Here is a 57671-nt window from a genome sequence, read left to right on the forward strand (position 1 = left end):
TGGCTCTTGTTTTTGACTATCTTCGAATCCTTGCTTTTATGTAAGATAAAATCCTGTCACTCTGACAGGATTTTTTTGTGCCACAAAAAGCAGATCAAACGATCTGCCTTTTCACATTATTTAAAACTAATATCTTTCATTTATGCCTCTAGTTACCTTTTTACTAAGTTCTCAAAATCTTCCCCTGAAACAGGGCCTACTTCTACTTGGTTAGCATCCAAATCCTGACAAAGTTCTTTTGGAAGAGCTTCTAAGAAGGCTTGATAATCCAGTCTTGCTATCGCTTCATAATCTTCTGGTTTTGAACCATCTCCAGAGATTTTTACCAAATCAATCTCCCAAATAAGTTCCTTGCCTACTAATTGCTCAACGTAAGGAGCCGGAATCACCGGTTCTTTTGGCAAAATGGTTTTTACCCCCTGAGCTAGGTGGTAGATACCATGAACCTTACCTTCTCCATCTGGATAAAATTTTGCGCTGGCAGGGTAAGCATCTGAACCTTGAACCTTCTTGACTAACTCTTCAAAACGTGTCAATCCATCTTCTTCTAGGAAACTCTCTAAATCCTTCTTATCAAAGTAAACAGGTGAAAGAATTCCTTGGCAGAAGGCCATACGAGCAGCCTTATCCGCTAGATAGCTCTTGACAGTTTCTTGGAAATAGTTTTCCAAGTCAAAGTCTGCCAAGCCTTCAACTGCTTCACCAACCTTGCTAGACAAAGCCCGCAAGAGCCCTTCTACAATCTCCCAATCAGCTCTTGTAATCAAGTCAGGAATGATGACTTGATAGCCTTTTTGAGCATCTAGATATCGAACTTTAAAGAGAAATTGAGACTTACCTACGATTCCACACTCGATATACTCAAGGCGATTGAGAGGTTGACGGAGGTAGACAGCATCATAACTATGCGACTCTAGGCCTTCTACTAAGCCTAAAATTGATTTGGCCGTAAGAATCTCCTGTTGTCCTAAAATACTTTGTTTATTTGGAATAAAAAATGTCTTCACCATAATGGTCTCCTTTGAAATCGTTTACATATAGTATACACCATTTTCCTGAAAGATGCAGAAACAAATTTAAGATTTTTTGGTCAAAAGCATAGAAAAACAGCCCCTAAGGACTGTCTGACTTTTATACAACTTCAGAATGATCCAAGTTCTCACCAATCGCTGCTAAACGCTCGATGACTTGGTCTTGCGTCAATTCATGTTCTAAAACATAGCGATTACGTGGGTGAACACGGCACTCGTGCGAGCAGCCACGGAGATATTTATCTTCGTTGTCTTCTGATGCCAAGATACGGCGGTTACAGAAAGGATTACCACAGTTTACATAGCGTTCGCACGGTGTGCCATCAAACCAATCTTTCCCTACAATGGTTGGATTGACATGGTTGACATCGACTGCAATACGTTCATCAAAGACATACATTTTCCCATCCCAAAGTTCCCCTTGAACTTCTGGATCTTTCCCATAAGTCGCAATTCCTCCATGCAATTGACCGACATCTTTGTAGCCTTCACGGACCATCCAACCTGAGAATTTCTCACAGCGGACGCCACCTGTACAGTATACTACGACACGTTTATCCATGAATTTTTCCTTGTTATCACGAACCCATTGTGGCAATTCACGGAAGTTGCGGATGTCTGGACGGATAGCCCCACGGAAGTGTCCAAGGTCGTACTCATAGTCATTACGAGTATCAAGGACCACTGTATCTTCATCTAAGAGGGCTTCTTTAAATTCTTTTGGTGACAAGTAAGCACCTGTTGTTTCAAGAGGATTGATGTCGTTATCAAAGTTATCATCCTCTAAACCAAGGTGGACGATTTCCTTTTTGTAGCGAACAAACATCTTCTTGAAAGCTTGCTCTTCTTCTTCATCAATCTTGAACCAGAGGTCTTCCATCCCTGGAAGGCTGTGAACGTAGTCCATGTATTTTTGCGTTGTTTCGTAGTCACCAGAAACAGTTCCGTTGATCCCTTCGTCAGCCACTAGGATACGGCCCTTGAGGCCAATAGACTTACAGAAAGCCAAGTGGTCAGCCGCAAATTGTTCTGCGTTTTCGATTGGAACATATTTATAGTAAAGTAAAACACGAATAGGTTTTGCCATAAGATTCTCTTTTCTAAGATTAAATTATCAGAATTTTTCATTCAACTATACCAGTATACTCCCTCAAGAAAGCGAATGCAATTTATTTGACCGAAAAATAAAAAACAAGACTCATTTTCAGATCTTGTTTTAATTAAATATTCGATGAAGAAAAGTTAACAAAAAGATCTCCATGGCCTGTCTTGACTAAAATACCTATCATGATCCAAAAAAGACAAGACTTATAAGATTTCGAATCCAGAAAAAATTTCCAATTTGAGAAGAAAATTGCCAATAGTTTTGGATTATAAGTGTTAGCTGAGAAAGTCCATATACGAAAAATATGTAAGTAGGATAAGATTGCACTAATTTTGAAAATAAGATGGTATTTTTTCATGTACCTATTACCAACGCTACTTGTACGGCAAATGCCTGGCTTTCAAATACAGATAATTATATGTATTTACTCAAAAAAAGAATCACCACCCCGTCTGGAAAAATCCAGACAAGGCAGTGATTGCATCTTTTAGGAATGAATACACGAAATCAATTGTTCTTAAGATTTTTTGTTTTTCAAGAATTCGTCGTATTGTTTTTGCATTTCATCCAATACTTTTTGGTAAGCACCTTCAGATTTAAGTTTTTCCATCAATTCTGGAATAGCTTTTTCTGGGTCTACAGTACCAGTGTTGATAGCTGTATCGAATTGTTGCATAGTGTTAGTGATAGCTGAGATTTCAGATTTCACGTTGTCAGTGTTGAAGATGAATCCAAGCGCTGGAGATTCTTTTGCAGTTTCCAAGTCTTTCTTAGATTGTGCAATTTGTTCATCTGTAACGTTTTCGTTGATGTAAAGGATCCAGTTGTTACCAGTGTTCCATCCTGACATGTGAGTGTTTCCTTTGTATCCATCAAGGACTTTAACACGGTTTTCTTTACCTGCTACTTTTTCCCAGTTCTTGCCTTCTGGTCCATAAACAAGTCCGTTCAAGAGTTCTGGGTTAGTGTTCAAGAGGTTCAACACTTCCATTGCTTTTTCTTTGTTCTTAGAGTTGTTTGAGATTACAAAGTTTGCAACTTGAGTTGTTTGGTTTTTCTTGATGAAGTTAGTAAATGGTTTGATTTGGATGTCTCTGTTAGCAACACGAGAAAGCAAGCTGCTACCGTAGTCAGCTGGTCCTACTGTTTCTTCACGAACAAACCAAGTATCTTGAGTAAGGTCATATGAAGTTTCACTTGTTGCTACGTCTTTTGGAATGTATCCTGCTTCATAGAATTTGTGAAGAGTCTTCAAGTGTTCTACGAAACGAGGAACTTCGTAACGGTTTACGATCTTAGTAGTGTCGCCTTCAAGGTCGATGACAAATGGAAGACCATTTGCAACTGGATAGTCAAAGTTTTCTGATGGGATAAAGTTTTTACCAACAGCGAAAGGCATTACATCTGGAGCTTTTTCTTTGATTTGTTTCAATACTGGTTCAAGTGTTTCGTATGAAGTTACACCTGAGATATCGATTCCATATTTTTCAAGAAGTGGGCCATTGAAAGCAAAGTTTTGTGAAGATGCAACGTTGGCTGCAACTGGAACTGCATAAATTTTACCGTTTATTGTGTTACCTTTGATGTAAGCTGGGTCAAGCGCTTTGTAAAGGTCAGCTCCTTCTTTCTTGTACAATTCTGTCAAGTCAGCATAAGCACCTTTTTGAGCGTTTACAACGTAGTTATCTGCAAATGCGATATCATAGTTTTCACCTGATGAAGTGATAACTGACATTTTCTTACCGTAGTCACCCCATCCAAGGTATTGGATATCTAATTTAGCACCAACTTTTTCTCCGATGATTTTGTTTGCATTTTCTAGCAACTCATCCAAGTTATCTGGTTTGTCACCGATTTGGTACATTTTGATAACAGTTTTGTCACCTGAAGCTGAGTCAGCAGCTTTTTGGTTGTTACCTTTAAGGTTTCCACAAGCAGCGAGGCTAGCAGCTAAAGCGACAAGGCTAGCAGATGCAAAAGCATATTTTTTCCAGTTTTTCATGATAAAAACTCCTTTTTTTATTTTTAAATTTAAAACAATTTTAGTGATCTACTTTTCAACATAGAAAAGTTAGATAGGGTAGAGAAAGCTTGTTTCTCAGCGTCTCTTATTCTTTAACACCACCGATAGTTAAACCTTTTACAAAGTAGCGTTGGAAGAAAGGATAGAGAATCGCAATCGGAACAGTCGCAACTACAACCATAGCCATACGTCCTGTTTCTTTTGGTAGGGCAACTGCAAGTTGTCCTGACATCCCAACTGACTTAGCAATGTAATCCATGTTGTTTTGAATTTGCATGAGCAAATATTGTAATGGATACAAGTTATCACTCTTGATGTAAAGAAGGGCATTGAACCAGTCGTTCCAGAATCCAAGTGCTGTCAAAAGTGTGATAGTCGCAATCCCTGGAAGAGAGAGTGGTAAACAGATTTGGAAGAAGATCCGAGCCTCGCTGGCACCATCGATACGAGCTGATTCGAGGATTGCTTCTGGGATGGTCTTCTTGAAGAAGGAACGCATCAACATGATGTTGAAAGGTGATAGAAGCATTGGAACAATCAAGGCCCAAATGGTATCACCAAGGTGAAGCAACTGAGTTACCACGATGTAGCCTGGTACCAAACCAGCATTGAACAACATACTAAGAAGAGCGAAGACTGTAAAGAATTTACGATACTTAAATGTTGTACGAGAGATGGCATATGCGTATGTAGTTGTGATAAATACGTTTGTCAACGTTCCAACAACTGTTACGAAGGCTGAGATAAAAAGCGCTTGTAAGATTTTGTCTTTAAACTGAGCCAAGAATTGGAATCCATCTACACCAAACTTGGAAGGGAAGAAACTATATCCATATTGAACAATACTCTTTTCGTCTGTAACTGAAATAATGATTACGAAGATGAAAGGCAAGATACAAGAGAAGGCCAGCAAACCAGATATGATACTAAAGAAGATATCTGCCTTTTTGCTGAAGGAGTGTATGCCAACATTATCAATTTTTTCTTTTTGAATTTTTTTTGCCATATGCTCCTCCTTTCTAGAATAGTGCTGAGTTAGGATCAACACGTCTTGCAAGTAAGTTTGATAGGATAACGAGAATCAAACCGACGACTGACTGATAGAGACCGGCTGCTGAAGCCATACCGATATCTGCTGTCTGAGTCAATCCGTTAAAGACATAGACGTCCAATACGTTTGTTACACTATAGAGCTGACCAGCGTTGTGAGGGATTTGGTAGAAGAGACCGAAGTCTGCACGGAAGATGTTTCCGACTGCAAGGATGGTCAATACTGTCACAAGCGGTGTCAACTGAGGGATGGTTACGTTACGGATACGTTGCCATTTGCTAGCACCGTCCACTGTCGCTGCTTCGTAGTAAGTCGGGTCAATACCCATGATAGTTGCGTAGTACATCACACTACTATATCCAAAGCCTTTCCAGATACCTAGGAAAAGAAGAAGGTAAGGCCAGATACTGACATCAGCGTAGAAGTTAATACCCTTCATTCCAAGGGCTTCTAAGGTGTGGTTGATAAGCCCTTTATCGATGTTTAGGAAAGCATCTGTAAAGAAACTGATGATAACCCAAGATAGGAAGTAAGGGAACAACATAGATGTTTGGTAGATTTTAACCATTTGCTTAGAGCGAAGTTCACTAAGGATAATGGCAATACCAACTGATACAATTAAACCGATAAAGATAAATCCAAGGTTGTAAAGGACAGTGTTTCGAGTGATGACAAAGGCATCCTTGGAACTAAACAAGAATTTAAAGTTATCTAGTCCGACCCATCTACTATTTATAATACTGTGGACGAATCCTTCACCAGTCATATGGTAGTCTTTGAAGGCAACCACATTCCCAAAAACTGGAATGTAGAAGAATAAAATCAACCAAATTGTTCCTGGTAAAACCATTAAGAGAAAAATCCAATTATCTCTTAAAGTTTTTGAAAACTTATTCATAATTTCCTCCCCTTTTATTTTTCTAAAACTTCATAATCTCACATTTTAGTCTTGATAACGTTTACAAAAATAGTATACTCTTATTTTTAGGACAGTTTAAACTACAAATTATAGAAAAAACTCCACAAATTATTTTATGTGGAGAACTTTTTTATATGAGATGTGTGTTTCACGAGAAACACCCTGATTCATGCAGGGTGTTCTAATCTTTATGTTGTATAAATAGTAGATGCTGTCGCAATGGTATGCCACTGATTGGCTGTCGTAGCTGCAAAGTCCTTGTCACCGTAAAAATCATTAAATGGCAAGATCTCTACTTCCAACTCATCGATACGTGAGATAGAACCAGCTAGATAGTCTTCAATACGACTTTCTGCACGCTTGATCCGTTGCAAGAGTCCACCCATACGGATATCTACTGTATCCAAACCAAAGACCTTGTTTTCTTTCAACCATTGCTGGCTAAAGAGCTTGTGGAAGGTTTCAATCTGGCTTCTTAATTTTGGTAATTCTTCCCTAGCAATTTGTTGCAAGCTCTCTTTATCACCTTTTTGATAGGCTTGACGAATGCGTCGGCCCACATCCACCTTGCCACTTAAAATAGCATTCAACTGGGCCTGAGTTTCGAAAAGATAGGCGTAGACTCCAGCTTTTTCTTTAATGTCAGAAAGAGTCTCAGCTGCCTGGGCAAAGTGAGGCTTGTCCTGTTCAGGAGTCATGTGCTTATCAAGAATTGGGCAGAGAACATCCTGGTAAAAGACATAGCGGTTGGGGTTGATCCCGCTGAGATTGTCTGGTAGATCTGGCAAGAGGTTGGCCAAATCAAGCTGCATAAAGTCCTCAACGGATAGACCTGTATTGGTCTTGAAGTGAGCAGACAAATGCTCTAAATCATTTCGGTAGCTGAGTTCTGCCCAGATTTGCAAGCTTGGCAGAATAGAGAACTGAGCTGTTTCACCACCATTATCTCCCCAACCAGTCACAATGACTTCCTTGATCTGATTAGCACGGCAGGCTTTGTTAGCTTCGACAGCGATCAGATGACTGAAATGGTTGTGTGGTGTAAAACCAATCCACTTCCAAGCACCACCTGCAAAGGCAATATCCTGGCTAATCTTGTGGTGATTACCGAAGTTACGATTGTATTTTTCTTCGCTATCCTGATAATAATCCCAGTAAACCAAGGTCACACGGTCTTTTAGACGGTCAAGATAAACGCGTGTTTCCTCTGGGATTTCGACATCACGGTCGTACTGGCCATCTGCTGACATGAGTTTGAAGAACATATCGCTCCACATCTGGCAGTGGAAACCATACTTGTCTGCAATATCCAGCACGCGCTCCAAATGTTGGCACATGAGGAGGCTACGGTCCACAACACCGTTTAAGATGAGATAGCGTCCCAAACCAACCAAGTGGGCTTCGTCCATGCCGATATTGACCTTGCGTGTTTGTAGTTTAGACAAAGTAGCAAACATACCGTCAATCAGATCGTAGACTTTTTCTTCACCGATGAGGAGAATATCCTCTACATCGCGGAGTTGCTGGACTTCTTTAACACCCCATTTGACAAAGGCAGATAAGTGAGCCAAGGTCTGGATGCATGGGACAAAGGTCATGTCAAACTGCTGGGCGTATGCTTCAATTTCCTGTAACTCTTCAGCTGAATACGCTCCACGGAAATAACCAAAGTAAGGTTGCCCCTCAATCTGATAGGTGTCTTCCATATAGAGCTCAAAGGTTGAATAACCCATGAGAGCCAAGACTTCAATCATCTGTTTGGCAGATGCGACATTTATCACGGCATTTCGCGAACAGTCCGCCATATAGGCTAAATCTTCATAGGCCGCCTGCTCTTCAATCTCTACCTTGTCCCCTTCTGCTAAAGCTGTTGCTAGCACAGATAAAGCACGGTAGAGTTGATGAGGTTTACGGTAGGTCAGTTGATACTGCCCCTTATCACCCTTGATAGAGATAGAAGCTTGGTCAGATTGAGCGACTGCCACCTCTACATCTGATAGAGAAATGTGACTTTTTAATACTTCGATAGCTTGCGCTTGTTTGGAACTAAGTCCTGTAAAACTTACCATTGGTTTTCCTCCTGTAACCAGTTGACAAGGGCACCGTAGAGATTGGCATCTGCCTGATAGGTGCAAGCTTGGATCACTGGCGCAATTGTATATTCTTCATATCTTTCCACAAAGGTGTCTACTGCTTTTTGCACCCCTTTGATAAAATCTGGGTTCTGACTGATAGAGCCACCTAGGCTAATCACATCTGGATCAATCAGGTACTGGATATTGAGCAGTCCTTGAGCTAGATTACGATTCATCCGCTCAATAGCTTCCTGGCAAAGAGTATTGCCGGCTGCCGCCTCTTGGTAAACCTTTCGGCCATCCCAGTCTGACTGACCTGATTTTTCAATTACGTAGCGAACCATGTTTCCTGTAGAAGCTAGTTGTGACCAGTTATTGAGTTTTTCTGCTGGTTCGATAGTAGTCATGTAACCAAACTCTCCACCCAAGCCATGGCGACCACGGTGAATTTTGCCATTGATAATCATGGCCCCGCCAATCCCTGTGCCAATGACAACACAAGCTGCATTTTCAATCTCAGGATGAGCCAGCAGTTCACTAAGTCCAACACAGTTGGCATCATTTTCTAGATGGACAGGGAGTTGGTGATGAGCAAGGGTCTCATACCATGAAAAACCATGGATATAAGGAATGGCACTAATTCCCTCAATCACACCTGTTTCTTGATTGACCGCTCCTGGAACACTCATAGCAATCCCACGATAGTCCTGTTCTGATAAGCATTGGTCCAACCAAGCCAACAAATCTTCTAGAGTTTCTGGAGTTGGGGTGCTGGTCTTATCTAAAATCTTTCCATCAGGAGTTAGACTAGCAAACTTAATGCCAGTCCCTCCGATATCAATCGTTGCAATGGTCATTGCTTTCACCTGCAAAAAGGAGCGAATCAGCAGTTGTTTCTTACTTTTTCGCTCCTCCTTTCTGTTTATGTTTACTTTTTGAAATTAAATTTCTTCTTTTTGAATGAGTTCTGTACGAATTTCCTGTGGTGCCAATAGTCCTGAATGGACTGGGTATGGGCGTTCCAACAAGTCAAGAATGGTTTGTTGTTTTTCAGACACACTGATATTTTCTTGACTCATATTGTAGTAACGGAGGACATAACCTTCTTCATTCTCAGCTACCTTAAAGGCTGTTGGGCAGACTTGTGGCAAGTTCAGTGCCGGATGGTTAAAGAGGCTACCCGTTGCTGCAACGCTACCCTCTTGTTTTGCAACTTGAAGAGCTGTAAATGGCACCTGGAAGGCTTTGGCACGACGGAAAGCTGAGAAGCGTTCCCCTGCTTGGTGACATTCTACTGCAAATTCAACTTCGATATCACGCAAGCACTGAGCTTCCGGAGTTGGGAAGTAGCCCCAGTCACCTAGCTCACCAGAAGCACGGAGAAGGGTTACAGCCATGGTGTCGTCTCCAAGGATTTCGTATTCGTGCAATCCTTTATTGGATACGGTCACTCCTTTAACATCATCATACAAGCTAACAAAAGCTTGTTGGTGTTGTGGATTTTCAGGATTTTCCCAAGAAGCTGCCGGTTTATTTGGTCTTGTCACAACTTCATAAATGCTTTCAGAATCATTGCTTGGACGAGTGTTATGAGTTTTGACCAAGAGACGGATGCGGTGGTCTTTGGCTGTATTGGTAAAGCGAGTTTTAAAACGAATCTGTGGATTGTCCACAAAGACAGTCATTTCTGTTTCAAGAGGAATGGTTGTCAACTCTTCTGAACGACCTGCATCTCGTTTCATGAACTCGATGATACCTCTTTGTTCTGCATCCAATTTTTCATCTGCGCTAACTGGGATAGTCAAGTCATGTTTGAGCAAGATTTTGGCATAGCGAGCATTGTTTTCTAAGACTTCATAACCTTTCAGCTGAGCGTAGATTGGCTCAGTTCCTTTCGGCTGGAAGTAAATGTACTCGTTACCAATATCTCCACGGTCCTCGAATTGGATGAAATCTTCGTAGGCTTCGTTAGTAGTCTTGTCGTAGAGTGTAATTCCTTCATCTACACTCACTGTTACGAATGGTGTATCAATGACTCCATTTTGGTAAATACCATCTCTGTATTCTACTTGACCTTCGACCAATTGGAAGCTTGCCCAAGAAAGCGGAGCAAGGTGGACTGGGATTGTCACGCGCACTTGGCGTGCAATATATGGTTGGCGGAATTTATCCTTAGGCAAAGTATAGCCAAAACTTGCTCCCAAGTCTTCAATCTTGGCTTCAAGGACATGGCCATCCAAATCTTCAACATGGTAATCTGGCAAGGTCACGGCTGCCATCTTCTTGTAACCTTCAGTCGGATGCAATTCTTTAAAATCACAAGTCACAACATCCACTACAACACTAACTGTATCAACCTTGTCATGTAAAGTTGTGTTGACAACGGTAAAGGGGTGATCGCTCTCAGCATTTTGAGTAGCTAATTTAGCCTTCCATTCGTTAAGAAGATTACTCTTAACAAAATTCCCGACTTGATTAACCTTTGCAAAACGAGTTTCCATTTCACGGTGAACTTCGTCAATACTACAGCCGCAGATACTATCGTGCGGTGCATTTTGCAGAAGTACTTTCCAAGCATAGGTCAATTGATCCTTGTGGTTATGTCCACCAGTGATAATGGTTAATGGTTCCACGACCTGCTCTAACAAGTTGCTATTTTCTTGGAAGGCTTGTTTGAGGTAAACGCGTGAAGAAGAAGTATTGGCAAGAGTGTACCAGCCATCCGTTTCCTGGCTAGTCAACTCACCTGTGACCGTTGATAATTGTTCAGGAAGGGCACTTTCCAGTGCTTGGACATATTCGTCAAATGAGCTATGAATAAAGGTCACGTCAGGGAAGAGTTCGTTTGCCACGCGAATGGCTTCGCTCAGATTTCTCTGAACAGGCTGGTGGTCACAGCCGTTCATCATCAACCATTGGTTGGTCGATGCATAATCACGGACGTCTGCTAATTTTTGCTTCCAGAAAGTCAAGGCTTCGTCTTTATCCACTGGAATTTCATTCCCGTTACTGTACCAGTTAGCAAAAAGAATGCCGAGTACACGGCTACCATCAACCCCTTTCCAGTACATCTCAGAAAATTGAGAGGTAAACTGTTCATCTTCAAGGACTTGATTGTCAAATCCGATTGGCTTGACACCGCGACCAAAGGCTGCTACGTGAATCCCTGATTTTTGAAGGATTTGAGGAGCCTGCCCCATATTTCCAAAGGTATCTGGGAAGTAACCAATTTGAGTAGATTTGCCCCATTTAGCACATTCAGCTTGGCCAATCAAGGTATTGCGGACATTGGCTTCACTTGAAATCAGGTAATCATCCTGCAAGATGTAGAATGGTCCAATCTTGAGCTTGCCTTCGTCGATATAACGCTGCACCTTGTCACGGTTTTCAGGACGAATTTCTAAATAGTCATCGAGGACGATGGTTTGTCCATCCAGGTGGAAACTCTTGAACTCAGGATCATTTTCAAAAAGATCAAAAAGATTGTCAAAAAGTTCCACCAATTGCATCCGGTGACTTTCAAAAGGTAGATACCACTCACGATCCCAGTGACTGTGAGAGATGATATGTACAACAACATTTTCCATGAGTAAAACCTCATTCTAACTTAAATTTAAAAATAGATTTGTGATTCTTTACAAGAATCTGTTGAGCGATAGCTCATTAACGAATATCCAAGTAATCCAAGACCAATTCGCAGAACATCATGTTGGCCCATGAGAACCATTCACGAGAGTAGAGAGTCGGATCGTCTACGTGGAAGCTTTCGTGCATGACACCTGTTCCACCATCGCAGGCAACGAGTTGATCTAGCAAATGTTTTTTCTCCGCCTTATCCGTCGTTGTCAATCCTTGGATAGATAGAGCAATCGGCCAGATATAGCGGTAGAAGGTATGTGAACTTCCGAGTCCACTAGCGTATTCTCCTTGGTAGAAGTATGGATTTTCAGGGCTCAGAATAGTGCGACGAGTGGCTTGATACACTTCGTCATTGACATCACAGTAACCAAGATATGGAGCAGCCAACAAACTTGGCACGTTAGGATCGTCCATGATGCTAGCATTTCCTAGACCGTCTACCTCAAAGGCATAAATCTTTTCACCCTTACTATTTGTAGTGTAGGCGTAATTTTCGATCCCTTCTTGAATCTCAGTTTGGAGGCGTTTGGCATCAGCAATAATACTTTCGCTATCGGCTAGAGTCAATTCTGCAAAGATTTCTTGGACATAACCCAAGACAACCACTGCAAACATATTCGACGGAATCAAGTAGCTATACTGACAGCAGTCATCACTTGGACGGAAGGCTGACCAGGTCATTCCTGTCACGGCAAAGTCAGGACCAAATCCATCATTTACCAAGGTATCCTCCTTGCGATCAGTGTCACGAACGAAACGGTATGGTGAATTATTGTGATCTTGCTCCACCGTCCAAAGATGAAGGATTTCCTTGGCCGCGGTGACAAAGATTTCATCAAATTGACTCGTCTCACCAGTTTCCTTCCAAAGGAGATAAGCCAATTGCAAGGGATAGCAAAGCGAATCCACTTCATACTTACGTTCCCAAATCCAGCCATTGAGGTCTGTATGGTCTGTCTCGTGATGACCCTTCCAGTTCTCCTCAATATTGAAAGAGTTGGCATAGGGATCCTTGAGAATCAAAGCCATCTGGCGTTTAACCAAGCCAGCAATGGTCTGGCGCAAACGAGGGTCTCTTTTTGCCACATGAAGGTATGGTCTAAGCTGAGCAGTCGAGTCCCGAAGCCACATAGCTGGAATATCCCCGGTTAGCACAAAGGTCGAGCCGTCTTCTAAGATTTCAACTGTATTGTCTAAAGTGTCTGTGTAGCAACGTTCAAAGACATCCACCCATTCCGGATGATCTTTAGCACGCTCCGCTACCTCATCTAGCCACTCTCTAACAATTTCTTTTGAATAAACCATAAACTATTTTGCCTCTTTCAAACAAATTTTCATTTTCAGTATATAGCTTTTAGTCCAGAAAATATATACACAAATGTTAGTCATTATTCTACAAAATTGTTATATTTGAAAGTCATTTTCTAAAAGTCTCCTTTTTCTGATATAATGTAAAAAACTAACTAAGGAACCACTATGAAACCTATACTTGAAACCATTGATACGCGTTTTGGAACAGCCAGTAAACATGCATTTTCACGAGGAAACACCCTACCTTACACTGGAGTGCCTTTTGGCATGAATTACTTTGTTCCACAAACTAGTGATCAGGAAGGATCTTGGTTTTTTGATCCCCATCTTCCCATATTTCAGGGTGTTCGACTGACCCACCAGCCTAGTCCTTGGATTGGAGATTATTCTTGGTTACTACTGACTCCTGTTACAGGAGAAATCAGCGGTGACACGCTCTTCCATCGTCAGTCTTCCTATAACTTGGAGCGTGCCATTTTCAATCCCCATTATCTCAGAACTTTTTCTGAACGTTACCAGATTGAAACCCAGCTCACACCGACTTGCTATGGAGCCTCTATTCAACTAAGACAAACACAAGGAAAAGCCCTGTCCCTCTATCTTCACGCCGCAGATGAACTGACAGTAGAACAAGTGGATAAGAAAACTCTGGCCCTGAGGCAAGAAGGTGAAACTGAAACCAATAAAAACCCCCTCGTCATGTTCACGGCCCTCTCATTCTCTAAGGATATTGAATCTATCAATCAAGAGGGGCAAGACTGGCGTATTGACTTGGCTGGAGCGGAAGCTCAAGTTCAACTGGCAACTTCTTTTATTTCCAAAGAACAAGCTCTCTTTAATCTTCCTAAACAGAATTTTGAAGAGACGAAAACAAACGCCAAAGAAAGTTGGGAAGACCTTCTAGGTCGTTTTGATGTCGTAGAAACCGGCTCAGTAGACCGAACATTTTTTGACCACTGCCTCTACAGGCTTTTCCTCTTCCCGCAAACATTTTATGAGGTGAATGAGCAGGGCGAGAATATTCATATGGGCCTTGCTTCAGGAACTATCAAGCCTGGTCTGCTCTATACTAATAATGGTTTTTGGGATACCTTCCGCACTTCTTTCCCACTCTTTGCCTTGATTATTCCGGAATACTATCACCAATTTCTTGAGGGTTTCCTTAATAGCTACCGCGACACTGGCTATCTCCCTAAGTGGCTTGCTCCTGACGAACGAGGAATGATGCCTGGTACTTTGATTGATGGTCTTATTGCAGATAGCGCTTGTAAAGGCATGGCACCTGAACTTGAAGAAGAATTTCTCAAAGCCATGATTGAAACTGCGACCAAGGCAGATCCAAAAGCTGTCAACGGGCGACACGGTCTTGCTCAATACCAAGAACTTGGCTACCTATCCACAGATTATCATGAAAGTGTCAGTCATACACTGGACTATGCTTATAGTGATTTTTGCATCTCTACCTGCGCAGCAAAATTGGGTCAAGAAGAACTAGCACAAACTTATTCCCAATATTCTAAGAATTATCAAAATCTATTTGACCCTGAAACAGGCTACATGAGGGCGCGTGATGTAGATGGCAACTTCCGTCCTGACTTTTCTCCTTATAGTTGGGGTCGTGACTACGCTGAGTGTTCAGCCGTTCAAGCCAGTCTCGGTGTCTTACATGATATTTCTGGACTTAGCCAACTAATGGGAGGAAAAGAAGCCTTTAGCAACTATCTTTTGAAAACTTGTCAAAGTCTCCCTCTCTTTGAAACGACCGGCTATGGTTATGAAATCCATGAAATGAGCGAAATGGCAACAGCGCCATTTGGTCAACTAGCCATTTCAAACCAACCAAGTTTCCACATCCCTTACCTTTTCCGCTACAGTAATTATTCTCAATATACCAGTCTCTTAATCAAGACCCTTCGTCAAAAAGCCTTTCGATCTGGCTGGGATGCTTATCCAGGAGACGAGGATAACGGTAGTCTATCAGCTTGGTATGTCTGGTCTGCTCTTGGGCTTTACCCAACCTGTCCAGGAAAAGCAAACTATGACCTTGGAATTCCACTCTTTGACCACCTTCGTGTCTATCTTGCAGAAAAAGAGCAGTGGTTGGATATTCGTACTCAGCAAAATCATGAACACTTCTATTTTGTAAAAGACTGCCGACTGGATGGGAAAGAAAAACAAAGCATCAGCCATCAGGAACTGCTCAATGCCAAGACTCTTGACTTTGCCCTCAGCTGGTTGCTAAAGCATTAATAACCTAACCCCTTTGTCAGACGCAAAGGGGTTTTCTTATCCATATAAAGTTATCCACAAACTGTGAATAACCTTCAAACTTTCTTCGGAAAATATTTTCAAGATTTTCCAAAATATCTTTCCAATCCAAGTTCATAGGATGTGCAAGAGAATAAAGTCTATAAACCTTGTCCTAACAAGGTTTATAGAAGATTGATTTGTTTCCTATTCTATAAATTTCGTCTCTCTTTTTCCTATTAAAATTATAAAGAGACAGTTGTTGTTGATACCTTGAGTTATCCACAAGTTGTGGATAATCTTTTTCTCAACCAACAAGGCCTATTCCCTATCTGTTAGTTATCCTTTACATTTTTTATAGTAAATTTCAAATTTTGTTAGGCGCTTTCAAAAAAACATGATAAACTGAAATTATCAGAAAAGGAGACATTATGAAAAAAGATCAACACCAACTTAATTGGCTGATGGTTTCTCTGATCGCTTTCAACATGGTTTGGGGGCTAGGAAACGTCGTCAACAACTATTCTCAACAGGGAATTTCAGTCGTCGTATCTTGGGTTTTAATCCTCGCACTCTACTTTATCCCTTATTCCCTCATTGTCGGACAACTAGGCTCTACCTTTAAGGAAAGCGGAAGTGGTGTTAGTGACTGGGTTGAAAAAACATCAACCAAACGTCTAGCCTACTTTGCCGCTTGGACCTACTGGGTTGTGCATATCCCTTACCTCGCACAAAAACCTCAAGGAATTCTAATTCCGCTTGGTTGGGCCTTACAAGGTAACGGACAATTTCTTAAACAAATCGACATCCACTGGATCGTTATTCTCTGCTTGCTAATTTTTGGACTTTTCCTCTACCTTTCTACAAAAGGATTGGCAACTCTAAAAGTCATTGGTAGCTTGGCAGGAAGTGCTATGTTGGTTATGTCTCTACTCTTCGTGCTTTTGGCTGTCGGTCTGCCTTTCATTAAACCAGACATCCAGTTTGCGACACCACACATGGATCAACTAAGCACCTACATTCCAAACTTTGATTTTTCTTATTTTACAACAATCTCACTACTAGTCTTTGCAGTTGGTGGTTGTGAAAAAATTTCCCCATATGTCAATCAAACCCGCAACCCTGCAAAAGAATTTCCAAAAGGTATGATTGTAATGGCCATCATGGTCGGTCTCTCTGCTATCCTCGGATCAGTTGCAATGGGAATGCTATTTGATGGCAATAATATCCCTGAAGACCTCATGCGTAATGGTGCTTATCAAGCCTTCCAAATGTTAGGAAATTCTTGGGGAGTTGGAAACCTCTTTGTCGTGATCTACGCTCTTACAAATATGGTCGGACAAATCGCGGCGCTTGCTTTCTCTATTGACGCACCATTACAAATCCTTCTCAATAACGCTGATGAAAACTACATCCCAAGCTGGCTTCGAAAACGTACTGAAAAAGGTGTCCTCATTAACGGCTACCTCCTTACAGGCGTCCTCGTTAGTCTCATCATCATCCTTCCAATTTTTGGTATTCAAGAAATTGATGGACTTGTAAAATGGATGACCAACCTCAATTCTATCGTGATGCCGATGCGTTACCTCTGGGTATTCCTTGCCTATATGATGCTCAATCGCGCTTGGAAGACATACAAAAATGCCGAATACAAGTTTGTGAACAATCCTAAACTTGGCTTTATTATCGGTACTTGGTGCTTCCTCTTTACAGCCTTTGCTTGTATCCTAGGTATGGTTCCAAAAATTAGCTATGCTGAAAATCCAACTGCTTGGCAATTCTCTCTTCTTACAAACATCTTAACACCAATTATTCTGATTGGATTAGGTGTGATTCTACCAGTACTTGCCAAAAAAGAACAAAAGAAACAAAGCAAATAAATTCTACTATTAGCTAGATAGTTTCGCTTTTGTCTTTTCCTGAAAGAAAAATCCCCTTTGAACCATATTGTTCAAGGGGATTTTTTTGTTTGATAATCTATTTTCTACTTAGCTTCGTACCAAGTTACACCTTCATTTTCGTCAGCAATCAGTGGCACACTGAGTTGAATGGCTTCTTCCATAGTTTGTTTGACAAGATTTTTAATAACTATCAATTCTGACTTAGGCACCTCAAGAACAATTTCATCGTGTACTTGTAACAGCATCTTGGTTTGATAACCACCTGCTAGCAAGGCTTTATCTAGCTGAATCATAGCGATTTTGAGAATATCTGCAGCCGATCCTTGGATAGGTGAGTTGATAGCTGTACGCTCTGCAAAACCACGAATGTTAAAGTTACGCGAATTGATATCTGGCAACTCACGACGACGTTTGAAGAGAGTCTCTACATAACCCTTATCACGCGCCTCACGAACGACTTCATCCATGTAATTTTTGATACCAGGGAAGCGTTCAAAGTAAGTGTCAATGTATGCTTTAGCCTCTTTACGGCTGATACCTAGGTTATTGGATAAACCAAAGTCTGAAATTCCGTAAACCACTCCAAAGTTGACAGCCTTGGCATTACGACGGTCGTTTGGAGTCACATCCTCGGGACGCTCAATTCCAAAAACCCGCATAGCTGTTGAGGTATGGATGTCAGCCCCCTCTTGAAAGGCCTTGATTAAGTGCTCATCTTTAGAGATATGGGCTAAAACTCGCAACTCAATCTGTGAATAGTCCGAACTGAGAAGGACACTATCTTCCCACTCTGGTACAAAAGCCTTACGAATGAGGCGACCTTGTTCCAACCGAACAGGAATATTTTGCAAGTTTGGATCGACACTAGACAAACGCCCTGTCTGAGTCAAATCCTGTACATAGCGCGTGTGAATCTTGCCATCAGCTAAAATCCAGTCCTGTAAACCAATCACATAAGTAGATTGAATCTTAGCAATCTGACGGTAATCAAGAATTTTCTTGACAATTGGTGCAATAGGAGCTAGACGCTCCAAGACATCTACTGCTGTCGAGTAACCGGTCTTGGTTTTCTTAGTATATTCTAGAGGAAGACCTAACTTTTCAAAGAGTAGTTCTCCTAATTGCTTGGGTGAATTGATATTAAACTCTTCACCAGCCAGCTCATAAATTTCTTGCGTCAGTTTTTCAATGACCCGCTCATTTTCAGCTTGCATCTCCATTAAGGTTTCTTTTTTAACCTTAATCCCAGCGATTTCCATCTTAGCAAGGACAAAGGCCAGAGGTTGCTCCATGTCATAGAGGAGGTCTAGTTGCCCGTTTTCACTTAATTTCTCAAGTAAGACAGGCTCCGTCTCAACCAATACAGCAACCTTACGAGCCAAGTGTTCCAAGAATTTCTCTCGCTCTGGGATAGCTTTTTTGACACCTTTACCGTAGAAGGTTTCATCATCGACTAGGTAAGTTTGGCCATAAAGACTAGCAATGGTTGAAATTTCATTGTTCTCTACTGTCGATAGAAGATATTTGGCTAAACGACTGTCAAAAGCAGGGGCCTGCAAAGTCAAACTAAAACGATTTAAGAGAACTTTTGCTTTCTTAAAATCATACACTTTTAGAGGTGTTTTTTCTAGAAAATCTTTAAAAATCGGATTCTGCAGCAGTTCCAACTTATCTGTAGCGTAGAGCTGATCCCCACATGACCATGCAAAACCAATCAATTCATCTGTATGGTAGTTTTCCCCAAAGAGCTCAAAGTGAAAAATGGAGTCGGCGCTAAGCATATCTTCGCTCACTTTATCAACCATAGTAAAGTTCAATGCTTCAGTTTGATTGGTCTGAGAAGCATTCAAGGCCTGTTTCAGTTGTTTGAAGCCCATCTCATCGTAGAATTTACCTAAACTTTCTACATTTGGACCACTATAAACCAAGTCATCTAGACCTATCTCAATTGGCGCCTTGGTATCAATAGTTGCCAGTGTTTTAGACAAAAAGGCCTGTTCCTTGTCATTTACGAGATTTTTCTTCATCTTGGAAGCCTTCATGCCATCGATATTTTCATAAATACCTTCGAGTGAGCCGTGTTCTAACAAGAGCTTAATACCAGTCTTTTCACCAATCTTGGTCACCCCAGGGATATTATCAGACTTATCCCCCATAAGGGCCTTAAGATCAATAAACTGAGCTGGTGTGAGGCCCATCTTTTCCATGAGATACTCTGGGGTAAAGGCCTCAAACTCGGCGACACCTTTCTTAGAAATCTCAACTACCGTATGTTCATCCGTCAACTGAATTAAGTCTTTATCTCCACTGACGATTGTTACATCAAAAGATTCCTTTTCAGCCAAGCGACCAAGAGTTCCAATGATATCATCCGCCTCATACTGAGCCAACTCATAGTGGCGAATTCCAAGATGGTCTAGCAACTCACGAATGAAGGGGAATTGCTCCCGAAACTCATCTGGTGTCTTAGCACGACCGCCCTTATAGTCTGCATACATCTCTGTACGGAAAGTCGTCTTCCCTGCATCAAAAGCAACCAAAATATGGCTTGGCTGAACACGTTCCAATAGGTGATTTAGCATCAGGTGAAAACCGTAGATTGCATTGGTATGTAGGCCATTGTCATTTTTAAAACGATCCAGCTGCTGGTAAAGTGCAAAAAATGCTCGGAAAGCAACTGAAGATCCATCAATCAATAATAATTTTTTCTTGTCCATACACCCATTATAAAGGAAAGCAGGGAAAAATACCATTGCCAAGAGTTAGATTATCGGTCAAGGCTTATTGGGATGTTTTTTCAACTCGCGCACCATTGCTATCAACTTGGAAACCATCGATAGTCGTATCTACTGCCAATTCTCCAGATGCGTTCACGTAATAATATTTCCCTGAAACCTGGAACCACTGACTAGCTTTCATAGCACCCGAGCTTTCGAGATAATACCAAATACCCTTATCCTTCAACCATCCTGTCTGCATTTCTCCAGATGATTTCAAGTAGTACCACTTGGAACCGTCTTTTAGCCAACCTGTTCTCATTGAACCATTAGTTTGGAAATAGTACCAACTGCCGTTTATCTTTTTCCATCCAAGTGCGACTTTGCCATGTTCATAGTAGTACCAGATTGTTCCCTGTTTTTCCCATCCATTCTTCGAGGTTACTGTTTTAATTAAGGGGATATAACGTCTGTTCCCACTTCTTGAAATATAACTAATCCATCTATAGCCATCCTTTTCAAGAGTTTGATCATAATGAACACTCATTCCAGGTTCGTAGTAATCGATAATAGTAGATGTCAATGATGGCTGATTCATAATAGCTGCCTTTTCTGTAAAGTAATGAGTTCCACTAGAAGCTAGTACAGATTGATAATTTCCTACACTAGCATTCCCCACATCTTTAAAATGAATGAAACCAGTCATAGAGCTTGCTTTTACTATTCTACGATAATACGTTTCTGTATAATCGTAATTGTACTCCTCGATTTCAACCATGTCTCCAATCACGTTAGAAACCCAAGCTACGTGGCCATGTGTTCCCCTCGTGCTCCAAGCAATAGCTCCAATCGCTGGTCTCTGATCTACACGATATCCTTCTTTTTGAGCTCGGTATCCCCATTCCTTCGCATGCCCATAAGCAGCTGGTAGTTCAAATCCATTGACACTACTTAAACGAAAGGCAGCGAAAGATGTACACTGTCTGGAGTATAGACGCCATTTATCAATTTCTTGACTTCCATTTTTATAATAATAGGGGTAATCATCTCCTCGTGCCAGCGAGCCATTGTTTGCCTGATTGGCATGAACAGCTCCTCCACCAAACAAAAAAGCACCTGCTAACAGTAGGGAAGCTGTCCCCACTGTCGTTCTCTTAAGAAGAGTTCCCTTTTTACTATATGTCATTCATTCTCCTTCGAATAGATAAATTTTTGAGGTTGACCTCATTTATATCATTCGAAAGAAAAAGAAAAAAGTGAGAAAACTCCCACTTTCAAGCTTAATCCAAATAGTGAATCAAATTCTTTTCCGTTAAAATATCAGAATACGTGAAGGATTCAACATAGACGTTGGCCTGTTTGTCCCCTTCAATATCCCCAAATTCAACGATAAAGAGTGATGGATAAACTTCAATAAGTCTTCCCAAGCGATTCTTTTGACGTTTACGACCATTTTCCAAGGTCATCTCCACGACTTGTCCTTCATGTGCCTTGATTTCTTCCTTGATTTTTTTCATCTTGGCTACATCTGTAAATGCATCTGTCATCTTTGTTCCTCTCTCTTCGAAATGCTTGAGAATTTGTTATATTCTTTTTGGAAAATCAATTCTACCGTTCCACGTGCACCGCTACGGTTTTTCTCGATAATCACTTCTACCTTGTTATTAGGAAGACCTTCCTCTTCTTCCCCACCACGCTCGTAATAGTCATCACGATAGAGAAAGGCGACGATATCCGCATCCTGCTCGATAGATCCCGACTCACGAATATCTGATAGTACAGGCCTTTTATCTTGACGTTGTTCAACACTACGTGACAACTGACTTAGCGCGATAACGGGAACCTTCAATTCCTTGGCCAGAATTTTCAACTGACGTGAAATCTCTGAAACCTCTTGTTGACGATTTTCACGACCAGTCCCTGTAATTAGCTGCAGGTAGTCAATCAAGATCAATCCAAGATTGCCTGTTTCCTGAGCCAATTTTCTGGCGCGTGATCGAATCTCTGTAATTCGGATTCCAGGTGTATCGTCAATATAGATGCTTGCTTTAGCAAGATTCCCCTGAGCAATCGTATATTTGCGCCATTCTTCTTCAGTCAGTTGTCCTGTACGGATAGAATGAGACTCTACTAGCCCTTCGGCAGCCAACATACGGTCGACCAAACTCTCGGCCCCCATCTCGAGAGAGAAAATTGCAACGGTCTTGTCTAGCTTAGTTCCAATGTTTTGAGCAATATTTAAAGCAAAGGCCGTCTTACCAACAGCAGGACGAGCCGCTATAATAATCAACTCTTCCTCGTGTAAACCGGTAGTCATATGATCCAAGTCTTGATAACCGGTCGCAATTCCTGTAATATCGGATGTTTGTTGGGAGCGAGTTTCCAAATTTCCAAAGTTTAGGTTTAGGATATCACGAATATTTCTAAACCCACTACGATTGGCATTTTCGCTAACATCAATCAAGCCCTTTTCTGCCTGAGCAATAATTTCATCCACAGGACTAGACGCTTCATAAGCTTGATTGACAGATTCTGTCAACTTAGCAATCAGGCGACGAAGCATAGCCTTCTCTGCTACAATCTTTGCATAGTACTCAGCGTTAGCAGAGGTCGGTACAGAGTTGATAATTTCAACAAGGTAGGATAGCCCACCAATATTTTGCAAGTCACCTTGATTGTCTAAAATCGTACGAACAGTTGTTGCATCAATAGCTTCGCCACGATCTGACAAATCAACCATGGCCTGAAAAATCAAACGGTGAGCATACTTAAAGAAGTCTCGAGAGTCAATATATTCTCGAACAAACACGAGTTTACTCTCATCGATAAATATAGCTCCCAATACTGATTGTTCTGCCAAGATATCCTGGGGCTGAACTCGTAGTTCCTCTACTTCTGCCATCAGATTTCCCTTCCTTTTACAAAATCATTACTCAAATCTAGATTAGCCTTCTTTTACACGAAGATTGATGACACCAGTTACATCCTGATAAATTTTTACAGGAACATCAATCAAGCCAACCGCACGAATTGGAGATTGGACTTGAATATGGCGTTTATCAATTTTAATTCCAAATTGTTTTTGAAGCTCTTCCGCAATTTTCTTGCTAGTAATTGAACCAAAAGTTCTTCCATCTGGACCAACTTTTTCAACAAACTCAACAATTGTTTCTTCAGCTTCAAGTTTTGCCTTAATTTCTTGTGCTTCTGCAAGAAGTTGAGCATGTGCTTTTTCTTCAGATTTTTGCTTACCACGCAACTCGCCAATTGCTTGGGAAGTCGCTTCTTTAGCAAGATTTTTCTTAATCAAAAAGTTTTGTGCATAACCTGTTGGAACTTCCTTGATTTCGCCTTTTTTTCCTTTTCCTTTTACATCTGCTAAAAAGATTACTTTCATTCCTCTGTCTCCTTTTCACTAAGTTCATTAGAAATAATGGTTTTCAATTTATCACCTGCTTCTTGCAGACTCATATCTGTAAGTCGAGCAGCTGCCAGGTTGAAGTGGCCTCCACCACCCAATTCTTCCATAATCCGTTGCACATTAATCTTACTACGACTTCGTGCAGAAATGGAAATATCCCCTTGGCGGTTTTTTGCAATGACAAAACTAGCTTCAATACCTGACATGGCCAGCATCGTATCGGCTGCCTTACTAATCACTACAGTATCATATTCCTTAGTATCCTTGGCCTGAGCGACAAGAATAGAAGGTTGTACAGCCTGTCCTTGTAAGATGAGTTCATTCACCAATCGATACTCTTCAAAGTCAGTCGCCGCAAGTTCCTGAATTACAACACTATCACTTCCACGTGTTCTTAGATAGCTCGCTACGTCAAATGTTCGGCTAGTCACACGAGAGGTGAAATTCTTGGTATCTAGCATCATACCGCCCATCAGAACACTTGCTTGAATACGACTCAATCGTGATTTCTTAGAGTTTTGGAATTGGATTAACTCTGTTACAAGCTCACTCGCGCTACTTGCTCCACTCTCTATATAGGTAATAACCGCATTATCTGGGAAATCTTGATCTCGTCTATGGTGGTCAATAACAATCGTTTGTGTGAACAAATCATAAAACTCTTTTGACAAGGTTAAAGCTGTCTTAGAGTGGTCCACCATCACTAGCAAGGAACGATTAGTGACCATTCCCATAGCTTGAGTTAGAGGGATGAGTTTTGTTACTCCCTCATTCTCTAAAAATTGAATGGCACGATGAATGTCCGGAGACATTTGTTCTGCATCATAGACCACATAACTATCATCCAAGACGTTACTCGAGAACAATTGCATACCAACAGCAGAGCCTAAAGCATCCATGTCTAAGTTTTTATGACCAACCACGAAGACATGGTCAACGCTTCTCAACTTTTCAGAGATTGCCGTCATCATTGCTCTTGTACGTGTTCTTGTTCGCTTAATAGAAGCTGCAGAACCACCACCAAAATAAATTGGATTTTTCGTCTCATCATTTTCTTTTACAACGACCTGGTCTCCCCCTCGAACTTCTGCAAGGTTGAGATTTGATAAAGCAACTTTACCAATACCCTCATGATCGCCATCACCGTATGACAAGCCCATACTCATGGTTAAGGCTAAATCTCTCTGCTTAGCTTCTTCACGGAAGGTATCAATTACAGAAAATTTATCCTGCATCAATTGCTCTAATACCGTATAGTCGGTAAATAAGTAAAAACGATCCATGGTCACTCTACGAGAAAACATCTGATATTTTCCAGTAAATTCTGATACAAAATTTGCGACAAAACTATTAATATGACTGATGTCTGATTCAGATGTTTCGTCCTCTAAATCATCATAATTATCTACCGAAATAATACCAATAACAGGGCGACTTGTAACCAATTCTACTGTGGCTTCGTACTCTCCAGAAACGTCAAAAAAGTAGAGCACGCCAGAATTTCTATCTAGATGCACTGCATAACGTTTTTCCCCCACATTTGCATAAATTCCAGGCGAAGATATGGATGTTTTTATAATTTCTTGAAGTTGAGGAAGGTCAATTTCTCCATCTTCCGTTGTCAACATTAATTCAGCGTAGGGATTGAACCACTCAATCTCACTACTTTCCATGTTTATCTTGACAACTCCAACAGGCATCTGTTCTAAAAGTGAACTTAAACTATCTTCCGCCTGATGATTTACGTACTGAATTTGTTCAATTTCTGTTTTCTGATAAGATTTCTTCTGAAAATAAAATAGCAAAAGAAATGCCACCATCAAGAAAAATAAGCATGCTATTGTGACTATGTTATTTTGTAGAAAAATAACTAATACAGTCATGATTATAAAGGCAACCCCAGCAAATAAGTATATAAAAAAGGGATTCATTTCATTTTTTTTCATTATAAACCTCTTGCGCAATATTATACCATATTTGCACTAAAAAAGCGACCTTTAAAGAAGGAATAGCACTTGTGCTCAGATGTAGTGCACATGAATACAAAAGGTGGTTTACACTAGTGTAAACCACCTTTTTAATCTAACCATACTAAGAATTATGATTCTTTTACTTCAAGAAGACCAATGTCTCCATCTTCGCGTCGATAAATGACATTCGTTGTTTCATCTTCAACATCAATGTAAATGAAGAAATCATGGCCCAATAGGTCCATTTGAAGAAGTGCTTCTTCAAGATCCATTGGTTTTAAATCAATTTGTTTTGAACGAACAACTTTAGGTTGAGCTGCATCTGCCTCTTCAACCAAAGCATCTGTAAATAATTGGCTAGTAGAAACTTTGTTTCTGTTTTTGCGTTCAATTTTAGTCTTATTCTTACGGATTTGACGCTCAATCTTATCTGTCACCAAATCAATAGATCCATACATATCTTGAGAAACGTCTTCTGCACGAAGGGTAATAGATCCAAGTGGAATCGTTACTTCTACCTTAGCAGTCTTTTCACGATATACTTTCAAGTTTACACGTGCATCTAGTTCTTGATCTGCTTGGAAGTATTTTTCGATCTTTTCGAGTTTAGAAACTACATAATCACGAATTGCTTCTGTTACTTCTAGGTTTTCACCACGGATACTATATTTAATCATATAAGTACCTTCTTTCTAAACATATTTGTTTTTCTATATTTATTATAACGCTTTCAAAAAATTATTGCAATCTTTTTCCTCATCTTACGAGGGAAAATGTTCTAACTTCTTCTGCACCTGCATTCTCAAGTAGTTTTTTCACACGATTCAGTGTCACTCCTGTAGTATATATATCATCAATCAATAAAATCTTTTTAGGAACCGTGGCGCCATTCTTAATAAAAAACGGAAGTTCAGTCGCTAAACGTTCTGAACGAGTTTTTGAAGAACTCGCTCTCTCTTCTCTTTTTTCTAAAAGATTCTCATAGGAAAGACCTGTAGCTTCTATTAAACCTGCAACCTGATTAAAACCTCTTGTTGCATATCTCTCAGGACTTAATGGGATTAAAAGAAAATGGTAGTCCCTATAGTTGATTAGAAAATCCCTCAAAATCAACGCAAAAACCTTTCGTAATATATAATCACCATCAAATTTATAACGACTAAAAAAGTCTTTCATTGCTTGATTATAAACAAAAATTGCTTGGTGCTCTACATCAATCCCTTCTTTACACCAAAGTTGACAGTCTTTACACGAAGTTGACAGCCCTTCTTTATGACAGTTTGGGCAATGTTCTTCCCCAATCCTTTCAAAACTTTCGGAACAAGTTACACAGACTGCAATCTCCTCTTTTTTCAACAAGAGGAGATTGCTAAAGGTTAGATTGCTTTTCAAATGTTGTCCACATAGTAAACAAGTCATAATCCAGCCTCCTTGTTCATCAGTTTAATTTCTTTTATAGCATTCTTAATCGAACGATTTAATCCATCATGAAAGAAAATTAAATCTCCAGTTGGTCTATCCATACTTCGACCTACACGCCCTCCAATTTGAATGAGACTTGATTTTGTAAAGAGGCGATGATTAGCCTCAACTACAACTACATCTACACAAGGGAAGGTAACTCCTCGTTCCAATATGGTTGTACTTATCAATATCGTTAATTCCTTATCCCTAAATGCTTGAACTTGTTCTAATCGGTCCTCAGTAACTGAAGATACAAAACCAATCTTCTCATTTGGAAACTGTAGCTGCAAGATTTCCTTTAACTTTTCCCCTTTTTTGATCTCGGATGCAAAAATGAGTAAAGGATAGCCAGTTTTTCTTTGTTTTTCAATATAGCTTTTTAGCCTTGCTGGTAAACGAAGTTTTTCTAAGCAACTGTCCAATTCTGATAACCAGACTGGTTTGGGAATAATCAAAGGATTTCCATGAAACCGCCTTGGCAAGTTCAGCCTTTTCAACTCTCCTAAGCGAACCTTTTTATCCAACTCATCTGTAGAAGTTGCAGTGAGAAAAATTCTGAGTCCATTTTCCTTTACACAATTGTTTACAGCTTTGTAAAGTATCTTGTTGTCAACATAGGGGAATGCATCTACTTCATCTACTATTAATAAATCAAAAGCGTGATAAAACTTTAATAATTGATGCGTTGTTGCAACAACTAGGGGTGTTCGAAAGTATGGTTCAGACTCGCCATGCAGTAACGCAATTTCACAATCAAAATCGTTCTGTAATCGCTTATGTAATTCTAAGCAAACATCTATACGGGGGCTGGCTAGACAAACTGCCCCGCCGTCATTAATAACCTGGGCAACAACTTGATAAATCATCTCTGTCTTTCCTGCCCCAGTCACGGCATGAACTAAGGTCGGTTGCTGACTTTCTACTGCTTGAAGCAAACCTTCTGATACTTTCCCTTGAAAAGGAGTTAATTGTCCCTGCCATTTAAGAACATCTTGCTTAGGAAATTCTTCCTGAGGGAAGTAGTATAACGCTTGATCGCTCCTTACTCGCTTCATTAACAAACATTCGCGACAGTAGTATGCATCAATGGGTAATTTCCATTCCTCTTGAATCATACTATCGCATCGTTGACAAACAAGCTTTCCCTTCTCTTTTTTCATACTCTGCAGTTTTACTGCCAGTTGTCGTTCTTCTACACTTAATTCTTGTTCTGTAAAAAGTCGGCCTAGATAATTTGGATTTACTTTCATACTTATATGTTCGGAAAAACTAGCGCTTTATATGATTTTTTAGTACAATTAAGCCATGGAATTTAGAACAATTAAAGAGGACGGACAAGTCCAAGAAGAAATCAAAAAATCGCGATTTATTTGTCATGCAAAACGTGTCTATAGTGAAGAAGAGGCTCGTGCTTTCATCACAGCTATTAAGAAAGAACACTATAAAGCGACTCACAATTGCTCTGCTTTTATAATCGGGGAACGTAGCGAAATTAAACGAACTAGTGATGATGGTGAGCCAAGTGGAACTGCTGGTGTGCCTATGCTAGGAGTTCTAGAAAATCACAATTTGACCAATGTTTGCGTGGTTGTTACTCGTTATTTCGGTGGTGTTAAGCTGGGTGCCGGAGGCCTCATTCGCGCTTATGCAGGAAGTGTCGCATTGGCAGTCCAAGAAATTGGCATCATTGAAATCAAAGAGCAAGCAGGCATTCAGATTCACATGACCTATGCTCAATATCAAGAATATGGGAACTTTCTTAAAGAACATCATCTTATAGAACTTGAAAGCAACTTTACAGATCAAGTTGAAACGATGATCTTTGTTGATAAAGAGGATAAAGAAGGTATCAAAGCAGCCCTTATCGAATTTTTCAATGGGAAAGTCACCTTAATAGACCAAGGTTTACGAGAAGTTGAAGTTCCTGTTGACTTAGCTTAAACAGGAAAAAAAATATAGTTTTCGGAAATGAAGCAATGGAGTCGCTGGAAATTTTAGCGAACAAAACCGTCTGAGAATTAACAGTTTTGATTATTGATATAAAAAAATCCTATCACTTTGATAGGATTTCTATATTTTACAAAAGGCAAAGTTAGCGTTATACTAGAAGCATCTTATATAAAGAGGTGCTAACATGGCTATTTATAACAATATCACTGAACTCATCGGAAAAACACCGATTGTTAAATTGAATAACATTGTACCAGAAGGTGCAGCAGATGTTTATGTAAAACTGGAAGCTTTCAACCCAGGTTCATCGGTTAAAGACCGTATTGCTCTTAGCATGATTGAAAAAGCAGAGCAAGAAGGGAAACTGAAACCGGGTTCTACTATTGTAGAAGCAACAAGTGGTAATACTGGTATTGGTCTTTCATGGGTTGGTGCTGCTAAAGGCTATAAAGTTGTTATCGTTATGCCTGAAACAATGAGTGTTGAACGCCGTAAAATCATCCAAGCTTATGGTGCTGAACTAGTCCTTACTCCTGGTAGCGAAGGGATGAAAGGTGCGATTGCGAAAGCGCAAGAAATTGCTGCTGAGCGCGATGGTTTCCTACCTTTACAATTCGTCAACCAAGCTAACCCAGAAGTTCACGAAAGAACAACAGGAGCTGAAATTCTAGCTGATTTCGGAACTGATGGTTTAGATGCCTTTGTTGCTGGTGTTGGTACTGGAGGAACTATTTCTGGTGTCTCTCACGCCCTTAAAGCTGCTAATTCAAACATTCAAGTTTTTGCAGTTGAGGCAGACGAATCAGCTATCTTATCTGGTGAAAAACCTGGACCTCATAAAATTCAAGGTATCTCTGCTGGATTCATCCCAGAAACACTTGACACAAAAGCTTACGATGGCATCGTTCGCGTAACATCAGATAATGCTCTTGCACTTGGTCGTGAAATCGGTGGAAAAGAAGGTTTCTTAGTAGGTATTTCTTCTGCTGCAGCTATCTATGCAGCTATTGAAGTTGCTAAAAAACTTGGAGCAGGTAAAAAAGTACTTGCACTCGCACCAGATAACGGAGAACGTTATCTATCTACAGCGCTCTATGAATTTGAAGTGTAGTCTCCTAAATACACAAAGCCCTTGTTAAAGGGCTTTTAAATTTTTATAAAAGAAAAAGGAAGCAAATTGCTTCCTTTTATATGATTAGTTATTCAAGGCTGCTGCCATTGTAGCTGCAACTTCAGCTTCAAAGTCATTCGCAGCTTTCTCGATACCTTCACCAACTTCAAAGCGAGCGAACTCAACTACTGAAGCGTTAACTGATTCAAGGTATGCTTCAACTGTCTTGCTGTCATCCATGATGTAAACTTGTGCAAGAAGTGTGTATGCTTGGTCAACTTTAGTATTGTCGAGCATGAAGCGGTCCATTTTACCTGGGATGATTTTATCCCAGATTTTTTCTGGTTTACCTTCAGCTGCCAATTCAGCTTTGATATCTTCCTCAGCTTGAGCGATTACTTCGTCAGTCAATTGAGCTTTTGAACCATACTTCAAGTGTGGAAGAGCTGGTTTACCAACCATTGCACGGCTTTCGTTATCTTGGTCGATAACATGGTTCAATTGTGCCAATTCATCTTTAACAAATTGCTCATCCAATTCTTTGTATGAAAGAACAGTTGGTTTCATTGCAGCGATGTGCATTGAGATTTGTTTAGCAAGCGCTTCGTCTCCACCTTCGATGACAGAGATAACACCGATGCGTCCGCCATTGTGTTGGTAAGCACCAAAGTGTTGAGTATCTGTTTTTTCGAGCAAAGCAAAACGACGGAATGAGATTTTTTCACCGATTGTAGCTGTTGCAGATACGTATGCAGCTTCAAGAGTTTCTCCTGAAGGCATTGTCAAAGCAAGAGCTTCTTCGTTGTTAGCTGGTTTACCTTCAGCGATGACTTTCGCAGTTGCATTTACCAATTCAACGAATTGAGCGTTTTTCGCAACGAAGTCAGTTTCAGCATTTACTTCAACTACTGCTGCGACGTTACCGTTAACAAATACACCAGTCAAACCTTCAGCAGCAACACGGTCAGCTTTTTTAGCTGCCTTAGCCATACCTTTTTCGCGAAGCAATTCAATCGCTTTTTCGATATCACCTTCAACTTCGACCAATGCTTTCTTAGCGTCCATGACACCAGCACCAGATTTTTCACGCAACTCTTTAACAAGTTTAGCTGTAATTTCTGCCATTTTGATTCTCCTATATTTTTTAAAAATAGGAGAGCCGGGCTAAGCCCCGCCCTCCTAGGTAATGATTACTTATTTGAATTAAGCGTTGTCGCCTTCTACAACTTCAACGATTTCTTCGATTGAGTCTGCTTGAGCTTCTGAAGCTGCAAATTCTGCTTCAACTGCTGCTACAGCATCTTCACCTTGGCGACCTTCGATGATAGCGTCTGCCAATTTAGCTGTGATCAACTTAACTGCGCGGATAGCGTCATCGTTAGCTGGGATGATTACATCGATATCATCTGGATCAGTGTTTGTGTCAACCATCGCTACAACTGGGATACCCAATTTTTTAGCTTCTTTAACAGCGATTTGCTCTTTATGTGGGTCAACTACGTACATTACATCTGGAATGCGAGGCATGTCTTCGATACCACCCAAGAATTTTTCAAGACGAGCGCGTTGTTTGTTAAGAAGTGCAACTTCTTTCTTAGGAAGAACGTCGAAGATTCCTTCTTCTTCCATGCGTTTGATTTCTTTCAAACGAGCGATACGTTTTTGGATTGTTCCCCAGTTAGTAAGGGTACCACCCAACCAACGGTGGTTGATGTAGTATTGACCTGAACGTTCTGCTTCTTCTTTAACAGCGTCAGCAGCTTGTTTCTTAGTACCAACAAACAATACAACTGCATCGTTAGCTGCTGCATCACGCATAAAGTCGTATGCTTGGTCAGCATATTTTACAGTTTGTTGCAAGTCGATAACGTGGATTCCGTTACGCTCAGTGAAGATGTACTTAGCCATCTTAGGGTTCCAGCGACGAGTTTGGTGACCAAAGTGTACACCAGCCTCAAGAAGTTGTTTCATTGAAATTACTGCCATGAGTATTTCTCCTTTTTTGTTTTTTCCTCTTCTTGATTTCAACTTGCAAAACAACCCAAAGGCAACCGATCCACAATTCATCAAGAATGAGTATTATCGTTCACACGACAAGTTTCATTTTATCATAATTGGAGCTTTATTTCAAGTGATTTTGTTATTTTCTCCTTATTAAATTACTCGTAAGCACTCTAAATTTAAAACATCTCAACATATACTGCTGAGATGTTCTAATAGCTAATTTTTAAAAATTTAATGTAGTAGCAAAATAATTAGTTCATCCTATCTACTTCGAAGTTTCTTGCGGATTTTATAGGCTATATTAAACAAGAAATACAATGAGCTAGTTGGATAGTTAAACTCACCAGCAAACTCCTCAATTGTGGGATTAAATTTAGATTTAAAATTAAATAACCCGCCTTCTAAGTTGTTTTCAATTCCACCCATATTATGAGTCTCTGCCCCACGTTCAAATGAATGTTGAGCTGTCTCAAACCATGTAGGAATAGCAGGTTGATAGTGTCTAAACTCTTCATTCATTCCAGCATATAAGTTTTCTGAGGTTTTTCCAAATTCGATGGTCAAAGTTCCAGATAATGGGACGATATTGTCCCCTCTATCAATATGGCTCTTAAGAAAAGAAACCTCTTCCTCTAACCGTTTTCTCTCTTGCTGATTCTCTTTTACTTTGCCTTCTTTCGTTTTATCTGTAAACTTCTGCGCTGTTTTTAGATTCTTTTCGAGTTGATTCTCAACTTCTTTCAATCTATTAGGTAAATCTAAATAGCTCAGTGTGATAAAGGAGTGATCAGGATAAGTGTTCAGTAACTTTTGATAATAATCTTTGCCTCGTAAACTAATGTTCTTACGAGACTCTGTTTTCTTCATTAAAAATGAAAATTCATCTATTAAGTCGAGTCCACCGAATTTTACTTCCAATCCTTTATTTCTTGCAGTTCGGATAGCCTGCTTAGTAGACTTGGATAATTGATCTAGTGAGAAGTTTTCTTTATGAATATTGGCTTGAAAACGTGGTTGTATATTTTCTGCCATATCCTTTGTTAAGCCTGTCCAATAAACTTTATTTTTTTTCAGTTCTTCAATAATTTCAAAAGTTTTAGAGTTTTGAATAGTTTCTTGCCCAATAAGACCTCTACTGATAAATAAACTTGGATCAAATTTAACCATTATTGCATGGCTTTTTTTAGCAAGTTTTTTCAACGTCAAAAGTACAAATTTCAGAAGTTCTTTATCTTCATAGTCAATTACTGGACCTCGTGGAATATAGAACATAGAAAGTCCTAATGGTAGTGGCTGAATTAAGATATTCGCTACTCCAACTAGTTGATCCTCTTTATAAAAGCCAACTCTCTCATTTCCCCAAGTATCCTTTATCTTGGACCAATCACTACTCTGCAATAAATTTCCTTGAGGATGATTTTCTAAAAACAAATCCCACTCTTTCACATCAACATTTATTTTATACGTAAACATAATTCCAGTACCAACTCTCTTAAAATCTATTTTATCTTCATTAGCTTGCTTATGTGCTAATTCTCTATATTTCGTATTGCTTTACCTAAACGAATACGAAAATAATATGTCAATGACAACTAATGATATTATGAAATTTATTTTTCAGCACTATACAAAGGGTGAGATTTATAAAACCTCACCCTAAATTTAGTAATAATCAGTATATTAGTTTGGATAAATGTATCTTACAGTACCTCTTGATGCTGTCGGATTAAACCATCCACGATAATTTCCAATTGGTTGAGTTCCACTACCATCATAGTTACATTCAGAAACTTGAATACGAGTTGATGATTCAACAGCCGTAACAACTGCTACGTGACCGTAGCCTCCATCATCCCATGAAGCAATTGCACCAACTTGTGGTGTAGAACCTGTACGGAAACCTGCAGCCGCTGCACTTGCAGCCCATTGGCCACCATTTCCCCAGTAATCGCCAGCCCATGGTGCTAAAGTTTTTGCACCCCATGTACATTGACCTACAGGATAACTTGATGCATTTGAACTATAGGTTGGGCGCTGACTTACAGTAGTTACTGCAGGTGTGTAGCTTGAATCATCGTCTGATGATGAGCTTGAAGTTGCTTGTACTTGTGCTGCAAAGGTTGTATTTGCTGAAGCAGCAACTGTTTGTTGTTGACTTGTTTGTTTCGCTTTGTATGCTGCTTCTGCTTCAGCTGCTGCCTTAGCTTCTGCTTCAGCTGCTGCTTTTTGCTCTAACAAAGTAGCTTTTTCACTTTCTGCGGTAGCTTTTTCTGCTGCAAGATTCAACTCAGCGGCTTTCAATTCTGCCTGTTTTGTTGTCAAGGATTGAGCGTCATCAGCAAGTGTTTGTTGGTTGGCAATAACTGTGTTGATTGCATCATTGTTTGCAACCTGTTTTTCAGAGATAGCTTTTTTATCTTCTTTTTGTTGTTGCAACATTTTATTGTTTGCTGAGACAATTTCACTCATAGCTGCTACACGAGAAATAGCTTCTGTGATTGAGTTAGAGTTAATAATTGTATTAATGTAGCTTGTAGCAGTTCCGTTAGTTTGTGCACTACGAGCTTGGTTTTCAAGCGATTCATTACGAGCTACGATATTTTTTGAAAGCTCTGTGATTTCACCTTCAAGTTTTTTAGACTCTTCTTGAAGTTTTTCATTCTCAGCTTGCAACTTTTCTTGTTCCGTTTGAATAGCTGTTACTTGAGTTTGAATCTCATCAACTTGTTTTTGAGCTTCCTTTTGTTGTGTTGTCAATTCACTGATTTTGCTATCTTGAGCAGCAATTTTTTCATCTGTTGTATTAGCTTGGACACTTGAAAGTACAGCTCCTTGTGAAACTAATACTGTACTTAATAAGAGTGATGCTAGAATTTTTTTCTTCATAGTGTAAATACTCCTTCTTTAAAAAGACAATACTAGTATATCAAAAAAAGGCCTAATAAATATTACGCCTTTATTACAGTTTTGTTTCTTTCTCATAGATATATTTTTTCAAAAATATATTGGAAAACTAACATCCATATAAAATTCAATATCATAGTAGGACCCAGACTATAAACTATAAAAACAGGTAGATTCTCGGCTGTTAGTCCAACCGCCTCTGCCAACATAAAACTGCCAAACTCAAATGTAAAAGTCATCATTAAAACGGCAAGTACTCGAGTCCATCTATTTGACAAAATAACTGAGTTGCTTTTATACACTATTGCTCCAATAATTACAAATAGTAGACTAGCTATTCCAATCAAATGGAAGAAATAAATATCGTATACAAGTCCTACAACTAGGCAATAAGCTAAAAACAGATACTCAGATACTTCTATCGTTTCAAATAATAAGAAGATAAAAATAAAGTGGCTAACAATTTGTATATGTGGGAAAAAACTATTTACAAACTGCCCTAAATGGCTATCAATCAAGATAATCAAAGGCAATAGTACAAACATTCCTATCTGCTTAAAAAGTCTCATGATGGATTCCCCACTAACTCTACAACCTTAAGGTTCATTGGATCCGCATGCAATTTAACCATGACTTCTCTTGTTAGATAGTCCGTACTATGTGTCACTGATACGACTTCTCCTACAGGGATATCTGTAGCATTAAAATTTCCCAAACCTCCAGTTACCACTTTGTCACCTTGACTAATGTCGCCACTGCTGTTTAATTGACTGATTTTTAGTAGTTCTTTTTCCTTGTCATAACCAATGATAATACCATAAATACTACTAGATCCATGCTGAATTTTAACAGAAATTTTCTCTGTATTTTCAGCATTTGTTAATAAATTGACCACAGTTGAGTTGTCTTCTACGTTTTCAACGCTTCCAACCAATCCTCCACCAGAAACAACAAGCATACTAGTTGATACACCTTGTTGCGAACCAACATTAACTGTTAACTCTTGTTTCCAAGTCGCCGGAGTTCTCATGATAACATCCGCAGCAATTAGCTTAGTCGCATTTGATTTTGACTTCATATCTAGTAATTGACGCAGTTGTTCATTTTCTTCTTTTAAGCGATCTGCTTCATTCTTTTCCTTTTCCATTTGATAGAATTCTTTTTTGAGAGTTTCATTCTCATTGTAAGCTCTCGTCAAATTTCCTAAATCTGACTTTGTAGATTCTAACCATTGAAATGGTTTTTGCACAATTCTGTCTATCAGAGAAATGCCATCTCCAGCTTTTGTCACAACTGTACTGGATCTTGTCGTTACTAAAAAAATAGAAACTACTAGTATAACGACAAATAGAACAATAATATATTTTGATTTTTTAAAACGGTTCATACCTCTACCTTATAGTATTCTATACTTCACTTTAGGATTTCAACAAAAATAGAATGCCACCCAACACACATACAAGGAGCAAAGCCACACTATCTTTATTCATCCAATTCAACTGCCGGTACTGACTGCGTCCGTTCCCACCTTGATACCCTCTAGCCTCCATGGCTGTAGCAAGAGAATCTGCTCGTTTCAAACTCGTAGCGAATAATGGAATCAAAATAGGAATCATAGCCTTAACTTTTTGGATTATATTTCCTTCTCCAAAATCAACACCACGCGCCTTTTGAGCGTTCATAATTCGAATCGTATCATCCATTAAGGTTGGTACAAAACGTAAACTCATAGACAACATGAGCCCGATTTCATGAACAGGAACCTTAAATCTTTTCAAGGGTCCAAGCAAGGACTCAACTGCTGTAGCCAAGCTTAATGGCATGGTTGTCAAGGTAAGCAAAGTTGAGAAAAAGATAATCAACACAAAGCGACAAAAAATAATTCCCGCCTGCTCAATGCCATGACTCGTGATTTTAATAAACCCCATCTCGAACAAGACATCTCCACCAGAGATAAAGAAAAGTTGAAAAAGAGTTGTAAAAGCAATCAGAAAAAACATAGACCGCAAACCTTTTATGAAAAAGGATAAGGGAACCTCAGATAAGGCTACAAATAGACCTGTTACAACGAAAAGGATCACATTTGTTATTGGATTATTGGCCCAAAAAACGATCATAATCAATAAAATCATTGCCACTAACTTACTACGAGGATCCAAACGATGAACAATCGAATTTCCTGGTATGTAACGACCTAAAATCATGTTATCCATTGATGAACTCCTTAAACTCCTCTATCGTTATCGGCAATTGTTTAAAAGAAACCCCTCGTTCAGCTAGCCTTTGAGCAAATCTTGTGATTTTTGGAACACCTAATTGGATTTTTTCCATGAATTCGACATTTTGAAAAACAAGACTTGGCTTCCCACTCTTGACCAACTTTCCTTTTTCCATCACATAAACTTGGTCAGCAAATTCGGCCACGTCATCCATCAGATGGGTCACTAAAACAATCGTGATACCATCCTGATGAAGTTTTTTAAACAAGGCCATTAACTCTTTTCGACCAATTGGATCTAAACCAGCTGTTGGCTCATCTAAGACCAAAATGCTAGGCTCCATCGCCAAAATACCAGCAATCGCAACCCTTCTCATTTGTCCGCCTGAAAGCTCAAAGGGACTACGTCCAAAGAGTGACTCATCAATTCCTACTAAAGCTAGTTTTTCACGCGCAATAGCTTCTGCCTCTTCTACAGAGACTCCAAAATTTTGAGGTCCAAAACCCACATCTTTTAAGACAGTCTCCTCAAAGATTTGATTTTCTGCAAACTGAAAGACTAAGCCCACTTGTTTGCGAATTTGACGAATTTGCTTATTGACGGATGTTGATGTAATTAATGTATCAAAGACACGAACACTTCCCTTTGTGGGAACCAACAAACCATTCAAAAGTTGAAGAATTGTAGATTTCCCGCTTCCTGTATGCCCAATAATTGCTGTATAAGATCCATCCTCTATTGACAAATTAACGTCGGACAAGGCAGATGAGGCAAAGGGTGTTCCTTCCTGATACGTATAACTCACATTGTCTAGAATAATTCCCATAAAGCCTCCTCGAGCTCCCCTTCGGTCAGGTAGTGCTCTGGTAATTTCAAGCCACTAGTACGTAGAGATTCTTTTAATTGGTTGACAAAGGGTTGATCTAAACCAATTTGATCTAAATCTGACCTAGAAAATAGTTCTCTAGGAGTACTAGTTGATTCGATTTCTCCTTTTTTCATCACCAAAATACGGTCACTCATGGCCACCTCATCTAAGTCATGCGTAATAGAGATCACTGTCATTTGGTGATCTTGGCGAATCTTTTGGACAATCTTAATCAACTCTAGACGCCCCTCTGGATCCAACATGCTTGTAGCCTCATCCAAAATTAAAATGTCTGGTCGCAAGGCGACAACGCCTGCGATAGCCACTCTCTGTTTTTGGCCACCTGACAAGCGAGCTGGTTCCTTTTTAGAAAATTCAGCCATCCCAACTAATGACAGAGCTTCAGAAACTCGCTTCTTCATCTCTTCAAGTGGAATCCCTTGGTTTTCTAGTCCAAAAGCAACGTCATCTTCTACGGTTGCCCCCACGAATTGGTTATCAGGATTTTGAAATACCATACCAATCTTACGTCTTTTTTCCCAGACGTTTTCCGGAGTTAGGCAATCACCGTCTATCCAAATTTCTCCAGATTCCGCTTCTAGCAAACCGTCAATCAAGCGAACAGTTGTTGATTTTCCACTACCATTATGACCAACGATAGACAACCATTCTCCACGTTTCACGTGAAACGAAATGTTATGAACATCATAGTGTTCTTGATCTGCCTGGTATCGAAATGACAGATTCTTAATTTCAATAATCGATTCCATATCTAGCGAAAGGTTCCTTTAAACAAATACGCGCTTCCCTTGAAGTAATCATAACCAGAATAAACTGTAAAGAACAAAGCGATATAAAGAGTTATCTGACCAAGTAAATTCCAATGAAATAACAAGAAGATAATCGCAAACATCTGGCTAAATGTTTTGATTTTTCCTGGCATTGCTGCAGCTAAAACAGTCCCTCCGGTTTCAACTAAAAGCAAGCGCAACCCAGTAACTGCAAGTTCACGACAAATGATAACAGCCACCACCCAAGCAGGAGCCATATTTAAACCTACTAGCATGATAAAGGCTGACATAACCAACAACTTATCAGCCATCGGATCCGCGAATTTCCCAAAATTGCTAACTACTTGCCATTTTCTAGCTAAATAGCCATCTAGATAGTCAGTGATACTGGCAATGGCAAAAATAATTGCTGCTATTTTATGTAACACAGGAGATTGTCCAAATGATAGAAGGAGAACAAAAATCGGAATAAATAAAATTCTACCAAGCGTCAGTATGTTAGGAATATTCTCTTTTTTCATGTTTTCCTTCCTTAATTTGAACCTAATTTCAGTGTAATCCAGCCAGTTTGACCAGTTAATTTCGAAGTATCAATTTCCTGATTATCGATCTTGATTTTCACGCCTTTGACAACGCCTAATGTGATAGTTACTGGAGATCCTTTAGAAACTGTTGTTTTGGCTGTTTTATTATTTGGCTCAAGAGTAGTCCCTCCAGCCAAATCAGTATCTGAAACACTAATCCAGCTTGTTGCATCCGTCACAGATAGTTGAAGTTCGGCAGTATCTTTAGCAGTTTTATATTCTACCGATATAACATCTCCCTGACCAGAAACCGTCACAGTTGATGCGTCGCTCGAACTTGATGGGCTAGTGGTTTGATTGCTAGTTGTTGTTTCACTACTTGTAGCACTTGTTGTCGTAGTCACAACATTATAGTTGGCTGAAGTTGTTGCTGTCGGTTGTGTTTGAATATAATTCCAAACATAATAAGAAACAAAAATGATAATAGATAAGGAGAAGAGAATAAAGTAAAACAGAGGGAGCAAGGAACGTTTCTTGCGATTAGAACGTCTACGACCTGATAGTTCTATCTCATCAACATCAACTTCCTCATAGGTAATCATACTCCCTGAATCATATGCATCTAAAACAAGGTTTTCATCCAACTCAACCGCCCAAGCATACTTCCTCAAAAAAGAACGTGTATAAAAAGGGCTTGGCAATTGGTCGAAATCATCTGATTCTAAAGCCTCAAGCAGATTCAGTTGAATGTCTGTCTTGCGCTGCAATTCCTCTAAACTCAAACCTTGATTGATTCTTGCTAAACGTAACACTTCACCAATTGTTTTTTTTCTCATACTTACCATGCCTTCTTTCTAGTTTATTTTATATTTCGATGGCTATAGTGGAAAAATTGTAAATTCAACTATTTCACTATTGTCGATAAAATGATGTCCTACCTCAAGAACATCATCCAAGGTCATTTCCTGTATAATCTTTGGTAAATCAAACAGGGTTGTTTCGTCAGAATGTGACTGATACTGGGTCGCAATAAATTCTAAAGAGTTCATACTATGGATAAATTCTCCATAAATTTCACTTTTGATTAAATCAAGATGTTCCTCTGATACATCCGAATCTGTAGCAAAATTCTGAATCGCCTTTCGGAATTGATGTGAAATTGACACAGGCTCCTTCGTGTCCATTGTCAGCATCAAAAAGTTAAAACGTCGATTGATCTCAACTTCTAAAGATAATGAAGAATCTAATTTCCCAGTTTCATACAAACTCTGAAATCTTTTAGAAGTCCAACCAAACATCATCGTAAATAACGCTCTTAATAGAACGCTATATCGATAGCAGTCCTGATGACCCATATCAGAATTCGTTCGAACTCCTATTGCTAATTTAGGTGATGCAACATCCATACGAATGCTCTCAACCTTCTTTACAGGGTGTAAAGCGATTGGTTTTTTTGGATTTTGAACTATACAACCTCCAACATCCTTTTTCAAGAAATAATTCTGTACCAACTCTAAATCAAAATTCCCAACGAGGAAAATTTGGCTATTGACAGGAGTGTAAAATTCATCAAAATTGTCCCGTAGATCCTCTAAACTAATATCTTCTATCGAATCTTCAGTCCCAACAATATCTGAAGCTAGTGGAGTTTCTGGATATAGATTTGCAAGTGTTTTAAAGAACAAGCAAGAATCAGGATCATCCTGATACATTTCGCGTTCTTGCTGAATAATATCCTTTTCTCGTTCAACAGATTCTTCAGTAATGTTAAAGCTAGTAACAAGCTCGTCAAGCAAGTCCAAACAATCAGCGACATTGTCAGAGGTTGAAAAAAGATAACTTGTATTTGTAAAGCTTGTAAAGGCGTTACTATCTGCACCTAATTTGGTAAATGCAGCCATGATATCTTCAGAATTTTCTCTTTCAAAAAGTTTATGTTCTAAAAAATGAGCAATCCCCTTAGGATATGTTTTCTTTTTACTATCTCTAGCTGTAAACTCAGTGTCAACCGAACCAACATAGACAGTTACTACACCATAAACTTCGTTAAAATCATTTTTAGGAAGTAAAGAAACTGTCAATCCGTTTTCTAATTTTGCTTGATAAAGAGTTTCTTTTACAGCAGGATAATATTTCTCTTGAAAAGTAACTCTAGTCATTCTGCTCCTTCCATAAAATAGATAGCCTGCAATTTCAAACTAGATGCCACCCTACAGATTTCATCCTTGTCAACTTGCTCTAGCCTCTCTATCAAAGTATCCATGTCTAAAACCGATTTACCAAAAAAGAGGCTTAAGTATTCTCTATCTATAATCGAATCTTGATTATCCTGACTCAACAACATCGTCCTACGAATCATTTCCTTAGTTTGATTAACTTCAGCATCTGTAAATCTACCATTTTTGATAGCTAACAATTGATCATTCATCAATTTTCTTACCTTGTTTCGGTTTTGACGATTTATCCCAGCAAACAATCTTAAAAATCCACTAAAGAGATCTAAGTGACTAGAAACAGTGTAGGCCAACCCTTCCTTTTCCCTAACTTGGGTAAACAATTTAGAGTGCGGGAAAGCTCCAAGCAAACCATTCACAAGAAGCAAGCCCATCTTTTGATCATCTCCATAACCAATTGTGCTATGATAACCCATTTCTAGAATAGACTGACCTAGGTTTTTTCTAGCAATTCCTTCTCTAAGAACATTTGAATAACCTTGCTGATATTGAATGTTTACAGTTTCTTTACGAGCTGTCAAGTTAAATTTCTTCAAGTTTTCTAAGACTTCAATTTCATTAAAATCACCTAAAAAGAATAAATCAATTCTATCTTCCTTCAGCATTTTTTGAAAACTTGAATAGCAAGATTTAGAAGTCTCTTCGGAAATTCTGGCAATTAAATCTCTAGGAACTAACTGCATTGATTCTTCTTGGAAAAACAACTGATCCAATTCTTTATGGGCAAAGAAGAAAGGATCCTCTAATTCTGATTCTAGTCTCGCCAACAATTGTTTTTTTTCAATTTCAAAGGCATTGTTCTCAAATTCATCTTCATTTGACAATGGATTAAATATGACTTGATACAATAATTCTAAAATCTGAGCAGTTAAGACGTTTTTCTTACTTAAAAATTCATCTCGAACATAAGTCAAACTCACGTCTACTAAGTGACTTTGCCCCCTTCTATAAGCATGAGTTGACAAATCTGCTCCATACAATGCTGCCAGATGTTTTCTAAGAACCTGAGCAGTTGGATAGCCTTTATTAGCAGTTTCAAGCATACTGGCACTTAGCATGCGACCAGAAATTAAATCCAGAGATAATGGAGCTGTGAAACGCATGGTTATTTTATTTGTCTTAAACTTTTTAGATTGGATAAAATGCACTGCAATTCCAGGGAATAACTCCATCTTTTACCTCCTTTTACATAGAGTTCTATTATACCATGAAAACGAAAATTTTTCCTGTTCTCTTTGACTCTTTTGAAATTAAAATCGTTTTCATATCAGTAGTTTCTTCTCAACTATTTTGAGCAAAAATATGGTATAATACCAAAGATTGAGGTGAACTATGGAATACAAATTATTTGAAGAATTTATTACTCTCCAAGCTCTTTTGAAAGACCTTGGGATTATACAAAGTGGCGGTGCTATTAAATCTTTTTTAGCGGACCATCTTGTATATTTTAATGGAGAATTAGAAAATCGTCGCGGCAAAAAAATTAGAATCGGGGATTCTATTAACCTCCCTGATTTAAAAACTCAAATTATTCTAGTTAAACCAACATCAGAAGAACTAGAGGAGTTTCGTCTAGAAAAACTTGAGAAAGAACGTGTAGCTAAGCTTGTCAAGGAAATGAATAAAAAGGTACAAAAAAAGCCAGCGAAAAAGAACCAGTCAACAAAAGCAAAACCTGCACCACGTTTCCCAGGTAGATAATTATGTGGTTGAAAAACTTATCCATTAAACAATTTCGTAACTATCATAATATCGAAATTGATTTTAATCCAAAATTAAATGTATTTGTTGGCCGAAACGCTCAAGGAAAAACCAATCTTCTCGAAAGTATTTACTTTTTAGCCTTAACAAGAAGTCATCGAACAAAAACTGATAAAAATTTAATTCAATTTGAAGAAGAACAACTACAAGTTTCTGGAATCTTGCAAAAGAAAACGGCAAGCATTCCACTTGAAATTGACTTAACACAAAAAGGGCGAATTACTAAAGTGAATTACTTAAAACAAGCTCGCCTATCAGACTATATTGGTCATATGAATGTTGTCTTATTCGCTCCAGAAGATTTACAACTTGTCAAAGGCGCTCCGGCCATTCGTCGTAAATTCATTGACATAGAATTAGGGCAAATCAAACCGATTTACTTGTCAGACCTGTCAAGTTATAACCACGTCCTTAAACAGAGAAATACCTATCTCAAATCTACACAAAACATAGATGAGACTTTCCTATCTGTTCTTGATGACCAACTGGTAGAGTATGGCTGTCGTGTAATGAATCATCGAGCTGACTTTATCCAGAAAATGGAACTCTTTGGCAAGAAAAAACATTTTGACATCTCAGATCAGTTAGAAGAACTGTCAATTTGTTATCAACCTTCTGTAAACTTTGTTGACAAGAAAAAATTGCCTGAATCTTTCCATATAGCACTTCAAAAAAGTAGATCCAGAGATTTATTTAAGAAGAATACTGGAGTTGGTCCTCATCGGGATGATATGATTTTCATGATTAATGGAATGGAAGCAAGTTTCGGAAGTCAAGGACAACATCGTAGCTTGGTGCTTTCTATAAAACTTGCTGAAATCGAATTGATGGAGAGCATTACCAAAGAATCTCCCATTCTTTTGCTTGACGATGTCATGAGTGAACTTGACAATACTCGTCAACTTAAATTATTGGAGACTATTTCTCATAACATTCAAACGTTTATTACAACTACTAGTTTAGACCATCTTCAAAACTTGCCTGATAACTTGAGCGTCTTTACAGTAGATAATGGTCAATTGACTGTAAATTAAAATTTACATCTATATAAAATAAAAAAATCTCCCGTTTAACAGGAGATTTTTTTATTACATTGAATAGTTTGGTGCTTCATTAGTGATTTGCACATCGTGTGGATGGCTTTCTTTTAGACCCGCACCTGACATTTCGATAAACTGAGCATTGTCATGTAATTCTTTTAAGTTAGCAGCACCACAGTAACCCATACCAGAACGAATACCACCAATCATTTGGAAAACAATATCAGCTGCTGCACCTTTATAAGCAACACGACCTTCGATTCCTTCTGGAACGAGTTTGTTTGCTTCATTGACAGAACCTTGGAAGTAACGGTCGCTTGAACCCTTCTTCATAGCAGCGATTGAACCCATACCGCGGTATGTCTTGAACTTACGCCCTTGGAAGATCTCAGTTTCACCTGGAGCTTCATCTGTTCCTGCAAACATTGATCCGAGCATCACTGCGTTTCCTCCAGCAGCAAGGGCTTTTACAATATCTCCAGAATATTTGATTCCACCATCAGCGATCATTGTTTTACCATATTCACGAGCAACTGCTGCTGCATCGTAAATTGCTGTTACCTGGGGAACTCCTACACCAGCAATAACACGAGTTGTACAGATTGACCCTGGACCAATACCGACTTTAACAACGTCAACACCTGCATCATAAAGAGCACGCGCACCTTCAGCAGTAGCGATGTTCCCAGCAATCAGTGTACGGTCTGGGAAATGAGCACGAATTTCAGCGATTTTACGAAGTACACCCGCTGAGTGACCATGGGCAGTATCGATAACAATAGCATCAGCTCCTGCTTCAAAGAGGGCTTCTGCACGTTCAAATGTATCAGAAGTAACACCTACTGCACCAGCAACTAGAAGACGACCGAATTCATCTTTTGCCGCATTTGGGAACTCAATCACTTTTTCAATATCTTTAATGGTGATTAAACCAGAAAGACGACCCTCTTCGTCAACTAGAGGTAGTTTTTCAATACGGTGTTCTTGAAGAATACTCTCAGCAGTTTTTAAATCTGTACCAACCGGAGCAGTAACTAGGTTTTCACTAGTCATGTGTTTTGAAATTGGTTGGTTGTAGTCAGAAATGAAACGCAGATCTCGGTTGGTCAAAATACCAACTAACTTACGGTTTTCTAGAGTTTCAACCACTGGGATACCACTGATACGGTAACGGCCCATGAGTTCATCTGCTTCAGCGATTGTATGTTCAGGAGTCAAGAAGAATGGATCAATGATAACACCATTTTCAGAACGTTTTACCTTTCGAACTTCGTCAGCTTGTTGCTCAATAGACATATTTTTATGGATAACTCCAAGTCCACCTGCACGCGCAATTGCAATGGCCATTTGGCTTTCTGTTACAGTGTCCATTGCAGCTGTAATAATTGGGATATTTAAAGTCAAATTATCTGCTAATTTTGTTGTTAAATCCGCATCATTAGGCAACACATGACTCTCTGCTGGAATTAGCAATACATCATCAAAGGTAAAACCTTTTTTCAAAAATTTAGTGTCCCAATTAGACATTGAAGTTTCCTCTTTTCTTTCTTTATTGAGCTAAACGCTTTTTGTATTGTATCTATCATACCATTCTATGAAAATTTGTCAATTAAATTTATAAGAGAATAAATAAAAAACTATCCCTCTTATTTTAAAGCAGAAATAGTTTTATAGTTCATATTTTATCCATTAGTGAAAGTAATTTAGACCCATTGCAGCTTTTACTTCTGATAGTGTTTGCCCAGCAACTTCTCGAGCTTTTTCACTACCTTTTTGGAGCATATTATAAACCTCACCCATATCTTTAGCATATTCTAGGCGACGTTCGCGGATTGGACCAAGTTCACGTTCTAGGATTTCAAGTAGGTAACGTTTGGTCTTAACATCACCAAGTCCTCCACGTTGATAATGTTCCTTCATTTCAGTAATTTCTTGAGCATCCTCAGGTCGACCGAATACGTCCAAGTAATGGAAAACCATATTTCCTTCAATCTTACCTGGATCCTCAACACGAATATGGTCTGGATCTGTATACATACTCATTACTTTTTTACGCAAAGTATCTGCATCATCAGCTAGGTAAATTCCATTATTAAGTGATTTCGACATTTTGGCATTACCATCAAGACCTGGTAAACGTCCCGCACCTTCGTGCTCAGGATAAATTCCTTCTGGTTCTACTAAAACATCACAGTTATAGGCATGGTTGAAAGAACGCACAATTTCACGTGTTTGTTCAATCATCGGCTTTTGATCATTCCCTACTGGAACCAAGTTAGCCTTAAATGCTGTAATATCTGCTGCTTGCGCAACTGGATAAACCAAAAATCCAGTTGGAATACTTTCCCCAAATCCTTTCTGAGCAATTTCTGTTTTGACGGTTGGGTTTCGTTCCAAACGGGCCAAAGAAACCAAATTCATGTAATACATGGAAAGTTCTGCCAATTCTGGTATTTGACTTTGGATGAAAATCGTTGATTTATTAGGATCTAACCCCACTGCAAGATAGTCCAAAGCGACATTCCCAATAGACTCTACTATTGTTTGAGGATCTTTTGCATGGTCAGTTAAGGCTTGTTGATCAGCTAAAAAGACAAACATGTCATATTTATTTTCTTCCTGTAGTAAGACACGATTTTTTAAGCTTCCAACGTAGTGCCCAATATGTAATTTCCCCGTTGGACGATCTCCTGTTAAAATAATGGGTTTATTCATTTGATTCTCCTTTGATATGGTCCTTTCAATTATAGCATTTTTTTAATAAAAAGACAGATAATTTTTTTATTCAAACAATAGACTTGTTACCCCTTTCAACTGTAAATCATTTGTAAACTTTCTTTACAAAGAATTGACAAATAAAAATTTGAATATTTAGTGATTTTCTAGTAGAATTAGAGTATTACATATAATAGGAGAAAAACTTTGCTAACAGTATCTGATGTTTCACTACGTTTTAGTGATCGTAAACTTTTTGATGATGTCAACATCAAATTTACAGAAGGAAATACCTATGGTTTGATTGGTGCCAATGGTGCTGGAAAATCAACTTTTTTAAAAATCTTAGCAGGGGATATTGAACCAACGACTGGTCATATCTCTCTTGGACCAGACGAACGTCTTTCTGTACTTCGTCAAAATCACTTTGACTATGAAGACGAGCGTGCTATTGATGTCGTTATCATGGGTAATGAAAAGCTGTATAGCATCATGAAAGAAAAAGATGCTATCTACATGAAGGAAGATTTTTCAGATGAAGATGGTGTTCGTGCAGCTGAACTTGAAGGAGAATTTGCTGAACTAGGTGGTTGGGAAGCTGAGAGTGAAGCTTCTCAACTCTTACAAAATCTGAATATTCCAGAAGAACTTCATTACCAAAATATGAGCGAACTTGCAAACGGGGACAAGGTGAAAGTTCTCCTTGCTAAAGCCCTATTTGGTAAACCAGATGTCCTTCTTTTGGACGAGCCAACCAACGGTCTTGATATCCAATCTATCACCTGGTTAGAAGATTTCTTGATTGACTTTGATAACACTGTTATTGTCGTGTCCCATGACCGTCACTTCTTGAACAAAGTATGTACTCACATGGCCGACCTGGACTTTGGTAAAATCAAGCTCTATGTCGGAAACTACGACTTCTGGAAGGAGTCATCTGAGCTTGCTGCTAAATTGCTAGCAGACCGTAATGCTAAGGCAGAAGAAAAAATTAAACAATTACAAGAATTCGTTGCTCGCTTCTCTGCCAATGCTTCTAAATCAAGACAAGCAACTTCACGTAAAAAAATGCTTGACAAGATTGAACTAGAAGAAATCGTTCCTTCTAGTCGCAAATACCCATTTATCAGCTTTAAAGCTGAACGTGAAATTGGTAATGACCTCTTGACAGTAGAAAATCTATCTGTAAAGATTGACGGTGAAACTATTCTTGACAACATCAGCTTCATCTTGCGTCCAGGTGACAAGACAGCTCTTATCGGACAAAACGACATCCAAACAACTGCCTTGATCCGTGCTATTATGGGTGAAATCGAATATGAAGGAACTGTCAAGTGGGGAGTTACAACAAGTCGCTCTTACTTGCCAAAAGACAATTCAGCTGATTTTGCTGGTAGCGAATCAATCCTCGACTGGTTGCGTCAATTTGCGAGTAAAGAAGAAGATGATAATACCTTCCTACGTGGTTTCCTAGGCCGTATGCTCTTCTCTGGAAACGAAGTTAACAAGCCTGTAAACGTCTTGTCAGGGGGAGAAAAAGTACGCGTGATGCTTTCAAAACTCATGCTTTTGAAATCAAACGTCCTTGTGCTTGACGATCCTACAAATCACTTAGACTTGGAATCAATCTCAAGTCTGAATGATGGATTAAAAAACTTCAAAGAATCGATTATCTTTGCCAGTCATGACCATGAATTTATTCAAACATTAGCAAATCACATCATCGTCCTTTCTAAAAATGGTGTCATTGATCGTATTGATGAAACCTATGACGAATTCTTAGAAAATGCTGAAGTTCAAGCAAAAGTAAAAGAACTTTGGAAAGATTAAATTAGATGATAAAAACTCAGTTGGATAATCCAACTGAGTTTTATTGTTTTTATGAATTTTTAGTTGATAGTTCTATCAATCTGTTTATATCATTGTTTCACGTGAAACATATCTAATCTTCGTCCATTTTCTTAGGTTGATAAGCCAGCATACCTAATCCTATGAATAGAACTAACGTTACAAGAAGGAAAATTACTTGATGATGCATATTCCCTGTCATAGAAATTGTTTGTCTCAATCCTGAAACTGAATAACTCATTGGCAACCAAGGATTGACCGCTTTAAAGAAATCATTTGTCAAAGCAAGTGGATAAGTTCCTGCACTTGATGCTAATTGCAATAATAACAAAATAAGAGAGAAGAAAGCACCTAAACGACTATTCCATGTCGTTAAAGCAGTTACCATCGACATAAAGGTCAAACTTGCGATAATGATTAAGAATAAGGTTCTCATTTCATGATTTGCCGTTAGACCTATAAGATGAACTCCTCCATAGACTAAGACAGCTGCTAACACAGCAATGACTCCATTTATTTCAAAGCGTGATTTAAACCAAGCCCAGCGACTTTCAGGATGACGACCTGAAGGTAATTTAGCAAAAATCATATTTGTTGATAATGCAGCAACAAAGAGGGCGACTGATATCATATAAGGAGCCATAGCAATTCCATTTACAGGAACTTGATCATTATCTGTTTTTGAAAGACTCAAAGGCTCAGATAATATTTCTGCATTATTGGACTCTGTTGATGCTGATTTTAGTTGATTGCTAGCATTACTTAATCCTTTTCCTAGCTCTGTAGCTCCTACTTGTAAACTTTCTATACCAGCAGTTAAAGTTACACCGCCATCTGCTAATTTCCCAGCACCGTCTGCAATTTTTTCTGCACCACTTCCTAATTGAGAGCTAGCTGAAAGTAATTGATTTGATTTATCTGTTAATTGATTAGAACCTAACTGTATTTTATCAAGACCTGCAATTAAGTCTGAACTCTTACTGTTTAATTGACTAGAACCAAATGAGAGTTTTTCAATACCTATTACTAATTCTGGAGTTTTTCCAGCTAGCGAATCCAAACCAGTTGTCAAGATTGAAGATTTTTCTGTCAACTTGGTTGATCCAGAAACCAATTGATCTAAACTTGTTGTTAAAGTTGTATTCTTTTCACTTAGTTGGTTTACACCTAAAGAGATAGTATCCAACCCTTTAGTATACTCATTAACTCCATTTTCAATTGATTGACTTCCAGGAACCAACTGATTGTCAACAGCATTTTGCAACTGTGTAAATCCACTTGACATCGATGTCAAAGAACTTGAAGCCACAGGCAATACTTGATTTGCTTTCGTCTGTAAAGTAGAAAGGTTGGAGACTGGTTGGTTTACACTTTCCAAACTTACTTTTAAGTTTCCTACTGATGTTAAAATTTCTTTTGCTGAATCAATCGTAGAATTAGAATTATTTGAAACAGCTTCAGTCAATTCTTTTTTCTGAGTGTCAGTGAGAGTTTGATAAGTTGCTGTTGCTTGGAGATTGGTAAGAGTTCTCGCTTGTTCTGATTGACTATTAGTTACAATAGTTTGAGCGAGAGTAGATATAGTTGCTAAGTCATTAGATATTGTCGTTTTAAGTTCAGTATTATCTGATATAGTTACAGCTTGAAGTGCTTTATTCAACTCATCTAAACTAGTAGTTAACTGGGTTATATCTTCTTTCTGTTGAGATGTCGTATTCAATTGAGTAGAAATTTCTTTAATCCCTTTATTTAATTGAGTAATACCATCTCTTAATGAATCTGATTGACTAGATAATTGATTTGTCCCAACAGATAGTTTGTCAACACCACTTGTATATGCATTGACACCAACTGAAAATTGATTGAGACCTGTATTCAGTTGCGAAACCCCTCCTGCATATGTCTTCATTCCTGTATTTAGCTGATTGACACCATCTACTAGTTCAGGAGTTTTTGAAGATAATTGATTAAGTCCACTATCAACCTGTGAAACTCCACTTGTATAGTTCTGTAAACCATCATTAAATGTTCCTAACCCAACATTTAGTTGGTTTACTCCTGTGACATATGTTGTCAACCCTTTTGTAAATTGTTCACTGCCATTAGAAAAAGTTAAACTTGAGTTGGCTAAAGTATCAAGATTTGAAGATAATGTCTGACTTCCAACAGCTAACTGACTAGCACCGTTGGCCAATTGTTCACTGCCATCTGCAGCCTTCGTTAAACCAGATTTTAAATCTCCCATCTTTTGAAATAAAGCTTTCGTATAGGTTTCGGTTACATTAGCAGAAACAGTCTGTTTTAACTGTGTCATGGCAGAGTCACTCATCTTACTTGCGATGAAGCTATGCCCACTAGAAGTTTGATAGTTAATGGTCATTTGTTCCGGGTGGTCTGTTAGAACAGAAGCTGCTTTTTCAGATAAGTCACTTGGCAAAGTTACTACCATATAGTAAGCACCGTCTTCTAGACCTTTCTGACCTTCTTCTTCATTGACAAAATGAAAATCTAATGATTTATTTTCCTTTAAATTGGACACCATGTCTTCTCCAATGGTCATTGTAGTTCCATTGTAAGAAGCTTCCTTATCATTATTAACAACCGCTACAGGCAACTCAGATAATTGCCCATATGGATCCCACATAGATGATAAAAATATGATGTTGTATAAAGCAGGAATAAGAGAAATCCCTATCATTACAATGATAAAGGTTGGTTTTTTAAAAATTGCTTTCCATTCTTTAAACATATTGTCTCCTTTTTTACACATATTGTCTAAAATTTTGATATAATAGATTATACATTAAAAAATCTGATTTACAAGTCAAAATAATTATATTTGGACACATTGTCTATTTTTGTTCATAAGGAGGAAATATGAAAGAGAGCAACAAACGCTTAAAAACCAAACGTACTATTGAGAACGCCATGGTTCAATTATTAACTGAACAGCCATTTGATCAAATTAGCACTGTTAAACTAGCAGAAAAAGCCGGAATTAGTCGTTCTAGCTTTTATACCCACTATAAAGATAAGTATGATATGATTGAACACTACCAAAGTAAGCTATTTCATACTTTTGAGTACATTTTCCAAAAACACGCAAATCATAAAAGAGATGCTATCCTAGAAGTATTTGAATACTTAGAATCTGAACCGCTACTAGCTGCTCTTCTATCTGAAAATGGTACAAAAGAAATACAAAATTTCCTGAGAAATAAACTGCACATTCTGCTCAGTACTGATCTCCAGAAACGATTTATGCAATTAAATTTAAACGAGATTGAGTTAGAGTATAGTAGTATCTATCTAACAAATGCACTATTTGGTGTATGCCAAACTTGGATTGCTCATGGAAAAAAAGAAAGCCCGCAAGAAATAACAGACTTTCTTATGAAAATGTTAGGAGATTCAAACTAGAGACAAAAAAGAACACCATTGGTGTTCTTTTTTATTTGACTCCGCCAGTAGGACTCGAACCTACGACATCATGATTAACAGTCATGCGCTACTACCAACTGAGCTATGGCGGATAATATAGTCCGTACGGGATTCGAACCCGTGTTACCGCCGTGAAAAGGCGGTGTCTTAACCCCTTGACCAACGGACCATCTATCTGTAGCAGATATAACCATTATATCAATTTCTTACTAATTGTCAATCACTTTTTAGATTTTTTCTCCAGAATATCTCTTAATTTCCGAACCTTGAGACGGGTAATCGGACAACGATGATCTTCATAAAAAACCACTTCTAAATTTTTTCGATCAATTTCCCTAATATTTCCTACATTGACAAGAAATGACTTATGAGCGGAATAAAATCTTTGCGTATCTTTGTCTTTTTCTTGAATATCCGCCATAGTCCCATAAAATTCTTTGGCAAAATTCTTACCAATAATCCTTAACTTATGAGATACTCCTGTTGTTTCAATATACAAAATATCATGGTAGGGAATTTTCAAATCATTTCCCTTGTAGTTATAGTCAAAATAATCCACAACATCTTTATTTTCAAGTAACATATTCTTGGTATATAAGATACTCTGTTCAATACGTTTCTTAAATAATTCATCATTGATATCTTTGTCAACAAAATCCAAGGCTGATACTTGATATTTGTAAGTTAAGGTAGCAAATTCTGATCTACTAGTGATAAATACGATAATTGCATAGGGATTGTGGTGACGAATAAACTGTGCGACTTCAAATCTTTTTTTCTCAACTCCATGAATATCAATATCTAGAAAATAAAGTTGGTTTAATTCATCATTTTCGATATATTCCTTAAATTCTCGTTCTTTACCTGTTGTTTTATAAGAAATAGGAATATTTAATTCCTTTGAAATTTCATCCAAGGTTCTTTCTAATCTGACTTGATGTTGAATAACATCTTCTAAAATTAATACTTTCATTCAAACTCTCTCTTAAATCTAATAATCTGTCTAAACGTACTATCTTCCATCTCTGTTTCTAAAATGATATTTTCATACTTACCTAAAATTTCTTTAACATTATTAAGTCCTATTCCTCTATTTCTCCCTTTAGTAGAAAAACCTAGTTCAAACAAATCTTCTGAAGGTGTCATGGTAATTTTACACGAATTTTGAATCACGATAACTGTTTCCAAATCCATCTTAATCACTGCAACTTCCATTTGTTTCAAATAACTTTCTGCAGCACCTTCAACAGCATTGTTCAACAAAACACTCATCATACGAACAAGATCAAGTAAATCGATTGACAATTTTGTGATAGTGTCCTTTACTTCTAGTGTAAACTCTACGTTCTTATTTCGTGCATATACAATAGATTGCGCAATTAAACTTCTTAAAGCTGAATCTTCTATGTTGTTTAAATCAAAGTATGTATACTTATCTGAACGTAATTTTTGATTAGCTTTAACTAGAACTTCATTGTAAACTCTGTCAATTTCCTGTAAATCTCTACTGTCAATAGCCATTTGCATACTGACAAGCATACCTGCATAATCATGACGAAATCCACGGATTTCATTGTACAAACCAACAATTTCATCTGTATAAGTCTGTAAATGTTCTTGTTCAAATTTTTTCTGTTTTAGGGCTATTTCTTTTTCAACTCCTACCTTATGAGAATTCATTGCGAAGAAGATTAGCAGTAAACAAATAAAGACAATTGTTGCTAAAATACTACCAAAACTGTTAAAATGCGTATGAGTGCTCACCATATCTGAAATGAATGATAGAACATGTAAAGCAAAGAAAGCAAGTATAACTTTCTTAAGAAATGGATAGAGGTAGTCTTTGTCAAAATAATTAAGTTCAAGGTGAAAATAAGTAATAATTTTTTTTATAGCAAAATAAGTTAGTAATAATACTACTAAAAAGAAGAAATTTTCATATTTTGTTACAAAAGAATCACCTGTTATTGAGGATATAGTTACTGCAATAAAAGTGTGTGTACTATGATATAATAAAGATAATAGTAGACTGATAAAAATAGCCTTGTACTTATCATACTTTTTTATTCCTATTAGATAAACATATATAATAAAGGGAAACATTAGTTTTTCTAAACCTAAACCATGTAAAAAAACAAAATAAAAGAAAATTTCAACTATGGACTGCAATATAAAAATCCAACATATGAATAGAAATCTTTCTTTTTTTGTTGCTCTACAAATTAGTTTATAGCTATTTGTTAAAATAAAAATATGAAGAATAACTATGAATATTTTTAATAAATCCATTATGTCTCCCTATAATCTACAATGTTTTCTATTTTTTCCTTTTAGGAAAAAGGTTAGTAATAAAGTAAGTTAATCTTTTATCCCCACCTTGAATTTCCTGTAATTCTTTTTCTGTAAGTTTTTTGAACTGTTCTAATTTAACTGTTTTTTCCATATTAAATTCTCCTTTATTGTTTTTTCTTGTAAATTAACTTACAAGCCTATTATACAAAACGGAGTTCATTTTAAAATAATTCATTCTCAACTGCACATTTTTGTACCTGAACTGTCATTTTTTACAAAAAACGCTGGGTTTCCCCAGCGTTACATCTAGTGTATGATCCCAGCAGGATTCGAACCTGCGACCGTTCGCTTAGAAGGCGAATGCTCTATCCAGCTGAGCTATGAGACCTAACTAGTTTATCTTATCAAAATAATCGAAAATAGTCAATCCTATTTATGATAAGGAGAGCCTTGTTGAATAGTAAAAGCTCTGTATATCTGCTCTATCAGAACAAGTCGCATTAATTGATGTGGGAGAGTTAAACGACCAAAACTTACAGATAAGTTAGCTCGTTTTTTCACTTCATTGGATAATCCTAAACTTCCACCGATAATAAAGGTTAAGGTTGAAAAACCATTAATAGATGCTTGTTCTAACTGTTTACTAAATTCTTCAGAAGAGAGGGTTTTCCCTTCAATAGCTAAAACAACAACAAATTCTCTATCACCAATTTTGGAAAGGATTCGATTTCCTTCTAAATTCAAGATTTTTTCATTTTCTGAATCGCTGGCACGATCTGGTGTCTTTTCATCAGCTAATTCGATCATTTCTACGGCAGCAAATCGTGATATTCTTTTAGAATATTCTGCAATTCCATCTTTGAGATACTTTTCTTTTAGTTTTCCAACTGTTACAATTTTTATTTTCATGCTTCTATTTTATCATAATCGCATTCTATTCACATCTTATTCACAAATGAAAAAGGTGAAAAAACACAATAAATTCACAAGTTTTAATCAGTTATCCACAGATTGTTAAAAACTTAAACTTTTTTAAGCTAGGATTAAGTTAATAATTTTATACTTTCACTAATTAATCAAATATGGAGGATTCTATGAAAAACTTAAACAAGTTTTCAAAAACAATTGGACAACTTTTACTAGTTATTCTTATTAGCTTTTTTAGTGGTCTATTAGGAAGTTTGACTGTTCTTCAATTCAACCAAAAACAAGGAAACGGAGAACAAAATAGTGCAGCAGTCACTCAGACTGCTTCGAAAAATGAAAATTCTACCACACAGGCTGTAGATAAAGTTAAAGATGCAGTTGTATCGATTATCACTTATTCAGAAAACTCTCAAGGTGGTTTTGTTGGAACTGATGATACTGATACAGATTCAAACACTGAACAAATCAACAGTGAAGGTTCTGGTGTCATCTATAAAAAAGATGGGGATGATGCTTATATTGTAACCAACACTCACGTTATTAGTGGCGCTAAAAAAGTTGATATTCGTCTAGCAGATGGAACAAAAGTACCAGGTGAAATTGTTGGTTCTGATACCTATTCTGATATTGCAGTAGTAAAAATCTCTTCAGAGAAGGTTACTACAGTTGCTGAGTTTGGTGATTCAAGTCAATTAGCTGTTGGAGAAACGGCTATCGCAATCGGTAGTCCTTTAGGTTCAGAATATGCAAATACAGTTACTCAAGGGATTGTATCAAGCTTGAACAGACATGTTTCTTTGAAAGCTGAAGATGGTCAAGCCATTTCAACGAATGCTATCCAAACAGATACAGCTATTAACCCTGGTAACTCTGGAGGTCCTTTGATTAATATCCAGGGACAAGTTATCGGTATTACATCAAGTAAAATTGCCTCAAATGGTGGAACATCTGTAGAAGGCCTTGGTTTTGCTATTCCTGCAAATGATGTTATTAATATTATTAAACAATTAGAAAAAGATGGAAAAGTAACTCGACCAGCGCTTGGTATCCACATGGTTAATTTGACAAACCTTAGCACTGCTGATCTAAAAAAATTAAAACTTCCTGAAAACGTTACTTCTGGTGTAGCTGTTCGTTCTGTTCAAAAGAACATGCCTGCAAATGGACATTTACAACAGTATGATGTTATCACAAAAGTAGATGATACTAAGATTTCTTCTACTACTGAATTGCAAAATGCGCTATACAATCACTCTATTGGAGATGAAATAACTGTAACTTATTACCGTAATGGTAAAGAAGAAACAACTAAAATCAAGTTGGACAAGAGTACTAGTGATTTAAATCAATAGTTTACAGTTTTGTAAACTTACTTTACAGAATATCAAAGTTATGATACTGTAGAAGCATGGAAGAATTTAAACTCATTCGTATTAGTGATATTCAAAAAAATCCCTATCAACCTCGTAAAGAATTTTCAAAAGAAAAAATTCAAGAACTTGCCCAATCTATTAAAGAAAATGGTTTAATTCAACCCATTATTGTCCGTCAATCTCCAGTTATCGGATACGAAATCCTAGCTGGAGAAAGACGGTATCGGGCATCAATAGCAGCTGGGCTCACAGAAGTTCCTGTAATCATCAAAAAGTTATCTGATCAGGATATGATGGTTCACTCAATCATTGAAAATTTACAACGAGAAGACTTAAATCCGATTGAAGAAGCAAAAGCTTATCAATCTTTAATTGATAAAGGATATACTCATGCAGACATTGCTGAAAAAATGGGGAAATCACGCCCTTATATTACTAATCTTGTTCGATTGCTAACGCTCCCTGATTTTATTTTAACAGAAGTAGAAACTGGAAAATTGTCTCAAGCACATGCTAGACTTCTAATCCAACTACCTTTGAAAGAACAAAAAAATTTACTCTATCGCATTCAGACAGAGGATTTATCAGTTCGGCAGGTGGAACATCTACTTAAAGAAGAAAAGAATAAGAAGAAAAGCAAAGAAAAAGATCACTTTATTAAAGAAGAAGAAGAAAATTTGAAAAAATTGTTGGGATTAGATGTCCAAATCGTCCTTCAAAAAAAAGAGGCAGGAAAAATAACTATCTCTTTTCATAATCAAGAAGAATACCAACGTTTTATTAACAGCCTGAAAT

At 38.2% G+C, this 57671-nt stretch carries 49 protein-coding genes, 3 tRNA genes and 1 pseudogene (2 of these 53 running past the window's edge); 11 read left to right on the forward strand and 42 right to left on the reverse strand.

Features of this window, described 5'->3' with window-relative positions; translation table 11 throughout:
* Window positions 1–44, forward strand: the 3' end of a protein-coding gene (locus QM382_RS08220; protein WP_414272975.1) for a DUF6574 domain-containing protein. It extends 961 nt beyond the left edge of the window; 44 of the gene's 1005 nt are visible here — the last part of the coding sequence; the start codon falls outside the window, past its left edge; its stop codon occupies window positions 42–44.
* Between the two features lie 108 nt (window positions 45–152).
* Here QM382_RS08220 and QM382_RS08225 read toward each other — a convergent pair whose 3' ends face one another.
* The 10 genes and pseudogenes from QM382_RS08225 to QM382_RS08270 form a co-directional block, all read right to left on the reverse strand.
* Window positions 153–1010: a DUF4299 family protein gene (locus QM382_RS08225; protein WP_414272976.1), complete on the reverse strand. Its 858-nt coding sequence runs from the start codon at window positions 1008–1010 to the stop codon at window positions 153–155.
* Window positions 1011–1131: 121 nt separating this feature from the next.
* Window positions 1132–2118, reverse strand: a complete 987-nt coding sequence (locus tag QM382_RS08230; RefSeq protein WP_414254574.1) for a rhodanese-related sulfurtransferase — start codon at window positions 2116–2118, stop codon at window positions 1132–1134.
* A gap of 160 nt (window positions 2119–2278) precedes the next feature.
* Window positions 2279–2494, reverse strand: a pseudogene (locus QM382_RS08235) (CPBP family intramembrane glutamate endopeptidase); the annotation flags it as partial.
* Between the two features lie 159 nt (window positions 2495–2653).
* Window positions 2654–4138 carry an ABC transporter substrate-binding protein gene (locus tag QM382_RS08240; RefSeq protein WP_414272977.1) on the reverse strand — a complete coding sequence of 495 codons (1485 nt, stop codon included), beginning with the start codon at window positions 4136–4138 and terminating at the stop codon, window positions 2654–2656.
* Between the two features lie 106 nt (window positions 4139–4244).
* The gene (locus QM382_RS08245) at window positions 4245–5165 is read right to left on the reverse strand and encodes a carbohydrate ABC transporter permease (protein ID WP_414272978.1); all 921 of its coding nucleotides are present in this window, start codon (window positions 5163–5165) and stop codon (window positions 4245–4247) included.
* 13 nt (window positions 5166–5178) lie between these two features.
* Entirely contained in the window at window positions 5179–6108 is a 930-nt protein-coding gene (locus QM382_RS08250; RefSeq protein ID WP_036756348.1) for an ABC transporter permease, read from the reverse strand.
* A gap of 209 nt (window positions 6109–6317) precedes the next feature.
* On the reverse strand, window positions 6318–8198 hold the full coding sequence (locus QM382_RS08255) for a beta-N-acetylhexosaminidase (protein ID WP_414272979.1): 1881 nt from the start codon (window positions 8196–8198) through the stop codon (window positions 6318–6320).
* Complete coding sequence (locus QM382_RS08260) at window positions 8192–9061, reverse strand: ROK family protein (protein ID WP_414272980.1); 870 nt, start codon at window positions 9059–9061, stop codon at window positions 8192–8194. Before QM382_RS08260 ends, QM382_RS08255 begins: the two co-directional genes overlap by 7 nt.
* An 84-nt stretch (window positions 9062–9145) precedes the next feature.
* Entirely contained in the window at window positions 9146–11791 is a 2646-nt protein-coding gene (locus QM382_RS08265; protein ID WP_414272981.1) for an alpha-mannosidase, read from the reverse strand.
* A gap of 76 nt (window positions 11792–11867) precedes the next feature.
* The gene (locus QM382_RS08270; protein WP_178895602.1) at window positions 11868–13148 is read right to left on the reverse strand and encodes a glycoside hydrolase family 125 protein; all 1281 of its coding nucleotides are present in this window, start codon (window positions 13146–13148) and stop codon (window positions 11868–11870) included.
* A 171-nt stretch (window positions 13149–13319) separates the two neighbouring features.
* On the opposite strand from QM382_RS08270, the gene QM382_RS08275 reads away from it, so the two are divergent.
* Together QM382_RS08275 and QM382_RS08280 are read left to right on the forward strand one after the other, a co-directional pair.
* A complete protein-coding gene (locus tag QM382_RS08275; RefSeq protein WP_414272982.1) occupies window positions 13320–15404 on the forward strand; it encodes a GH92 family glycosyl hydrolase in 2085 nt (694 codons plus the stop codon).
* 428 nt (window positions 15405–15832) lie between these two features.
* Window positions 15833–17281 (forward strand): APC family permease, encoded by a 1449-nt coding sequence (locus tag QM382_RS08280; RefSeq protein WP_414272983.1) that lies wholly within the window; start codon window positions 15833–15835, stop codon window positions 17279–17281.
* A 104-nt stretch (window positions 17282–17385) separates the two neighbouring features.
* Here QM382_RS08280 and polA read toward each other — a convergent pair whose 3' ends face one another.
* The 9 genes from polA to QM382_RS08325 form a co-directional block, all read right to left on the reverse strand.
* Window positions 17386–20019, reverse strand: a complete 2634-nt coding sequence (gene polA / locus QM382_RS08285; protein ID WP_414272984.1) for a DNA polymerase I — start codon at window positions 20017–20019, stop codon at window positions 17386–17388.
* A 64-nt stretch (window positions 20020–20083) separates the two neighbouring features.
* Window positions 20084–21205, reverse strand: coding sequence for an SH3 domain-containing protein (locus QM382_RS08290; RefSeq protein WP_414272985.1), 1122 nt, complete (start codon window positions 21203–21205; stop codon window positions 20084–20086).
* A gap of 94 nt (window positions 21206–21299) precedes the next feature.
* On the reverse strand, window positions 21300–21566 hold the full coding sequence (locus QM382_RS08295; protein WP_414272986.1) for a Veg family protein: 267 nt from the start codon (window positions 21564–21566) through the stop codon (window positions 21300–21302).
* Complete coding sequence (gene dnaB, locus QM382_RS08300; protein ID WP_414272987.1) at window positions 21563–22921, reverse strand: replicative DNA helicase; 1359 nt, start codon at window positions 22919–22921, stop codon at window positions 21563–21565. Before dnaB ends, QM382_RS08295 begins: the two co-directional genes overlap by 4 nt.
* Window positions 22922–22963: 42 nt before the next feature.
* Window positions 22964–23416, reverse strand: coding sequence for a 50S ribosomal protein L9 (rplI, locus tag QM382_RS08305; protein WP_016466507.1), 453 nt, complete (start codon window positions 23414–23416; stop codon window positions 22964–22966).
* Window positions 23413–25386 carry a DHH family phosphoesterase gene (locus QM382_RS08310; RefSeq protein ID WP_414272988.1) on the reverse strand — a complete coding sequence of 658 codons (1974 nt, stop codon included), beginning with the start codon at window positions 25384–25386 and terminating at the stop codon, window positions 23413–23415. The genes rplI and QM382_RS08310 overlap by 4 nt, the downstream gene beginning before the upstream one ends.
* Before the next feature lie 152 nt (window positions 25387–25538).
* Window positions 25539–26087: a ribosome hibernation-promoting factor, HPF/YfiA family gene (gene hpf, locus QM382_RS08315; RefSeq protein ID WP_263394181.1), complete on the reverse strand. Its 549-nt coding sequence runs from the start codon at window positions 26085–26087 to the stop codon at window positions 25539–25541.
* Between the two features lie 79 nt (window positions 26088–26166).
* The gene (locus QM382_RS08320; RefSeq protein WP_414272989.1) at window positions 26167–26829 is read right to left on the reverse strand and encodes a ComF family protein; all 663 of its coding nucleotides are present in this window, start codon (window positions 26827–26829) and stop codon (window positions 26167–26169) included.
* Window positions 26826–28124 carry a DEAD/DEAH box helicase gene (locus QM382_RS08325; protein ID WP_414272990.1) on the reverse strand — a complete coding sequence of 433 codons (1299 nt, stop codon included), beginning with the start codon at window positions 28122–28124 and terminating at the stop codon, window positions 26826–26828. Before QM382_RS08325 ends, QM382_RS08320 begins: the two co-directional genes overlap by 4 nt.
* A 55-nt stretch (window positions 28125–28179) precedes the next feature.
* On the opposite strand from QM382_RS08325, the gene QM382_RS08330 reads away from it, so the two are divergent.
* Together QM382_RS08330 and cysK are read left to right on the forward strand one after the other, a co-directional pair.
* Window positions 28180–28815 carry a YigZ family protein gene (locus tag QM382_RS08330; RefSeq protein ID WP_414272991.1) on the forward strand — a complete coding sequence of 212 codons (636 nt, stop codon included), beginning with the start codon at window positions 28180–28182 and terminating at the stop codon, window positions 28813–28815.
* Between the two features lie 193 nt (window positions 28816–29008).
* Window positions 29009–29935, forward strand: coding sequence for a cysteine synthase A (gene cysK, locus QM382_RS08335; protein WP_414272992.1), 927 nt, complete (start codon window positions 29009–29011; stop codon window positions 29933–29935).
* A gap of 84 nt (window positions 29936–30019) precedes the next feature.
* Here cysK and tsf read toward each other — a convergent pair whose 3' ends face one another.
* The 13 genes from tsf to yfmF all read right to left on the reverse strand — a co-directional run bounded on the left by tsf (window position 30020) and on the right by yfmF (window position 42651).
* A complete protein-coding gene (gene tsf / locus QM382_RS08340; RefSeq protein WP_414272993.1) occupies window positions 30020–31060 on the reverse strand; it encodes a translation elongation factor Ts in 1041 nt (346 codons plus the stop codon).
* A gap of 78 nt (window positions 31061–31138) precedes the next feature.
* On the reverse strand, window positions 31139–31921 hold the full coding sequence (gene rpsB / locus QM382_RS08345; RefSeq protein ID WP_004250981.1) for a 30S ribosomal protein S2: 783 nt from the start codon (window positions 31919–31921) through the stop codon (window positions 31139–31141).
* A gap of 279 nt (window positions 31922–32200) precedes the next feature.
* The gene (locus QM382_RS08350; protein WP_414272994.1) at window positions 32201–33412 is read right to left on the reverse strand and encodes an aminoacyltransferase; all 1212 of its coding nucleotides are present in this window, start codon (window positions 33410–33412) and stop codon (window positions 32201–32203) included.
* Window positions 33413–33619: 207 nt separating this feature from the next.
* The gene (gene pcsB / locus QM382_RS08355) at window positions 33620–34825 is read right to left on the reverse strand and encodes a peptidoglycan hydrolase PcsB (protein WP_414272995.1); all 1206 of its coding nucleotides are present in this window, start codon (window positions 34823–34825) and stop codon (window positions 33620–33622) included.
* A gap of 92 nt (window positions 34826–34917) precedes the next feature.
* Entirely contained in the window at window positions 34918–35412 is a 495-nt protein-coding gene (gene mreD / locus QM382_RS08360; protein WP_025170527.1) for a rod shape-determining protein MreD, read from the reverse strand.
* A complete protein-coding gene (gene mreC / locus QM382_RS08365) occupies window positions 35409–36230 on the reverse strand; it encodes a rod shape-determining protein MreC (protein WP_414272996.1) in 822 nt (273 codons plus the stop codon). Before mreC ends, mreD begins: the two co-directional genes overlap by 4 nt.
* Before the next feature lie 31 nt (window positions 36231–36261).
* The gene (locus QM382_RS08370; protein ID WP_414272997.1) at window positions 36262–37056 is read right to left on the reverse strand and encodes an energy-coupling factor transporter transmembrane component T family protein; all 795 of its coding nucleotides are present in this window, start codon (window positions 37054–37056) and stop codon (window positions 36262–36264) included.
* Entirely contained in the window at window positions 37049–37888 is an 840-nt protein-coding gene (locus QM382_RS08375) for an energy-coupling factor transporter ATPase (RefSeq protein ID WP_414272998.1), read from the reverse strand. Before QM382_RS08375 ends, QM382_RS08370 begins: the two co-directional genes overlap by 8 nt.
* Entirely contained in the window at window positions 37873–38700 is an 828-nt protein-coding gene (locus QM382_RS08380) for an energy-coupling factor ABC transporter ATP-binding protein (RefSeq protein ID WP_414272999.1), read from the reverse strand. Before QM382_RS08380 ends, QM382_RS08375 begins: the two co-directional genes overlap by 16 nt.
* A 2-nt stretch (window positions 38701–38702) precedes the next feature.
* Window positions 38703–39242, reverse strand: coding sequence for a CDP-diacylglycerol--glycerol-3-phosphate 3-phosphatidyltransferase (pgsA, locus tag QM382_RS08385; protein WP_004250966.1), 540 nt, complete (start codon window positions 39240–39242; stop codon window positions 38703–38705).
* Between the two features lie 11 nt (window positions 39243–39253).
* Entirely contained in the window at window positions 39254–40081 is an 828-nt protein-coding gene (rodZ, locus tag QM382_RS08390; protein WP_414273000.1) for a cytoskeleton protein RodZ, read from the reverse strand.
* Window positions 40082–40123: 42 nt separating this feature from the next.
* Complete coding sequence (gene yfmH / locus QM382_RS08395) at window positions 40124–41404, reverse strand: EF-P 5-aminopentanol modification-associated protein YfmH (protein ID WP_414273001.1); 1281 nt, start codon at window positions 41402–41404, stop codon at window positions 40124–40126.
* Window positions 41401–42651, reverse strand: coding sequence for an EF-P 5-aminopentanol modification-associated protein YfmF (yfmF, locus tag QM382_RS08400; RefSeq protein ID WP_414273002.1), 1251 nt, complete (start codon window positions 42649–42651; stop codon window positions 41401–41403). The genes yfmH and yfmF overlap by 4 nt, the downstream gene beginning before the upstream one ends.
* A gap of 160 nt (window positions 42652–42811) precedes the next feature.
* Here yfmF and yaaA point away from each other — a divergent pair, with 160 nt between their 5' ends.
* Window positions 42812–43180 (forward strand): S4 domain-containing protein YaaA, encoded by a 369-nt coding sequence (yaaA, locus tag QM382_RS08405; RefSeq protein WP_414273003.1) that lies wholly within the window; start codon window positions 42812–42814, stop codon window positions 43178–43180.
* 2 nt (window positions 43181–43182) lie between these two features.
* Window positions 43183–44274: a DNA replication/repair protein RecF gene (gene recF / locus QM382_RS08410; protein WP_281138024.1), complete on the forward strand. Its 1092-nt coding sequence runs from the start codon at window positions 43183–43185 to the stop codon at window positions 44272–44274.
* A gap of 54 nt (window positions 44275–44328) precedes the next feature.
* On the opposite strand, the gene guaB is transcribed toward recF, so the two are convergent.
* Both guaB and trpS read right to left on the reverse strand, forming a co-directional pair.
* A complete protein-coding gene (gene guaB / locus QM382_RS08415; RefSeq protein WP_414273004.1) occupies window positions 44329–45807 on the reverse strand; it encodes an IMP dehydrogenase in 1479 nt (492 codons plus the stop codon).
* A gap of 162 nt (window positions 45808–45969) precedes the next feature.
* Complete coding sequence (gene trpS, locus QM382_RS08420; protein ID WP_414273005.1) at window positions 45970–46995, reverse strand: tryptophan--tRNA ligase; 1026 nt, start codon at window positions 46993–46995, stop codon at window positions 45970–45972.
* A 207-nt stretch (window positions 46996–47202) separates the two neighbouring features.
* Between trpS and QM382_RS08425 the strand changes: the two genes are divergently transcribed.
* On the forward strand, window positions 47203–48825 hold the full coding sequence (locus QM382_RS08425; RefSeq protein ID WP_414273006.1) for an ATP-binding cassette domain-containing protein: 1623 nt from the start codon (window positions 47203–47205) through the stop codon (window positions 48823–48825).
* Between the two features lie 112 nt (window positions 48826–48937).
* On the opposite strand, the gene QM382_RS08430 is transcribed toward QM382_RS08425, so the two are convergent.
* Complete coding sequence (locus QM382_RS08430; RefSeq protein WP_414273007.1) at window positions 48938–51592, reverse strand: YhgE/Pip family protein; 2655 nt, start codon at window positions 51590–51592, stop codon at window positions 48938–48940.
* A gap of 128 nt (window positions 51593–51720) precedes the next feature.
* Here QM382_RS08430 and QM382_RS08435 point away from each other — a divergent pair, with 128 nt between their 5' ends.
* Entirely contained in the window at window positions 51721–52263 is a 543-nt protein-coding gene (locus QM382_RS08435; protein ID WP_214262866.1) for a TetR/AcrR family transcriptional regulator, read from the forward strand.
* 39 nt (window positions 52264–52302) lie between these two features.
* Here QM382_RS08435 and QM382_RS08440 read toward each other — a convergent pair.
* From QM382_RS08440 to rlmH, 7 genes are all read right to left on the reverse strand, one after another.
* Window positions 52303–52376: transfer RNA gene (locus tag QM382_RS08440), tRNA-Asn, on the reverse strand.
* 5 nt (window positions 52377–52381) lie between these two features.
* Window positions 52382–52453 (reverse strand) — tRNA-Glu (locus QM382_RS08445).
* Window positions 52454–52504: 51 nt separating this feature from the next.
* Window positions 52505–53257 carry a competence system response regulator transcription factor ComE gene (gene comE / locus QM382_RS08450; RefSeq protein WP_414273008.1) on the reverse strand — a complete coding sequence of 251 codons (753 nt, stop codon included), beginning with the start codon at window positions 53255–53257 and terminating at the stop codon, window positions 52505–52507.
* Window positions 53254–54573, reverse strand: a complete 1320-nt coding sequence (gene comD, locus QM382_RS08455; RefSeq protein ID WP_414273009.1) for a competence system sensor histidine kinase ComD — start codon at window positions 54571–54573, stop codon at window positions 53254–53256. Before comD ends, comE begins: the two co-directional genes overlap by 4 nt.
* 28 nt (window positions 54574–54601) lie before the next feature.
* The gene (gene comC / locus QM382_RS08460; protein ID WP_006149099.1) at window positions 54602–54727 is read right to left on the reverse strand and encodes a competence-stimulating peptide ComC; all 126 of its coding nucleotides are present in this window, start codon (window positions 54725–54727) and stop codon (window positions 54602–54604) included.
* A 163-nt stretch (window positions 54728–54890) separates the two neighbouring features.
* Window positions 54891–54964: transfer RNA gene (locus QM382_RS08465), tRNA-Arg, on the reverse strand.
* Between the two features lie 41 nt (window positions 54965–55005).
* The gene (rlmH, locus tag QM382_RS08470) at window positions 55006–55485 is read right to left on the reverse strand and encodes a 23S rRNA (pseudouridine(1915)-N(3))-methyltransferase RlmH (protein WP_049494635.1); all 480 of its coding nucleotides are present in this window, start codon (window positions 55483–55485) and stop codon (window positions 55006–55008) included.
* 185 nt (window positions 55486–55670) lie between these two features.
* Here rlmH and QM382_RS08475 point away from each other — a divergent pair, with 185 nt between their 5' ends.
* Both QM382_RS08475 and QM382_RS08480 read left to right on the forward strand, forming a co-directional pair.
* Window positions 55671–56855, forward strand: coding sequence for a S1C family serine protease (locus tag QM382_RS08475; protein ID WP_414273010.1), 1185 nt, complete (start codon window positions 55671–55673; stop codon window positions 56853–56855).
* A 56-nt stretch (window positions 56856–56911) separates the two neighbouring features.
* A protein-coding gene (locus tag QM382_RS08480) for a ParB/RepB/Spo0J family partition protein (protein ID WP_414273011.1) crosses the window boundary here: on the forward strand, window positions 56912–57671 show its 5' portion. 2 nt of this gene lie beyond the right edge of the window; the window shows 760 of its 762 coding nt (coding positions 1–760); its start codon is at window positions 56912–56914; its stop codon straddles the right edge of the window (only 1 of its three bases is visible, at window position 57671).

This window comes from Streptococcus infantis (assembly GCF_047465185.1).
GTDB lineage: Bacteria > Bacillota > Bacilli > Lactobacillales > Streptococcaceae > Streptococcus > Streptococcus infantis_O.

What these genes read in the sequence shown, in the direction of transcription:
- mreD (WP_025170527.1), bottom strand. Translation starts at nt 35,412, where the DNA reads ATGAGACTTTTTAAGCAGATAGGAATGTTTGTACTATTGCCTTTGATT.
- QM382_RS08350 (WP_414272994.1), bottom strand. Translation starts at nt 33,412, where the DNA reads ATGTTTACGTATAAAATAAATGTTGATGTGAAAGAGTGGGATTTGTTT.
- QM382_RS08270 (WP_178895602.1), bottom strand. Translation starts at nt 13,148, where the DNA reads ATGGTTTATTCAAAAGAAATTGTTAGAGAGTGGCTAGATGAGGTAGCG.
- QM382_RS08475 (WP_414273010.1), top strand. Translation starts at nt 55,671, where the DNA reads ATGAAAAACTTAAACAAGTTTTCAAAAACAATTGGACAACTTTTACTA.
- trpS (WP_414273005.1), bottom strand. Translation starts at nt 46,995, where the DNA reads ATGAATAAACCCATTATTTTAACAGGAGATCGTCCAACGGGGAAATTA.
- QM382_RS08380 (WP_414272999.1), bottom strand. Translation starts at nt 38,700, where the DNA reads ATGGAATCGATTATTGAAATTAAGAATCTGTCATTTCGATACCAGGCA.
- cysK (WP_414272992.1), top strand. Translation starts at nt 29,009, where the DNA reads ATGGCTATTTATAACAATATCACTGAACTCATCGGAAAAACACCGATT.
- yfmF (WP_414273002.1), bottom strand. Translation starts at nt 42,651, where the DNA reads ATGGAGTTATTCCCTGGAATTGCAGTGCATTTTATCCAATCTAAAAAG.
- QM382_RS08275 (WP_414272982.1), top strand. Translation starts at nt 13,320, where the DNA reads ATGAAACCTATACTTGAAACCATTGATACGCGTTTTGGAACAGCCAGT.
- rplI (WP_016466507.1), bottom strand. Translation starts at nt 23,416, where the DNA reads ATGAAAGTAATCTTTTTAGCAGATGTAAAAGGAAAAGGAAAAAAAGGC.
- QM382_RS08230 (WP_414254574.1), bottom strand. Translation starts at nt 2,118, where the DNA reads ATGGCAAAACCTATTCGTGTTTTACTTTACTATAAATATGTTCCAATC.
- comE (WP_414273008.1), bottom strand. Translation starts at nt 53,257, where the DNA reads ATGAAAGTATTAATTTTAGAAGATGTTATTCAACATCAAGTCAGATTA.
- QM382_RS08375 (WP_414272998.1), bottom strand. Translation starts at nt 37,888, where the DNA reads ATGGGAATTATTCTAGACAATGTGAGTTATACGTATCAGGAAGGAACA.
- rpsB (WP_004250981.1), bottom strand. Translation starts at nt 31,921, where the DNA reads ATGGCAGTAATTTCAATGAAACAACTTCTTGAGGCTGGTGTACACTTT.
- QM382_RS08435 (WP_214262866.1), top strand. Translation starts at nt 51,721, where the DNA reads ATGAAAGAGAGCAACAAACGCTTAAAAACCAAACGTACTATTGAGAAC.
- yaaA (WP_414273003.1), top strand. Translation starts at nt 42,812, where the DNA reads ATGGAATACAAATTATTTGAAGAATTTATTACTCTCCAAGCTCTTTTG.
- QM382_RS08280 (WP_414272983.1), top strand. Translation starts at nt 15,833, where the DNA reads ATGAAAAAAGATCAACACCAACTTAATTGGCTGATGGTTTCTCTGATC.
- mreC (WP_414272996.1), bottom strand. Translation starts at nt 36,230, where the DNA reads ATGAACCGTTTTAAAAAATCAAAATATATTATTGTTCTATTTGTCGTT.
- QM382_RS08225 (WP_414272976.1), bottom strand. Translation starts at nt 1,010, where the DNA reads ATGGTGAAGACATTTTTTATTCCAAATAAACAAAGTATTTTAGGACAA.
- hpf (WP_263394181.1), bottom strand. Translation starts at nt 26,087, where the DNA reads ATGATTAAATATAGTATCCGTGGTGAAAACCTAGAAGTAACAGAAGCA.
- QM382_RS08430 (WP_414273007.1), bottom strand. Translation starts at nt 51,592, where the DNA reads ATGTTTAAAGAATGGAAAGCAATTTTTAAAAAACCAACCTTTATCATT.
- QM382_RS08240 (WP_414272977.1), bottom strand. Translation starts at nt 4,138, where the DNA reads ATGAAAAACTGGAAAAAATATGCTTTTGCATCTGCTAGCCTTGTCGCT.
- rlmH (WP_049494635.1), bottom strand. Translation starts at nt 55,485, where the DNA reads ATGAAAATAAAAATTGTAACAGTTGGAAAACTAAAAGAAAAGTATCTC.
- guaB (WP_414273004.1), bottom strand. Translation starts at nt 45,807, where the DNA reads ATGTCTAATTGGGACACTAAATTTTTGAAAAAAGGTTTTACCTTTGAT.
- QM382_RS08265 (WP_414272981.1), bottom strand. Translation starts at nt 11,791, where the DNA reads ATGGAAAATGTTGTTGTACATATCATCTCTCACAGTCACTGGGATCGT.
- polA (WP_414272984.1), bottom strand. Translation starts at nt 20,019, where the DNA reads ATGGACAAGAAAAAATTATTATTGATTGATGGATCTTCAGTTGCTTTC.
- QM382_RS08295 (WP_414272986.1), bottom strand. Translation starts at nt 21,566, where the DNA reads ATGACAGATGCATTTACAGATGTAGCCAAGATGAAAAAAATCAAGGAA.
- pgsA (WP_004250966.1), bottom strand. Translation starts at nt 39,242, where the DNA reads ATGAAAAAAGAGAATATTCCTAACATACTGACGCTTGGTAGAATTTTA.
- QM382_RS08250 (WP_036756348.1), bottom strand. Translation starts at nt 6,108, where the DNA reads ATGAATAAGTTTTCAAAAACTTTAAGAGATAATTGGATTTTTCTCTTA.
- QM382_RS08325 (WP_414272990.1), bottom strand. Translation starts at nt 28,124, where the DNA reads ATGAAAGTAAATCCAAATTATCTAGGCCGACTTTTTACAGAACAAGAA.
- comD (WP_414273009.1), bottom strand. Translation starts at nt 54,573, where the DNA reads ATGGATTTATTAAAAATATTCATAGTTATTCTTCATATTTTTATTTTA.
- recF (WP_281138024.1), top strand. Translation starts at nt 43,183, where the DNA reads ATGTGGTTGAAAAACTTATCCATTAAACAATTTCGTAACTATCATAAT.
- tsf (WP_414272993.1), bottom strand. Translation starts at nt 31,060, where the DNA reads ATGGCAGAAATTACAGCTAAACTTGTTAAAGAGTTGCGTGAAAAATCT.
- dnaB (WP_414272987.1), bottom strand. Translation starts at nt 22,921, where the DNA reads ATGGCAGAAGTAGAGGAACTACGAGTTCAGCCCCAGGATATCTTGGCA.
- QM382_RS08260 (WP_414272980.1), bottom strand. Translation starts at nt 9,061, where the DNA reads ATGACCATTGCAACGATTGATATCGGAGGGACTGGCATTAAGTTTGCT.
- comC (WP_006149099.1), bottom strand. Translation starts at nt 54,727, where the DNA reads ATGGAAAAAACAGTTAAATTAGAACAGTTCAAAAAACTTACAGAAAAA.
- pcsB (WP_414272995.1), bottom strand. Translation starts at nt 34,825, where the DNA reads ATGAAGAAAAAAATTCTAGCATCACTCTTATTAAGTACAGTATTAGTT.
- yfmH (WP_414273001.1), bottom strand. Translation starts at nt 41,404, where the DNA reads ATGACTAGAGTTACTTTTCAAGAGAAATATTATCCTGCTGTAAAAGAA.
- QM382_RS08290 (WP_414272985.1), bottom strand. Translation starts at nt 21,205, where the DNA reads ATGACATATAGTAAAAAGGGAACTCTTCTTAAGAGAACGACAGTGGGG.
- QM382_RS08255 (WP_414272979.1), bottom strand. Translation starts at nt 8,198, where the DNA reads ATGGTAAGTTTTACAGGACTTAGTTCCAAACAAGCGCAAGCTATCGAA.
- QM382_RS08370 (WP_414272997.1), bottom strand. Translation starts at nt 37,056, where the DNA reads ATGGATAACATGATTTTAGGTCGTTACATACCAGGAAATTCGATTGTT.
- QM382_RS08310 (WP_414272988.1), bottom strand. Translation starts at nt 25,386, where the DNA reads ATGAAAAAAAATGAAATGAATCCCTTTTTTATATACTTATTTGCTGGG.
- QM382_RS08330 (WP_414272991.1), top strand. Translation starts at nt 28,180, where the DNA reads ATGGAATTTAGAACAATTAAAGAGGACGGACAAGTCCAAGAAGAAATC.
- QM382_RS08320 (WP_414272989.1), bottom strand. Translation starts at nt 26,829, where the DNA reads ATGACTTGTTTACTATGTGGACAACATTTGAAAAGCAATCTAACCTTT.
- rodZ (WP_414273000.1), bottom strand. Translation starts at nt 40,081, where the DNA reads ATGAGAAAAAAAACAATTGGTGAAGTGTTACGTTTAGCAAGAATCAAT.
- QM382_RS08245 (WP_414272978.1), bottom strand. Translation starts at nt 5,165, where the DNA reads ATGGCAAAAAAAATTCAAAAAGAAAAAATTGATAATGTTGGCATACAC.